Source organism: Nocardia sp. NPDC041819 (genome assembly GCF_055590505.1).
The window spans coordinates 1-56320 of the sequence record NZ_JBVJAP010000026.1 but is presented as its reverse complement, the minus strand read 5'-3'; the positions used below and the strand labels follow the sequence as shown (position 1 = coordinate 56320).

The following is a 56320-nucleotide window of genomic DNA, read 5'->3' as shown; positions in this document are numbered from 1 at the left end:
ACTTCGATGGGATTTAGTTCACGCATAACTGTTTTCCTCACTGGGTTCTTCCTCAGCGCATACCCCGGATTCCGGGAAGGAATCAGACCGCGCGCGAATCACTAACCCCGTGAGGCACAGAGCAATCCGTCTCCGACCGGAATCAGTACACAGGTGAGTTCCGGGTTCTCCGCGATGGCGCGGGTGGCGGCGCGCACCGCCTGAGTGGCCGGATCCCGTTGCGCCGGATCGGGCACGCGCCCGCCCAGCAGCGCGTTGTGCAGCAGAATGGCGCCGCCCTCGCGCAGCAAACGCACCGCTTGGGCGACGTACTCCGGGTGCTCGAGCGGCGCCGCGTCGATGAAGACCAGGTCGTAGGCGCCGTCGGCCAGCCGGGGCAGCACATCCAGCGCCCGTCCGTTGATCAGCCGGGTGCGCGCCGGGGGGATGTCGGCGGCGCGGAACGCCTCCTTGGCCGCGCGCTGATGTTCCGGCTCCGAATCGATGGTGGTCAGCGTGCCGTCCTCGCGCATGCCGTCGAGCAGCCACAATCCGCTGATGCCCGCGCCGGTACCGACCTCGACCACCGCGCGCGCTCCGAGCAGCTGCGCGTACATGCTCAGCAGCGCCCCCACCGAGGGCGGCACGGGGACAGCGCCGAGTTCGGTGGCCCGTTCGCGCGCGCTGATGAGGATTTCGTCCTCTACGACGGATTCCTCCACGTAGGCGAGATTCCGCTCCAGATTCGATGCCACGGGTATGAGGCTAACGCCGGGCGGGTGATCTCGGCGTTCCGGACAACACGCGCCGCCCGCCATTTCCGCCGCCGGTTTTCTCAGGTGACCCTCAGGATCTCCATATCCCGGCCATATCAGGACCAGAAAGAGTATGAGCAACCGACCGTGTATTAACACGGGACGCGGGAACAACGACATACCGGTTGTCTGTTGTATCCGTACGTGACGGTCCGAAGACCCGGCCCGGAGCGAGTCCCCACGTTTGCGGTCCCTAGTAGGAGGTAGCCCCATCCACATGGTCGATGCGGCGCGCGAATACGCCACCCTGCCCGAGCAGATCCTGCCGGTCGAAGCCGACTCCGTCGAGGACGCGGTCGAGCTGAGCGGGACTGCTGCCTTCGATGCCACCGGTGACCGGTCGGCGATGCCGACGTGGGACGAACTGGTGCGGGAGCACGCCGACCGGGTCTACCGGTTGGCCTATCGCCTCTCCGGCGACGCACAGGACGCGGAGGACCTCACCCAGGAGACATTCATCCGGGTGTTCCGTTCGCTGTCGAACTACCAGCCGGGCACCTTCGAGGGGTGGCTACACCGCATCACCACCAACCTGTTCCTGGACATGGTGCGCCGCCGCAACCGGATCAGGATGGAAGCGCTGCCCGAGGACTACGACCGGGTGCCCGCCGAGGGCCCGGGGCCGGAGCAGGCGTATCACGACGCGCGGCTGGATCCCGACCTGCAATCGGCCCTGGATTCGCTCGCGCCGGAGTTCCGCGCGGCCGTGGTGCTGTGTGACATCGAGGGGCTGTCCTACGAGGAGATCGGCGCTACGCTCGGCGTGAAACTGGGCACTGTGCGCAGTCGGATCCATCGTGGACGTCAAGCCCTGCGCGACTACCTTGCGCATAATGGAAGTGAGCAGCGGTTCGCCGCTGAAGCGAACATAGGGTGATTCGTCGGACGCCGGCATCGCCCGAACCTCGGTCGATGTCGGTTGAAAGGGTGAGCACCGAATGAGTGGCGACTCCAGCACGTCCGGTCCGCCCCGTTTCCGCCCCACCGAGCATCTGGCGAGTGAGGCGGTCGCGGCGTACGTGGACGGGGAGCTACGGATGAACGCCTACCTGCGCGCCGCTCAACACCTGTCGCTGTGTCCCGAGTGCGCGGCGGAGGTCGATGCCCAGCAGCAGGCGCGCATCGCCTTGCGGCACGCGGGCCAGGTCGCGATTCCGACCGGCCTGCACGACAGCTTGACCAGGATTCCGCTCGCGGAGCTGCCGGGCGGCGCGTCCAGCGGCCGGACGCCCTCGTCGGCTTCCGGCCAGTCCGGCCGTAACGAGGCGGTTTTCGGCTTTCTGACCGATTCGTTCACCGCGACCCGGTGGACCACGTGGTGGCGCAAGTAGAGTTTCCCGAGTGACCACCGAATCGACGAATTCCGGATCGGCCGACACCTCGAATTCGGCGGCCGACCGCGGGAATCTCCGTCCGCCGGACGCACCCGTTCTCGGTCCGCGCCCGGTCTACCGGCCCCATGTCGACACGCATACCGCACGTGCCTTCCGCAGGCCGTCCGGCCTATCCGGTTCGTTCGCCGAGCCCTCGCCGCTCCGCAAGGCGGGTACGACGCCGCAATCCGGTCCCGAACTACAGAACCGTCCGCCCGACGCGGTGCTGGCCGAGGCGTTCGGGCGCCCGGAAGGCTCCACCGAGATCCTGCAGCGCGACCCCGACGCCGCCGACGGCCCGTCGGCCGTGGCCGGACCGGCCGATCCGTGGCGTGATCCCGAAGCGGTCGCACGCCTGGGCGCCCCCGCGGTGCCCACCCCCAAGCCGCAGACACTGCCGCAGGCCGAGAAGCTCAGCGCCCGCGAAGTCCTGTTCGGTTCCCGGGTCGCGCCGAAGGCGCTGGCCCTGCTCGCGCTCGTCGCGGTCGTCATCGGCCTGGTCGGTGGGCTGGTCGGACGGCTGACCGCGGAAACGGCCTCGACGCTCACCTCGCGGAAGGTGACCCTCGAACAGACCGGTGACGGCACCCGCCCGCACGGCATGATCGCCCAGGTCGCCAACGCCGTGCTGCCCTCGGTCGTCTCCATCCGGGTGACCGTCGGCGACAACGGCGCCACCGGCTCCGGCGTGGTGATCGACGGCGGCGGCTACGTGGTCACCAACAACCATGTCGTCTCGATGGCCGCGCAGGACAAGTCCAACCGGTCCGCGATCCAGGTGCAGTTCTCCGACGGCACCCGGGTGCCCGCCCAGATCGTCGGCCGCGACCCGAAGACCGACCTGGCCGTACTGAAGGTCGATGTGAAGAACCTCACCGTCGCCCAGCTCGGCAAATCCGGCAACGTCCAGGTCGGTGACGATGTGCTGGCCATCGGTTCGCCGCTCGGCCTGAGCAAGACGGTGACCTCCGGCATCGTCAGCGCCCTGCACCGCCCGGTGAAGCTGGAGGGCGAGGGCAGCGACACGAAGGCCGTGATCGACGCCGTGCAGACCGACGCGTCGATCAACCCGGGTAACTCCGGCGGCGCGCTGGTGGACATGGACGGCCGGGTGATCGGCATCAACACCGCCATCCGCAGCGAGACCGGCGGCTCGGTCGGCCTCGGCTTCGCGATCCCGGTGGACAAGGTGATCGAGGTCGCCCAGACCTTGATCCGCGACGGCGTCGTGCACCACCCGACGATCGGCCTGAGCGCGCGCACCAAGCAGGTGGCCAACGAAGTCATGAGCGGTGCGGCGGTGGCGGACGTCGTGGCGGGCGGTCCAGCGGCGAAGGCCGGGATCGTGGAGGGCGACGTGATCGTGAAGGTCGGCGATCGAGAGGTCACCGGTCCGGACGAACTGGTCGTCGCGGTGCAGTCGCGCAAGATCGGCGAAACGGTGAACGTGCAGTTGATCCGCGACGGCAGGCAGGTGGACGTGCCGGTGACGCTGGAATCCGACTGACCCGGCGGCCGGATCGCCGGGTAGCCTGGTTACGTGTTCAGCAACATCGGCTGGAGCGAGATGGTCATCCTGCTCGTCGCCGCCCTCGTCATCCTCGGCCCGGAGCGCTTGCCCGGTGCCGTGCGCTGGACCACGCGCAGCCTGCGGCAGGTGCGCGATTACGCGAGCGGCGCCACGTCCCAGTTGCGACAGGAACTCGGGCCGGAGTTCGACGATTTACGCAAGCCGCTGGCCGACCTGAACGAACTGCGCGGTATGACTCCGCGGGCGATGGTGACCAAACATCTTCTCAACGGCGACGATTCGCTGTTCAAGGATTTCGACAGCGCGCTGCCCGATCCGAAGGACCTGTACAGCACGAACAGCGGGATGCCGGACTACCCGATGCCCAAGTTGGCTAAGCCGTTGGAGCGCAACGAACGTCCGCCGATCGACACCGACGCCACCTGATTCGTCAAGCAGACTAGACGCATAGCGCTGTTCAGCTGTCTAGACTTCGCACATGTCGGCCGATGACGTGGCGCGCGTGTTCGCGATCGAGGACAAGGTCGAGCGACTGAAAGCGGCCACCGACGGGGTGGCGGCAGCCCAGCAGACCATCAACGAACTGACCAGGATTCGGCGTGCCGTCATCCGGGAACTCCATGCCGAAGGCTGGACGTTCGCCAGAATCGGTGCGGCGGCGGGCCTTTCCCGGGCCCGCATCCACCAGGTGAGTACCCAGGGCCCCGCGCCGGAAGGACTGTTCTTCGGGCACGGTTCGCTCACCGTGCTCGTCCCCGAGGTGCGCGCCGGGCGCGTGATCGGCGCGCCCGATCCCGCCGCACCGCAGCGATTGGCCGAGCTCCTGCGCGAACTCGGCTTCGGAGTAGCGGTCGAACATTTCCTACCGGGCCGCCCGATCGACCTGCGGCGTGACGGCCTGATCGTGTTGGGCGGTCCGGAACTGTCCCCGAGCCTGCGCCAGTTGGTGGCCGCCGATCCCCGCTTGCGCCGCGCGGTGGCGAGAGTGGGGGACGCGCGCCGGGGAATCGAGGACAGGGCGGCTCGGCGGGTCTACCGGCCGGGCGGACCGGAACCGCACGACATCGCCTACCTGGGCAGGCTTCCCCGGCCCGACGGGCGGGGCAGTGTATTGATGATCGACGGCATGCATCCGCCCGGCTCGCTCGGCGCCATCCGGTTGCTCGCCACCCGGCTGGCCACGCTGCACGAACGAGCGAGCAATCACCTGTTCTCGGTGCTGATCGCCTGTCGCTTCGACCGTGCCACGGGTGAACCCTTGGAAGCCGACCTGCTCACTCCGGTCTACCGCCACGACCCCGAAAACAGATCGCCCGCAACGGGTGTACGCCGCTGACTCACATATCTCGCACGACCTCCGTTGCCGGAGACCGTCGTCGGACCCGCCCCTACCGGCGATTGTGATCACCCGCGCGTCGGCTCTACGCGCCCAACGACATTCAGCAAATGTATGGACATCGTAGTTGAGCCCATCCACGGCCGGAAATCCGGACGGTGGACATCGAATGGACACTCCAACATGCCGCGAACCATTCCACCGATCACCTGGTCGTGACGACTCAGGAGCATCACGCCGGCCGAAATTCTCTCGTGTGGCACAGGTCACCAGCCCTCGTCCGAGCGCGTTCATACAGGGATGATTGAATAGCTGGACGATAACCGCATGTGATAGGTGAACTCTGATGCGTGATCGAAAGTCGATGTCTGCGAGTTCCGTGTCCCTCCTCTCCGTGCTGCGGCGCCCGCGGCACGGCGCCGCGGCCCCCGCCCGGACGGGCGATCCGGCGGTGACCACCCACCGGGTGACCTACAGCGACCGGTTGCGAGTCTTCCTCCGCCCGGATGAGCCCATCGACAGCTTTCTGCGCCCGCTGGACAGGCTGGACGGCTTCCACCGCTACTCGGTGAACATGACCCGGCTCGCCGAGCCGATGCGGCCCGCGGACATCGACCCGGCGATCAGTTCCGCTCCCGGGCGGGAGTACCTGCAATGCACCGGCTCGGCAGACACGCTCACCCTCGAGGTGCGCACCACCGTCGAGGGCATGCCGCATCGCTTCACCGTGGGCTTACCCGGTCAGCGGCTCGGACCGCCTCGGGTGGATGTGCCGGTCCCGGCCTGCGTGCCCACGCCGCGGGTCTATCCGGACGAGGTGTTCACCGCCGAGCAGGCGGCCGAGATCTTCACGGCGTACTTCGAGACCGGCGCCGTCCCGTCCCAGCTACAGCTCCGCGAAACGGACGCCTGAGGTGTCCGGCAAGGAGGAATCGTGAATCCGTTACTGCTGATCGGCGGCGCCGTCCTGGCGGTGGGCCTGCTCGGCCTGATCCTCAGTGTCCTGCTGCGGCCCGCGGGGGCGAAGGCTCACGTGACCGTCGCCGACCTTCAGGCCCGGCTGGCGAACGAGTCGGCCACCTCGCCCGAAGCGGACGGCCCGGCGGGCGAGGAACCGCGAGCCGATCGGCCCGACACCGAGCGCGCGGAACAAGAGCGACCCCGCCACGACGACGATTCCCGGAACGGGGCCGCGGATCAGGACGAGGACCGACCCGAAGCACGCGCGGACCAGGTGCTGTTACCGCATCGTCGTCGCCGCGACGGATAGGTCTCCGGTAACTAGGCTTACGGTACGGCGGATATTCGCCGGCTGTCTCGGGCCCGATGCGCTGGACCCGCTCGCCGAAAGGACCGGATTCCGGTGCGCGCGATACTCGGGCAATTGCTCACCATGCTGCCGCTCGGGCCGGTCGCGCTGGCCCGCGTGGTGGACACGACCGGCGCCGGGCCTCGCGAACTCGGAGCGGCGATGATCGTCACCGGCTCCGGCGACGTACACGGCTCGCTGTCCGGTGGCTGCGTCGAGGCGGCCGTCGTCGCGTCGGCGCAGCAGGTCCTGAGCAGCGGCCATGCGGTGACCGACCGGTTCGGCTATGCCGACTCCGACGGACCGGCGGTGGGCTTGAGCTGCGGCGGCGAGATCGAGGTGTTCGTCGAGCGCGTCGCACCCGAACGACTCCCGCTGCTCACCGCGTTACGGCAGCGGATCGAGGACGGCTCCCCCGTCGCCGTGGCGACCACCATGGACGCCGCACCGGAATGGAAGCTGCTGACGACCGCCGATACCGAACCGTGGCACGACGTCGACCGCGACGCGCGGGCGCTGCTGGCCGCGGGCCGCTGCGGGGTGGTGGGCGCCGACGAGTGCGCGGCACACGGCGCGCCACGACCCCGGACGTTCGTCCAGGTCTTCGCGGCTCCGGCGCGGATGATCCTGGCGGGCGCCAACGACTTCGTGCGCGCGCTCAGCCGCACCGGCCGTCAACTCGGCTACCGGGTGACGGTGGTGGACGCCCGCGAGACCTTCGCCACCGCCGCCAGGTTTCCCGCCGCCCACGAGGTCGTCGTGGATTGGCCGCACCGGTATCTGGGCGAGGAACTCGAGGCGGGGCGGATCGACCAGCGCACCGTCGTCTGCGTGCTCACCCACGACGCCAAATTCGATGTGCCGATGCTGGTGACGGCGCTGTCGTGCCCGGGCATCGGCTTCGTCGGCGCACTCGGATCCCGCCGCACGCACGCCGAGCGCGTCGAGCGCCTGCGGGCCGCAGGCGTCACCGACGACCAGCTCGGCCGGCTGCGCAGTCCGGTCGGGCTCGATCTCGGCGCGCGTACACCGGACGAGACGGCCGTCTCGATCGCCGCCCAGATCCTGGCCGAACGCGGTGGGGCCTCCGCTCTGCCGCTGGACCGCATCGACGGGCCGATCCACCGCTGATTGCTAAAAGTTGCCTATAGGGCGGTTGGACACCTGGCCAGCGGGCATACCCGTCCATAAAGCCGCACATTACGCTGGTTGCGCGTTCCATTTACCTCTTGCACGGCGCGCCGCCTCGGCTCACACTTACTTTGCTGAAAGTTAACTATGAGTAGGTGACGGTGCGTTCGCGCTTCGGCCCCGCCACGCTCTGCCCGGCCCGCCCCACCGAGAGGAGAAAGCGCCGTGACCGCCACCCAGATCGCCGTCCTCTGCTCGCTCGCCGGCGCCGCCGGCCTGGTCGCCACCATCGGATTGATGTACGGACCGGCGAACCGGCGGCGCCGGGTCGGCGTCGCCCAGCACGTGATCGCGGAACAGCTGCCCGTGCGCCCGCTACCGACCTGCCCGATCGGCAGGCCGCAGCAGATGCCGGTCGAGCCGTTGACCGTGGCGGAGGCACACGAACTCATGCAACGCCACCGGATCTGTGAACCGGCCGAGTGCGTCTACAAACTCGCGGCCTTCCGCACCCTGATCGAGGCGGGATACATGCGGGACCCACACGCCGAAGGGGCCTGACCGCATCCCGGCGCCGCGACGGTGGAGCGGTTCAGGCCGCCGCCCACGCGGGCCGCAGGGTGTTCATCGGCGGGCGATCCATCAGGGAGACCTCGGTGCGGTGCGCCGTGAACTCGTCGCCGATCAGCGGGAACTGGGTCAGCGCCGCACCGGAGTCCTGGATGCCGCTGCGTCCGAGCACGGTGCCGAGAATCTGGCGGCTCATCACCCCCAGGTCGGCCAGCGGCCGGTTGCGGTGCGTGCGCACGCCCAAATTGACCTGGCCGATCGCGGACATGCCGAGCCGGTCGTAGGTGTCCAGCAGCAGCCCGATCTCGACGCCGTAGCCCGGCGCGAACGGCACCGAGGTGAGCAGTTCGCGGGTGCCCGCGTATTCACCGCCGAGCGGCTGCAAGACCTGGGAGAGTTCCGGTCGCAGCGCGGCCAGCAGCGGCCGGGCGACCAGTTCGGTGACACGGCCACCGCCGGCCGCGTCCACCGCGCCGCCTTGCCGCAGCGGCCTGCGGTAATAGGCCTTGGCCAGATGCATGTCACCGACCGTGAGCAACGGACCGAGCAACTTCGGGACGAAGGCGGGATCCGGGTCGATCAGGTCGGAGTCGACGAAAGCGATGAGATCACCGCTGGTCACCGCCAGGGAGCGCCACAGCACCTCCCCCTTGCCCGGGACCGGCTCGAGCTCCGGCACCGCCTGCTCGCGGCTGATCACCTCGGCGCCCGCCGCACGGGCGCGCTCCGCGGTGGCGTCGGTCGACCCGGAGTCCAGCACGATCAGCTCGTCGACCAGCGTGCCGAGCAGCGGCCGGATGCTGGCCACCACGTCGGCCACGGTCCGTTCTTCGTTCAGCGCGGGCAGCACCACCGACACGGTGCGCCCGGCTTTGGCGCGGACGAGTTCGTCCACTCGCCAGTTCGGGGTGTCCCAGGTATGGGTCGTCGCCCAGGCGGGCTCACGGTGTTGAAATGTCATGCCAGACCTCGCAAGGTTCGTGCGGGGGGCCGGATGCCCTGGATCGCGGCGATCATGTCCACGACCCGCCGGGTCGCGGCGACTTCGTGGACACGGAAGACTCGGGCGCCGGCCGCCGCCGACCATGCTGTTGCCGCCAATGTGCCCTCCAGCCGTTCGGAAAGACCGACACCTAAAGTCTCCCCGATGAAATCCTTGTTGCTCAGCGCCATCAAGACTGGCCATCCGGTTTTTACAAGAACGTCGACTCGGCGCAACAGTTCGAGCCCGTGATAGGTGTTCTTGCCGAAATCGTGCGTCGGATCGATCAGAATCGAATCCCGGCGCACCCCGGCCGCGAGCGCGTTCTCCGCGGCCTGCACCACGGTTTCGGTGACCTCACCCACCACGTCGGCGTAGCGGACCCGATGCGGCCGGGTGCGCGGCATCGCGCCACCGGTATGGCTGCACACCACACCGGCGCCGTGCGCGGCGGCCACCGGAACGAGATCGGGATCGGCGCCCGCCCAGGTGTCGTTGATCAGATCCGCCCCCTCGCCCACCGCCGCCAGCGCCACCTCGGCCCGCCAGGTGTCGACGCTGATCAATAGCTGCGGGTACTTCGCGCGGATGGCCGCGACGAACGGCACCACCCGGCGCGTCTCCTCGGCCGCGTCCACCGAATCGCCCGGCCCGGCTTTCACCCCGCCGATGTCGACGAGGTCGGCGCCCTCGTCCACCGCGCGCGCCACGGCCTCCATCGCCGCCGCGTCGGTGAACGTGGCGCCACGGTCGTAGAACGAGTCCGGCGTGCGATTCACGATCGCCATCACCAGCGCTCGATCCGTCGCCACCGGCCTGCCGCACAGCGTGGGAAGCGGCGCCGCGGTCGAGCTGAACATGTCAACGACTGTAGCCAGTCCGTCACTCCGGGTCTTCAGGCCGTGCTGATCTCGCCCGTCAGCTCTTGGGCGCCCGTCCCGCCGCTACCTCGGCGGCATAGTCGTCGTAGCCGGGGACATAGCCCTCGGTGCGGCCCGCGAGGACGTACAGCGTGCTGTCGGGGTCCGGGGCATACCCCTGCTTGCGCAGTTCGACCTTGCGGCTTTTGAACGTGGAGGTCTGCTCCAGTTCGTGGACGATACGAATGAACAGGGGCACGGCGTACCCCGGCAATTGCTGGTAGACCAGCTTCGCCACCGCCGCACCGTCGAATTCCGCGCCGGGACGCAGCGTCACCGCGGCCATGCCCGCCTTGCCGTCCGTCCCGGGGATGTCCACGCCGTAGACCACCGCTTGCGCGATCGGCTCCGCCTTGCTCAGCGCGCCCTCCACCTCGGTGGTCGCCACGTTCTCGCCCTTCCATCGGAACGTGTCGCCGAGCCGGTCGACGAACGCGATGTGATGCCAGCCCTGCTCCCGGACCAGGTCGCCGGTGTCGAACCAGACGTCACCGGACTGGAAGCCGTCGCGCACCAGCTTGGCCTCGGTGGCGTCCTTGTCGGTGTAACCGTCGAACGGCGAGCGGTCGGTCACCTTGGCCAGCAGCAGCCCGACCCCGCCGGTGCCGACCCGGCGCAAACGGCCCTTGTTGTCCCGCTTCGCTTTTCCGGTCTCCTCGTCGTACTCCACGACGGCGTACGGCAGCGGACCGAAACCAGCCGTGCGATCCACGCCGAAGGCGTTGACGAACGCGATGTTCGCCTCGCTCGCGCCGTAGAACTCCACGATCCGCTCGATGCCGAACCGGGATTTGAACTCGTCCCACAGTTCCGGACGCAGCCCGTTGCCGACGGCGAGCCGGACCAGGTGCTGCCGATCGGTCGCCTTGGCGGGCTGGTTGACCAGGTAGCGGCACAGCTCGCCGATGTAGATGAACGCCGTGGCCTGCTCACGGATGACCTCGTCCCAGAACCGGGACGCGGAGAAACCGCGGCCGAGCGCGAGTGTGCCGCCGGAGGCCAGCACCGCGGACAACGCGACGGTGAGCGCGTTGTTGTGGTACAGCGGCAGGCAGCAGTACAGAGTGTCGTTGCCGCGCAGGCGAATTCCCAGGCCGCCCAGGCCTGCCATGCTCTTGGTCCAGCGCAGATGGGTCATCACGCTGGCCTTCGGCAGTCCGGTGGTGCCGGAGGTGAAGATGAGGAACGCCCGGTCCCGCGCGGTGATCTCCGCACAGCTCGGTGGATCGGCGTCGTCGGCGTCGCGGGCCGCCTCGTGGAGTTCGTCGGCGGCGAGGACGTCGGCGGGTGGCTCGGGCAGCGAGTCGATCGCGTCGGCGCATTCCGCGCCCACCACGTTCAGCACGCTGTCGAGCAGGCCGAAGCTGTGCGCCAGCACGTTGTCGCGCTGATGGTGGTTGAGCAATCCCACGGTGGCACCGAGCTTGACCGTGGCCAGCACGACGAACAGTGTCTCCGGCCGGTTGGTCATCAGCACGCCGACCACGTCGCCGCGCCGCACCCCGCGGTCCGCGAGCACGCTCGCATACCGGTTCACCTGCGCGTTGGCCTCACCGTAGGTGAAGGTCGCCCCCTCGAACCGCAGGAACAACCGATCCGGATGCCGGTGGGCGCTGCGCTGGAAATACAGCCCCACCGAGGACTTGGAATCCGCCGTCAACAGCATGCTCAGCGCGTTGCGGAGCATGCCCGGCGCGTCAAGGGCCATCCCGGGAAGATTGCGGGCGAGGTCGAACAAACTCACCGTCGAGCGGGCGTCGGTGCTCACGTCTTCAGCTCTCCTCACTGGGTCCGCGCCGCCTCCAGTACCGCGAACGCGGACGGGAGATCGGTCACCACGGTAATCCGGTCCAATGCCGTCTGGGGAACGAACTTCCGCTCGTACAACTCGTCCAGCCAGGAGAACAACCCGCGGAAGAAACCATTGGGATCCAGCACAACAACGGGCTTCTCGTGCTGTCCCAGATAGCCGCCGGTCCAGGCCTCGAAGAACTCCTCCAGCGTGCCGATGCCGCCGGGCAGGGTGAGGAAGGCGTCGGCGCGGTCCTCCATCACCTGCTTGCGCTGGCGCATGGTGTCGGTGACCACCAGTTCGTCGGCGTCGACGTCGGCGACCTCCCGGTGCACCAGGTGTTTCGGGATCACGCCGATGGTGTTCGCGCCGCCCGCGCGCGCCGCGGTGGCGACCGCGCCCATCATCGAGACGTGCCCGCCACCGGACACCAGTTGCCAACCGCGCCGGGCGATCTCGGTGCCCACCCGGGCGGCCAGCGAGAGGTAGTCCTGGTCGGTGGTGCTCGCCGAGCAGTAGACACAGACGGCGAAAGGCCGATCGCTCACCACTGATCCTCCGTCCCGATCGCGTCCTCGGCGCCACCCGCCTCCGCGGCGGCCTGGATGATGTGCACGACCTCCTCGACGCTGTCGGTCACATGCAGCAGACCGAGGTCGCCGGGGGAGATCTTGCCCGAACCGCCGAGCGAATCGCGCAGCCAATCGACCAGCCCCGCCCAGTACCTGGTGCCGAACAGGATGATGGGAAACCGGGTGATCTTGTGCGTCTGCACCAGCGTCAGCGCCTCGAACAACTCGTCGAGCGTGCCGAAACCGCCGGGCAGGCAGATGAACGCCTGCGAGTACTTCACGAACATCGTCTTGCGGACGAAGAAGTACCGGAAATTGATGCCCAGGTCGACCCAGTCGTTGAGGCTCTGCTCGAACGGCAACTCGATGCCGAGGCCGATCGAGTAGCCGCCCGCCTCGCAGGCGCCGCGGTTCGCCGCCTCCATCGCGCCGGGGCCGCCGCCGGTGATCACCGCGAAACCGGCCCGCGCCAGCGCGGCGCCGATGGCCCGCCCGGCCTGGTATTCCGGGTGGTCGGCGGACGTGCGCGCGGAACCGAAGACGGTTACCGCCCGCGGCACCTCGGCGAGCGCGCCGAAGCCCTCGACGAACTCGGCTTGGATGCGCAGCACGCGCCATGGATCGGTGTGTACCCAGTCCGTGTCGCCACGCTTGTCCAGCAGGTGCCGGTCGGCGGTGCCCACGCCGTCGGCCCGCTCGCGGCGAAACATGATCGGGCCGCGGAATTTCGGTGTCGACTTGGGTTTGGGGGCGACCTCACGGTCCGCGGCGTCGGTGGACATGCGTTCCACGCTACCGCCCGGCAAGGCGGACCCAGGGGCTGGACGGGAGAAGTCGTCCGGCGTTCCGAGTCATGCTCCGTCCGGCCTCGGTGGGTACGTGATGACGGTGGCGCTCGCGATTCCGACCCCTGGGAAAGGCCCCTCCGCTGCGCTAATCGGGCCAAGCGGGCGGGCGCTTCGCCAGGAAGGCCGCCATTCCTTCGCGGGCGCCGGGAAGTTGAGCGGCGGCGGCCATGACTTCCAGGGCGAGGGCGTAGGCGTCTGCTTCGGGACGGTCGAGTTGGCTGTAGAGAGTGCGTTTGCCGAGTGCCTTGCTGGCCCGGCTGCCCCGGGTGGCGCGGGCGAGCAACGCACCCACGGCGGTGTCCAGCTCGGCGTCCGGCACCACACGGTTGATCAGTCCCCACTGTTCGGCGGTGCGGGCATCGATCGGGTCGCCGGTGAGGGCCATTTCCATCAGGCGTTTACGTCCGACGGCGCGGGCCACCGGCACCGCGGGGGTGTGGCAGAACCAGCCACCCTTGCCGCCGGGGAGCGCGAACCCGGCGGATTCGGCGGCGACGGCCAGATCGCAGGAGGCCACCAGCTGGCAGCCTGCGGCCGTGGCCAGACCGTGCACCCGGGCGATCACCACCTGCGGCACCGACTGGATGGTCGACATGAGCTCGGTGCAGAGCGTGAGCAGTTCCCGCACGCCGAGCAAGTCGCGCCCGGCGACGTCGGCGAAATCGTGGCCCGCGCAGAACACCGGGCCCCGCGCCCCGAGCACTATCCCGGTGGCGTCGGTCTCCCCTGCGGCCCGGAACGAGGCGAGCAGTTCGGCCAGATGCTCCCCCGACAGCGCGTTGCGCCGCTCCGGCCGGTTCATGGTGATGCGCACCGTGTCGCCGTCCCGCGCGACCAGCAGATGCCGATACTCCAAGGCGGTCATATCTCCACCGTAGATCTCCGCGGGCAGCCACACGACAGGTCGGAAAACCCGATTCAGAGGACTACTGCGCCGCACCGAATGCGGCGAGAGCACCCCGATCCGCGCGCGGCGTTCAGTCCGGTGCGCTGCTCAGGTAGCTGCGCAACATGGCGGTGACGGCGGTGATCTGGTCGACGGGGACGTGCTCGTCGCGCTTGTGCGCGAGGTTGGGATCGCCGGGACCGAAGTTGACGGCGGGGATGCCGCGGGCCGCGAAACGCGAGACGTCGGTCCAGCCGTACTTGGCGCGGACACCGCCGCCGCCGTGGCGCTGCACCGAGTCGATCAGGTCCTTGGCCGCCGGCGCCGTCAGGCCGGGCAGCGCGCCCGGCGCCGCGTCGATCACCTCGAAGGACAGCTCGAGCCCGGCGAAGACCTCGCGCACGTGCTCGACGGCTTGGTCGATCGTGCGGTCGGGAGCGAAACGGAAGTTGACCTCCAGCTCGGCGGCGTCCGGCACGACATTGCCCGCGACTCCGGCCTCGACCTGCACGGCGGACAGGCCCTCGCGATAGACGCAGCCGTCGATGTCCACTTCCCGCGCGCGATAGTCGGCCAGCCGCTGCAGTATCGGGGCCAGCCGGTGAATCGCGTTGTCGCCCAGCCACGCCCGCGCCGCGTGCGCGCGCACGCCGGAGGTGCGCAGTCGAGCGCGCAGCGCGCCCTGGCAACCGGCCTCGATCCAGCCGCCGGACGGTTCGCCGAGGACGGCGAGGTCGCCGGTGAGCCAGTCGGGCAGATCGCGCTCGATGTGCCCGAGCCCGTTGAACTCGGCGGCGATCTCCTCCCCGTCGTAGAAGATCAGGGTCAGGTCGTGCACCAGGTCGGCGACGGTCGCGGCGAGGTGCAGAAAGACCGCGTCACCCGACTTCATGTCCACCGAGCCGCAGCCGTAGAGGACCCGCTCACCCACCGGGCTCACCTCGAACCGGCCGGGCACGTTGTCGGCGATCGGCACGGTGTCCAGGTGCCCGGCCAGGATCACCCGGGTGGGCAGCCCACGCTGGGTGCGCGCCAGCACCACGTTTCCGTGCCGGAGGATCTCGAACCCCGTCGTCTGCTCACGCAACGCCCGCTCCACCACGTCGGTGATGGCCGCCTCGTCGCGCGAGACGCTCGGAATGTCGACGAGTGCGGCGGTCAGTGCGATCGGGTCGGCATGCAGGTCGATGGTCACGCGCTTCACCCTACGACCCGCTCACCCGCCACGGCCCGCACGCCGCCTCGGGTCGCGGCCGTCTCTTCCGGGAGCGGGCGCGGCTCGTCACACTGCTGCGCGCGAGGGAAAGAGTGTTCCGTGGACGCCGTGAACTTCGTGCCCTCCGGTGGCAGCGTCAGGCGCTCACCGGGCACACGGCCGTCCGGTCCTGGAGCCGAACGGGTATCGAGCCTGGTGACGGCGGTCGCCGGAGCAGCCGCACCGTTGTCCGGCGCGGGTCGGTAACCTCTAGGCCGTGAGCATCCAGGGAGCAGCAGCAGTCGGTATCGCCAATGTGACCGCGGACGGGACCGTACTGGACACGTGGTACCCGAACCCGCAGCTGGGCGAGTTCGCCGAGACCGGCACCAAGCGGCTGGACGAGGCGCCCGCCGAGTACGCGGCGCTGCTGGGCTTCGACGACGCGCGCGGGGTCGACGTGATCGCGGTGCGCACCACGATCGCCGACCTGTCCGCCGCCCCGGTCGACGCGCACGACGTCTACCTGCGCTTGCACCTGCTCTCGCACCGCCTGGTCAAACCGCACGAGGTGAGTCTGGAGGGCCAGTTCGGCCTGCTGACCAACGTGGTGTGGACCAATCACGGCCCCGCCGCGGTGGAGGGTTTCGAGGCCACTCGCGCCAAGCTGCGCGCCCGCGGTCCGGTCACCGTGTACAGCGTGGACAAGTTCCCGCGCATGGTCGACTACGTGCTGCCCTCCGGCGTCCGTATCGGCGACGCCGACCGCGTCCGCCTCGGCGCGCACCTGGCCTCCGGCACCACCGTCATGCACGAAGGCTTCGTGAACTTCAACGCGGGCACCCTCGGCGCCTCGATGATCGAGGGCCGCATCTCCGCGGGCGTCGTAGTCGGCGACGGCTCCGATATCGGCGGCGGCGCGTCCACCATGGGCACGCTCTCCGGCGGCGGCACCAAGGTCATCTCCATCGGCGAGCGCTCGCTGCTCGGCGCGAACTCCGGCCTCGGTATCCCGCTCGGCAACGACTGCGTGGTCGAGGCGGGCCTCTACCTGACCGCGGGCACCAAGGTCACCACCCCCGACGGCACCCTCGTCAAGGCGGCCGACCTGGCCGGCCACGACAACCTCCTGTTCCGCCGCAATTCCACCACCGGCGCCGTCGAGGTAGTCCCCCGCAAGGGCACCGGCATAGAACTCAACGCCGACCTCCACGCCAACGACTAGAACCTCACGAGTGGACAGGGTCGAGAGCTCTTCTCGCGCTTTGCCGCGACCATGTCCACTCGTGCAGCCTCGGCCGGATCAGGCGAGGTCGGGAGACTCAGCGGAGAGCCCGAATGCGATGACGCGCCGGGGATGGATGCGGATCATTTCGCGGGAGACGCCGGAGATGTACGGGTCGACGTCGGTGAGCGCTTCTGCGGTGCCCCGGATTTCGAGAAAGCGGACCCGCCATGGCTGGACCGACGCGACGTCGTCGACGACGAATGCGACGTGGTCGTTGGTGGCGAGGTTGCGGAATTTCCACGAGGCGCCCATGTTCCAGCCCGCGATGTCGATGGTGCCCAGGTCGGCGTTGTAGCGGAAGCCGACGGGGTTGTTCTGCGGGGTGCCGTCGGGCCGGACGGTGGCCAGCCGGCCCAGGCGCTGGGTATGCAGGTAGTCGATCTGTTCGGTGGTCAGGGTCGAAGTCATGGGCCGACCGTAGAACCTCTACCGAACTCGAGGTCAACCCAGTTTGTTCTTCTGCACCTTGCCCATCGCGTTGCGCGGCAGTGCGTCGAGCACGCGGACCTCGCGCGGACGCTTGTGCACCGAGAGTTCGCCGGCGACATGGTCGATCAGTTCGCGTTCGGTCGCGGCATCGCGCAGCACGACGAAGGCGGTGATGCGCTGACCGAGGTCGTCGTCGGGCAGGCCGACCACCGCAGCCTCCGCGACCGCCGGATGACCGAGCAGCACCGTCTCGATCTCCCCCGCGCCGACCCGGTAGCCACCGGATTTGATGAGGTCCACCGATTCCCGGCCGACGATGCGGTGGAAGCCCTCCGCGTCGATCGCGGCGACGTCGCCGGTCCGGAACCATCCGTCCTCGGTCCAGCTCTGCGCGGTCGCCTCCGGTCGGTTCAGATAACCGTCGAAGAGCATGGGTCCGGACACTTGGAGGCCGCCGATGCTCTCACCGTCGTGCGGTACCGAGGAGCCGGACTCGTCCCGCAGCCGGGTGCGCACGCCGCGCACCGGCGTGCCGACCCACCCCGGCCTGCGCTCGCCGTCGGCCCGGGTGGACAGCGTGATCATGGTCTCGCTCATGCCGTAGCGCTCGACCGGAGCGTGCCCGGTCAGCTCGCGCAGTCGCTCGAACACCGGCACGGGCAGTGGCGCACTACCGGAGACCAGCAGCCGCGCGCCGGACAATCGCTTCGCCGAGTCGGGGTCCTCGACCACCCGCGACCACACGGTCGGCACACCGAAGTACAGCGAACCTCCGGCCGCCGCGTACGCCTGCGGCGTCGGCTTGCCGGTGTGGATCAGCGGACTGCCCACGCGCAGCGGGCCGAGCAGGCCGAGAATCAGCCCATGCACGTGGAACAGCGGAAGCCCGTGCACCAGCGTGTCGCTCGCGGTCCAGGTCCATGCGTCGGCGAGGGCGTCCAGACCGGCGGCGATCGCGCCCCTGCTGAGCATCACGCCCTTGGGCAAACCGGTGGTTCCCGAGGTGTACAGCACGAATGCCGTAGCGGCCGGGTCGGGTTCGGGATAGGTGTGCCATGACCTGGCGTGCCGTCGCACCGGCACCACGGACAGTTCCGCGTCCTGCGGCGCTTGCCCCAGCCACGCCTGAGCACCCGAATCGGCCAGGATGTGCGCGCGCTCCGCGGTTCCGGAGTCCGGTGGCACCGGCACCACGGTGACACCCGCGATGAGGCAGCCGACCACCGCGAGCACGGTCTCCACCGTGGGCCCTGCGAGCACCGCCACCCGCTCGGCGCGCGCGACGCGTTCGGCCACCGAAGTGGCCGCGCCCAGCAGGTCACTGCGGGACAGGGTGGTCCCGTCGATGGTGACGGCGTCGGGGATGTCCGCTCCGCCTGCGACGGCGAGCGGGTTCAGCGAACTGAGCAGCAGCGGCGGACCGAACGACATCCGCCCACGCTACTTCGCCAGGTTCACCGCAGCGCGGGGCGACCGGTGCGGGCTGTGACGGTTGACACTTCCGCTGACGTGGTGAGAACGTTGTTGCATAGTTTTCTCAGCACTGCGAGGTCGACGATGACCAGGCCACTTCCCGCCACGCGTTCCCCCGAATCGCCGGACTCCTTCGACATCGGGCAATACATCGACGGCGTAGCCGGCTTGTTCGGCGGCGTCGCGAACGTCATCATGCAGCTGAGCACACCGCCGGTCGGATACGGCGTCCTGGAGAGCACCGTGCACAGCGGCAACGTGATGTTGCATCCGATCAAACGACTGCGCACCACCCTGACCTACCTCTCGGTGGCGATGCTCGGCACCGACGAGGAACGCACCGCCTATCGCGAGGCGGTCGACGTCTCACACCGCCCGGTCCACTCGACCGCGTCGAGCCCGGTGCGCTACAACGCCTTCGACCCCGCGCTGCAACTCTGGGTCGCGGCCTGCCTGCATTGGGGAGCGCAGGATCTGTACGAGCGCATGCACGGCCCGATGGACGAGGCGACGGCCGACGCGTTCTACCATCTGGCCGCCCGGCTGGGCACCACCCTTCAGATGCCCGAATCGATGTGGCCGGCCGACCGTCGCGCCTTCGAGGAGTACTGGGCCACGAATCTCGCGAAGACCAGCATCGATCCGGTCGTCCGTGCCTATTTCGACGACCTCGTCGACCTGCGCATGCTGCCCCGGCCCGCGCAGCTGGCATTCGGGCGCCTGCATCGCTTCTTCGTGACCGGCCTGCTGCCCGAGCATCTGCGCGCCGAGATGGGCATGACCTGGACCGACCGCGACGAGCGCGCACTCGCCCACATCTTGCGCGCGGTCGGGGCCACGCAATCCCGGCTCCCGCGACCGGTCCGCCTGTTTCCCCTGAACGCCTATCTCCTCGATATGCGCGTCCGGCGTCGGCTCGGCCTGCGCCTGGTCTGACGGCGGACTCCGTTTCGCATAGCTACTACTGGGCAATCGCATCACGTACATCCCGATCGTGTTGTCCCGATCGGCGGTCCGACGCCGCGAGCCAGGAGGAGAAGATGGGCTTCCGATTGACCACGACCGCGCTCGTGGCCGGCGCGCTCCTGGCGCTGTCCGCCCCGGTAGCCTGCGCTGACGAGACCACGGAGACCGAGGTGGCCGCGGTACCGCCGCGCACAGCGATCTCCGTGCGCACCTCGGTGGGCATCGGCTGGGGCACGGCGAACGAACACGAGTCGCGCTCGAGCCTGTCGCTGTCCAAACTCTTCTTGGCCGACTACGCCCTGCGCCGTGGCGACGGCTCGGCCGAGGATCGATTCCTAGGCGAGCAAATGATCCGCTATTCCGATGACGGGGCGGCGAGCTTGATGGAGGCCAAGTATCCCCAGGCCATCGCCGCCATCGCCGCCGAATACGGGCTCGCCGAGACGACGCCCGGACCCAATTGGGGCGCGGGGACGACAAGCGCCGCCGACGTCTCCGACTTTCTGGCCACGAAACTGCGCACCGATCCCGGATCACCGATCTTCGAATGGATGGCGGCGGCAGGATCGACGGCTCGAGACGGCACCGAACAGGACTGGGGCACCGCACGGTGGCCGTTCGTGCTCGGCACCAAATGGGGCTGGTCGGATCTCGGCGAGCCGGAGGTCGCCTCGGCCTCCTACGGCCCTGGTTTCGCGGTGACCGCGCACACTCGCGGTACCTCGGCCGAGCAGACCGCGGACGTGACGGCCGCGCTCTGGGCGATGATCACCGGGGTCCCGCTGCACCGCTGAGCCGGTCAGCGCACCCGGAACGACACCACCACGTGGTCGCGCGCGAACTGCCGGATCGACGCGTCGTCACCGAGCGGGATGACGGTCTGCGGCGTCAGCGCCAGTGACAGCGCGGTACGGGCGATCATCTCGGCCAACGGCTCCGGATCGTATTCCGGCAACTTGCCTTCGCGCTGTAAGCGGGTGATGAATTCGGCCAGGTAATCCCGCCCGAGCTCGATGACCGGAGCGCCCTGGGTGGTCAGGTAGGGCAGCACGAGTTCGGGTTCGGTGGCAAGCAGCCGGTGGATCAGCTGATTTCCGCGCAGGCCGTTGATGAACGCGGCGAACAGTTCGACGATCTGATCTTCCGCGCTCGCGTTCCGGTCCACCTGGCGCTGGAGCGCGGCGTCGACCTCCTCGATGAAATCGCGCGTCTGCCGCAGCCCGACGGCCCTGATCAGATCGGTTTTGCTCGCGAAGCGGCGATAGAGCGTGGCCAGCGACAATCCGCCGCGGCGCGCGACTTCGACCATGCTGGTCCGCTTGATACCGAAGTCGAGAAACGCCAGCAGCGCCGCGTCCAGCACTCGCGCCTGGTTGCGATCCTCGGGGGCAGCGCTGCGCACCAGCGGCAGCAGCCTGGTCAGCCTGGCCATACCTCAACCCTATCCGCGAGACCGAAACGATGACACTTTCAGCATCGCACACCGTCACCGTCTTCTCGCACGATTGACACCAGCCGCGAGTCGATGAGAAAGTTTGGGCATAATCTTCTCATCGACCGATCTTCCTGGATCGGGCCGACACGAAAGACGAGGTCGACGATGACCGCGCCGCTGCGCACCGCCGAGCACGAGCCCGACCCCAGCCGAGCCCTCACGCCGGAGACGGTCGAAGAGTATGTGGACGGCATCGCCGCCTTTCTCGGCGGCGCGGCCAATGTCATCATGCAGCTGAGCTTGCGCCCGGTCGGCCGCGGCGTCCTGGAGAGCACCGTCGACAGCGGCAAGGTCACGCTGCATCCGATCAAGCGGCTGCGCACCACACTCACCTATATCGCCGTCGCGCTGCTCGGGTCGGATGCCGAGCGCGAGGCGTACCGCGAGGCCGTCAACGTGTCGCACCGGTCGGTGCGCTCCACCGCGGCGAGCCCGGTGAAGTACAACGCTTTCGACCCGAACCTGCAGCTGTGGGTCGCGGCCTGCCTGTACTGGGGCATCGATGACCTCTACACCCGGATGCACGGCCCCATGGACGACGCCACCGCCGACGCCTTCTACGACTACGCCGCGCGCCTGGGCACCACCTTGCAGATGCGGCCGGAGATGTGGCCGGCGAATCGCTCGGCATTCCAGCGGTATTGGGACGAGAACTTGAAGAAGCACGGCATCGAGCCCGAGCTGCGGGACTACTTCGACGGCCTGATCGACCTGAAGATGATGCCGCGACCGGTGCAGGTCGTCTTCGCCGGGCTGCAACGCTTCATCGTCACCGGCCTGCTCCCGCAGCACCTGCGCGACGAGATGGGCATGACCTGGACCGACCGCGACCAGCGGCGCCTGGACCGGCTGCTGCGGGCCATCGGGGCCGTGCACCGGCGACTGCCAAAGTCGGCACGAATGTTCCCGCTCAACGCCTACCACTACGACCTGCGCAGGCGGCTGCGGCAGGGGAAGCCGCTGGTGTAACCGCGCGCCTCAGCTCCCCATGTGCGGATAGCGGTAATCCACGGCAGGCACGAACGTCTCCTTGATCGTCCGTGGCGCGACCCAGCGCAGCAGGTTCAACGGCGAGCCCGCCTTGTCGTCGGTGCCGGAGGCGCGCGCCCCGCCGAACGGCTGCTGACCCACCACCGCGCCGGTGGGCTTGTCGTTGATGTAGAAGTTGCCCGCCGCGAATCGCAGCGCGGCGTCGGCCTCTTCGATCGCGTACCGGTCCTGCGCGAACACCGCGCCGGTGAGCGCGTAGGGCGCCGCCGACTCCACCTCGGCGAGTATCGCGCTGTAGGCGCCGGGCTCGGTGTCGTCGTAGACGTACACCGACAGGATCGGTCCGAAGTACTCGGTGGCGAACGATTCGTCGTGCGGGTTGTCCGCCAGGAACACGGTGGGCCGGACGAACCAGCCTTCGCTGTCGTCGTAGGTTCCGCCGACCGGGATGGCGATGCCCGCTTCCCCGGCGCGGCGGATGGCCGTCACGTTCTTGTCGTAGGCGCGCCGATCGATCAACGCCCCACCGAAATTCGACAGATCCGCGACGTCGCCATAGCTCAGCTCGCCGGTCTCGTGCAGGAACTCGTCGCCCATCGCGCGCCAGACCGACCGCGCGATGTAGGCGCGCGAGGCCGCCGAGCACTTCTGGCCCTGATACTCGAACGCTCCGCGAATCAGGGCGGTGCGCAGCGCGTCCGGGTCGGCCGAGGAGTGCGCGACGATGAAGTCCTTGCCACCCGTCTCCCCCACCAGGCGCGGATAGCCGTGATAGCGGTCGACATTCGCGCCCACCTGCTGCCACAGATACCGAAATGTCTTGGTGGAACCGGTGAAATGGATTCCCGCCAGCCGCGGATCGGTCAGCGCCACCTCCGACAGCTGCACACCGTTTCCGGTGACCATGTTGATCACGCCGGGCGGCAGGCCCGCCGCCTCCAACAGCCGCATCGTGTGGAACGCCGCCAACGTCTGCGTCGGCGAGGGCTTCCACACCACCGTGTTGCCCATCAGCGCGGGCGCGGTCGGCAGGTTCCCGGCGATCGCGGTGAAGTTGAACGGCGTGATGGCGTAGACGAACCCTTCCAGCGGCCGATAGTCCATCCGGTTCCACACCCCGGCACTGGACCCGGGCTGTTGCGCCAGGATGTCGCGCGCGAACGCGACGTTGAAACGCCAGAAGTCGACCAGCTCGCACGGGGCGTCGATCTCGGCCTGCTGGGCCGATTTCGACTGCCCGAGCATGGTGGCCGCCGCGAGAGTCTCCCGCCACGGCCCGGCCAGCAGGTCGGCGGCGCGCAGCAGCACCGCGGCGCGGTCCTCGAAGGGCAGCGCCCGCCACCCCGGGGCGGCCGCCATCGCGGCATCGATGGCTCCGTGCGCTTCCGACTGGGTGATGTCGGTGTAGGTCCCCAGCACTTGCCGGTGCCGGTGCGGTGCGACGATGTCGTGCCGTTCACCGATGCCGGGGCGGTGCTTGCCGCCGATCACCAGCGGCACGTCGACGGACGCGGCGGACAGCTCGGCGAGTTTGCCGAGCAATAGCTCCCGTTCGAGGCTACCGGGCGCGTAGGAGTGCACCGGCTCGTTGGCGGGCGTGGGGACAACCGTGACAGCGTCCATACCTCAGGCTAGCTCGCCTGGCCCGGCGCGCGTGGACGCCGACACACCGGGATGACCCCGGGATCAGAACGGCCCCTATCGAAATTGCTGCGCTCGCACGGAGCGGGAAACCGCTTCCGGCGTCAGCCCGCGGCCAGTCGTTCGGCCGCCGCGGCGATCCGCTCGTCGGTCGCGGTCAGCGCGATCCGCACGTGCTCGCTCGCGCCGGGGCCGTAGAAGTCGCCGGGCGCGGCGAGGATGCCGCGGTCGGCGAGCCAGTCCAAGGTGGTCCGGCACGGCTCGCCGCGCGTGGACCACAGATAGAGGCCCGCCTCGGAGTGATCGATCCGGAAACCGGCTGCTTCCAGCGCTTTTCGCAGCACGTCACGGCGGGCGCGGTACCGCTCGCGCTGACGCGCCTCGTGCGCGTCGTCGCTGAGCGCGGCCGTCATCGCGGCCTGGATCGGGAACGGCACCATCATGCCCGCGTGCTTGCGCACTTCGAGCAGCTCCGCGACCAGCGCCGGATCGCCCGCCACGAACCCGGCACGGTAACTGGCCAGGTTGGAGGTCTTCGACAGCGAATGCACGGCCAGCAGGTTGGTGTGGTCGCCGTCGCACACCTCGGGGTCGAGCAAGGAGAGGGCGCGGCCCTCCCAGGTCAGTCCCAGGTAGCACTCGTCGGAGGCGACGATCGCGCCGCGTTCCCGGGCGAAGGCGACCACCTTGCGCAGATGCTCGACGCCGAGTACCCGGCCGGTCGGGTTGGACGGCGAGTTCACATAGATCAGCGCGGGCGTCTGTGGACCGAGCCGGGTCAGTCCGTCGGCGCGCAGCACCTGCGCGCCCGCCAGCAGCGCGCCCACCTCGTAGGTGGGATACGCGACCTCCGGGATGACGACCAGGTCGCCCGCGCCGAGGCCGAGCAGCCGGGGGAGTCCCGCGATCAGCTCTTTGGTGCCGATGGCGGGCAGCACGGCCGCGGGCTCGAGTCCGGTGATCCCGTAGCGCCGCTTCAGCGCGTCGACCGCGGCCGCACGGAGTTCGGGGGTGCCGTGCGTGGTCGGATAGCCGGGCACCGCGGCGACGGAGTTCAGCGCGGTCCGGATCAGCGGGTCGACCGGGTCGACCGGAGTGCCGACGGACAGGTCGACGATCCCGCCTGGATGGGCGGCCGCCCGCACCTTCACCGAAGCGATGGTGTCCCAGGGAAAATCGGGTAGCAGGCTGCTGACCCGGCCACGCGGCGACACGTCAGGTCTCACTCACTCGCCATCGGGGGCAGTTCCTTGATGAACGGCGGGTCGTAGTCCACCTTGCCGACCTTGGTGGCGCCGCCGGGCGAGCCCAGCTCATCGAAGAAATCGACGTTGGCGTTCACGTATCCGCTCCACTGGTCCGGGGTGTCGTCTTCGTAGAAGATCGCCTCCACCGGGCACACCGGCTCACATGCACCACAGTCCACGCACTCGTCGGGATGGATGTACAGCATGCGGCCACCCTCGTAGATGCAGTCCACGGGGCATTCCTCGATGCATGCCTTGTCCTTCACGTCAACGCACGGTTCAGCGATGATGTACGGCACTGCCGCTCTCCTAGTCTGTCCTCGCCTGCGGGATAGTCCGCCCGGCGAAACCCTATCCCGGCACCCCACGTTACTACTGGTCAGCCTGCCCTAACTTCGGGTGGTATATCCCGCTACGCGGGTCTTCCGGCCGTACCGGTCGGGTGGTACGGGATTTGCGTTCAGGTCCTGTGTGACGGCCGCTCCGGCTTCGGAGTCCCCGGCGAGTTACCCATGTACTGACGAATCACTCGTTCGGGGGACTTCGAGGTGGCCGGTCGACAACGCGGGCCACACCCATGCGCCGAAGACCGGTCACCGCGAAGTGCGGCCGATTCCCTACCCCACCGTCAGCGGCAACGCCGACACCTTGCGTTCCGGCACACCGTAGGTGGTCGTCCGCTCCCTGGCCGGTCGCCCGATGCCCGCGGCGATCTCCACCAGTTCGGCGACGGTCTTCGCCGAGCCGTGCTGCGAGCCCGCCATCCGGGAAATGGTCTCCTCCATCAACGTGCCGCCGAGATCGTTGGCGCCGCTGTTGAGCATCACCCGGGTGCCGGTGGTACCGAGCTTGACCCAGCTGGTCTGGATGTTGTGGATCCGGCCGTGCAGCATGATCCTGGCCAGCGCGTGCGCGGCGCGGTTATCCCGGTTGGTCGGCCCCGGCCGCGCGGCGCCCGCGAGGTACAGCGGCGCGCTCTGGTGCACGAACGGCAACAGCACGAATTCGGTGAAACCGCCGGTTTCGTCCTGGATACCGCGCAGCACGCGCAGATGCCCGACCCAATGCTTCGGATTGTCCACGTGGCCGTACATCATGGTCGAGCTGGACCGGATGCCCACCTGATGGGCCGTGGTGATCACCTCGATCCACGCCGAGGTGGGCAGTTTGCCCTTGGTGAGCACCCAGCGCACCTCGTCGTCCAGGATCTCCGCGGCGGTCCCCGGAATGGTGTCCAGGCCCGCTTCCTTCAGCGCGACCAGCCAGTCCCGGATGCTCTGACCGCCGCGCGAGGCGCCGTTCACGATCTCCATCGGACTGAACGCGTGCACGTGCAGCGACGGCACCCGCCGCTTGACCGCCCGCACCAGGTCGGCGTACCCGGTGACCGGCAGGTCGGGGTCGATGCCGCCCTGCATGCACACCTCGGTGGCGCCGTCGACATGCGCCTCCCAGGCTCGGTCGGCGACCTCGTCCATGCTCAGCGTGAACGCGTCCGCGTCTCCCTTGCGCTGGGCGAACGCGCAGAAGCGGCACCCGGTGTAGCAGATATTGGTGAAGTTGATGTTCCGGTTCACGACGTAGGTGACGTCGTCGCCGACGGTGTCGCGGCGCAGCTGATCAGCCAGCGCGGCGACCGCGTCCAGGTCCGCGCCGTCCGCCGTGGCCAGCGCGAGATACTCGGCGTCGCTGAGCCCGGCCGGATCGCGCTCGGCGGCGCGCAGCGCGGCGAGCACGTCGGCATCCAGCCGCTGCGGCGAGGTGACGGCGAGGTCGCGTGCCTGTTCACGAATGGTTTCCCAGTCGCCGAAAGCGCCGACGAGGTCCTGCCCGAGCGCCGCGTCGCTGCGGGCCTCGGTGTTGCGGCCCTCGGTGTCGATGGCGGTGTTGAGGTCGACGCGCCCGGCCGATTCCCACGACTCCTCGGGTTCCTGCCAGGGCAGGCCGACCGGGATCGCGTCCGACTTCGCCAGCCCCGTCGCCGGGTCGGTGAGCGCCGCGACGTGCGCGCCGATGCGCGGATCGACCCACGGATTGCCCGCGCGCACGTACTTCGGGTGCGCGGAGGTCCGCTCGACCAACTGGTAGCCCGCCGCCTCGGTGATCTCCCGCAAGGTGTCCAGGTTCGGCCACGGCCGCTCCGGATTCACGTGGTCGGGCGTCACGGGCGAGACGCCGCCCCAGTCATCGATGCCCGCCTCGATCAGCGCGCGGCACTCCTCGTGCGACACCAGGTTCGGCGGCGCTTGCACCGGCACGTCGGGCCCGAGCAGCACGCGGGTGACGGCGATGGTGGCGAGGAATTCCTCCAGGCCCGCGTCCGGCACGTCCCGCATCGCGGTGTCGTCCTTGGCGCGGAAATTCTGGATGATGACTTCCTGGATATGACCGAAAGCCTTGTGCTGCTTGCGGATCGCCATGATCGACTCGGCGCGCTCCGCCATCGTCTCGCCGATGCCGACCAGGATGCCGGTGGTGTAGGGCACCGAGAGCCGGCCCGCGTCGGTGATGGCCCGCAGCCGCACGGCCGGGTCCTTGTCCGGACTGCCGTAATGGCAGTTGCCCTTCTCGGTGAACAGCCGGGCGGAGGTGGTCTCCAGCATCATGCCCATGGACTGCGCCACCGGCTTGAGCCGCGCGATCTCCGCCCAGGACATCACGCCGGGGTTCAGGTGCGGCAGCAGGCCGGTCTCCTCCAGCACCATGATCGACACGGCGCGCAGGTAGTCCAGCGTGGAGTCGTAGCCGCGTTCGTCCAGCCACTGCGCGGCCTCCGGCCAGCGATCCTCGGGCCGGTCGCCCAGCGTGAACAACGCCTCCTTGCAGCCCAGCGCCGCACCTCGTCGGGCGATGTCGAGCACCTCGTCGGGTTCGAGGAACATGCCCTCGCCCTCGGCGCGCAGCTTGCCGGGCACCGTGACGAAGGTGCAGTAGTGGCACTTGTCCCGGCACAGGCGGGTCAGCGGGATGAAGACGTTGCGGGAATAACTGATCGTCTTCGGACGCCCGGCCGATGCCAGCCCGGCGTCGCGCACCCGCGCGGCGCTGCGACAGAGGTCGGCGAGGTCGTCGCCGGTCGCGTGCAGCAGCACCGCGGCCTCGTCCACGTTCAACGTGACACCGTCGCGGGCCCTGCGCAGCGCCCGGCGCATGGCCGATGGACTGGGCGGCGCGGACGGGACGCTCGGGTTCGGTAGGTCGGTCACGCCCTCGATCATGCGCTACACATCCGGAACTGTCTCCCTCCAGTGCTGGTTGCGGCGGAGCGGACAAGCCACCCGGGGCTACGGCTCCACCCGCCACAGCGCCCACGCAGGAACGTGGAGCGCCGTTGAGCGTTGACAACTGTGGGGTGCCCGAGGCTATTCCAGGGCACTGCCCAGCACAGGACTCGCGTTCACCCTTCGACGGTGGCTTCGGTCGTTCCGCCAGACGCGGCCTTCGCAGTGAAGGCCGGGCGCGCGCGAACTCCTCGGAGAGCACCCACGTCGGCGCCGCGCCGGGAACGACCACCGCTGTCGCGGCTACACCGGGGCCGCGCCTGCGACGGCAACGCATGAGGCCGACCGCCGCTCACGTTGTAATCCACGTCCGAATTGCCTGTGGCACAGAAGAATTCGTGCACCCATGGGAATCGCGCGGTCCCCGCGCTCACCCGCCTGCCCGCTCGGCACCGCCGACGCTCGCCGGCGACAGCGCACGCCTGGTCGTGCAAACATTGGCAGCATGTCGCAGCCGCGCACGATCATGGCCGATCCGGCCTGGCGCCCCAGTCCCAAGGCGAGGCTCCTGTGGACCGCGCAGGCCGCGCTGGGCTGGGTGATTCCGTTCGCGGCTCTGCTGGTGTGGTCGCTGCTCGACTCCGCGCATCGTGGATGGCAACTCGGCTTCTTCCTGGTCGCGCTCGTGCCGGCCCTGCTGACCATCGGCGTGGCCCCGTGGTGGCGCTACGCCGTGCACCGCTGGGAGGTCACCGACGAGGCGGTCTACACCCGGGTCGGCTGGCTCACCCAGGAGAGCCGGGTCGCGCCGATCTCGCGCGTACAGACCGTCGACACCGAACGCGGGCCGCTCGAGCGCCTGCTCGGACTGGCGACGGTCACCGTGACCACCGCGTCCTCCGCGGGAGCGGTCCAGATCAGCGCGCTCGATCTCCCGGTCGCCGAGGAAACCGTGACGCGGCTGACCAGGATCGCCGCCCAGCATCGCGGGGACGCGACATGAGTGGCGCGCCGGCGGCGGACGCCGCGCAGGCCGAACAGCCGTGGCAGCGGCTGGACAAGCGGATGCTGCTGCTCCACCCGATCACCGAGGTGGTGAAGTTCATCCCGGTGCTGATCGGTTCGGTGATCCTCGGCACCAGCAGCGGCAACCACGTGTGGAGCATCATTCCGCTCGTGCTGATCGTCGGGTTCGCGCTGACCCGCTGGTTCACCACGACGTATCGGGTCGGGCCGACGCACGTCGAGCTGCGCACCGGCCTGCTGCAACGCAAGAAGCTGTCGGTACCGCGCTCACGCATTCGCTCGGTGGACATCGAAGCCGACCTGCTGCACCGGGCGCTCGGACTCGCGGTGCTGGCGATCGGCACCGGCCAGCGGGCCGATTCGGGTGAGCAGTTCAAGCTCGACGCCCTGGACACGCGGGTCGTGCCGCCGTTACGGGCCGCGCTGCTCGCCCACACGGCCGCGCGGGCGGAGCAGTCCGAGAACCGGAAAGAGCCGGGGCAGAACGAATCCGGTGGCTTCGCCGCCCCGCGCACGCGGGCACGCGAGATCGGGCACTGGAGTCCGGCGTGGGTGCGTTACGCCCCGCTGTCGCTGACCGGGTTCGCGATCATCGCCCCGATCGTCGGCTTCGCGCTGCAGTACGGGCTCGGCGAGATCGTGTTCCGGTCGGACGCGGTACACGACGTGGAAGACGGCGGCGTGCTCGTCCTCGCGCTCGCCGCGGGGGCGCTGCTGTGCGCCATCGTCCTCGTGGTCAGCGCTGCCGCCTGCGCGCACTATCTGACCACTTATTTCGGACTGCGCGTGCGCGACGACGGCAAGACCCTGCAGCTGCGCCACGGCCTGTTCACCACCCGTCAGATCACGCTCGACCGGGCGCGGCTGCGCGGGGCGACGGTCAACGAACCCTTGCTGCTGCGCCTTGCCGGCGGCGCCGAACTCGAAGCGATCATGACCGGGGAGAACCCGCGCCAGAAGATCCTGCCGCAGGCGCCGCGCGAGGCCGTCGAACACACCCTCGCCCATCTCTTGGCCCCGCAGAAGGTGCACGACAACGACATTCCGCTCCGTGCGGACGCGACGCCCACCGGCGCGGGGGCGTCGGACTCGCACACCGTCCCGGAGCCGGGCAGCGCTCCGCTTATCGCACATGGGCCCGCGGCGCGGCGACGCAGGCATACCCGCGCGCTCGCGCCGGTCGTCCTGATCGCCGCGGTACCGGTCTTCTTCTCCCTTGCCGGAGAGCCCTATTCACCGTGGTGGTGGCTGGTGCCCGGCCTCGCGCTACCGATCGCGCTCGCGCTCGCGGAGGACCGCTATCGCGGCCTCGGCCACGCGGTACTGCCCCGCACGGCCGCCGGCCGGGCCTGGCTGATCACCCGGTCCGGGTCGCTGGACCGGGACCGCGACTGTCTGGAGGCCCCCGGCGTGATCGGCTGGACGGTGCGCCGGACCTTCTTCCAGCGGCGTGCGGGAGTCGCCACGGTGGTCGCGGCCACTGCGGCGGGCAAGAAGCGCTACGCGGTGGTCGACCTGCCCGCCGACGAGGCGTGGGGTCTCATCGAAGCGGTCACCCCGGGGCTGGCCGGTGCGCGCTGACCCACCGGGCGGGTGTCGCTGATAGGTTGCCGAGCCGCGGCATCGGACGCCCGCGGCACGTACGCCGGCAACGCGATCTCGGCGGTCCGACCGCCGAGATCAGTGACGACGGAAGAGGCTCGCGTTCGCCTGGATGTAGAGGTACCCCAGCGGCGGCAGCAGCCCGCCGAACAGCAACAGCGCCGTCCGCCAATCGCTGCCAAGCAGAATGTCACCGCCCGGACCGGCGCTCGCGCAGACCAGGAAGCCGAACGCCCAGGCCACCACCGGAAGACCCAGCACGGCGGGCCGCCGGGTGACCGATCGCGCGCCCGCGACGAGCAGGACGTTCACCACTCCCGCCACCACTGCGGACACCGGGAAGGCGACGGAGCCCAGGTAGGTCGGCAAATACAGCGCCTCGAGCGCCAGGGTGAGCAGGGCGTTCAGGACCAGGAGCACCAGGATGACCGAGCCGACGACGCCCATCGGACGGCGGGCATCCGCGGCTGCCACAGGAGCCCGATCGCCCGCGTGGTCATCGAGCTTCGTCGTCACGGCACCGGCGGGTAGCCGAGGAGGGTCAACAGGTGGCTCTGCATATCGGCGAACGCGTACAGCACCGTCATATACATGTCGTGCTGTTCGGGCCAGTGCGGCCGCATGCTTTCGACGAACGCCGCGATCGCGTTCTGCAGCTCCCAGTTGTACATACTGCCGAGTCTATTCCGGCGCTACGAGATGCATGATCAGTTCTCCCGGTCGGCAGGCAGCGCGGCGACCACCGGGAACTCGCCGGTCGGACCGCCACGCTCCGCCGCGATGGCCAGCACCCGCTTACGCGCGGCAAACCAGCCGACGATCAGCGCGGGGACGATCAGGGCGAGGGTCGCGACGGTCCAGGTTCCCACCGGATAGTCGAACCCGGTGAGCACGACGACGAAGAACAGGAACACCAGCGTGAGCAGGCCGGTGTAGGGCGCGCCGAACATGCGGAACGCGGGCCGCTCGATGCGTCCCTGAGTGGACCAGCGCCACAATTGCAGCTGGCACAGCACGATGGTGGCCCACGAGGCGACGATGCCCAGCGACGCCATGTTCAGCACGATCTCGAACGCCCGATTCGGGACGATGCCGTTGAGCGCGATACCGACCAGCGCGATCAGGCTGGTGAGCAGGATGCCGCCGTAGGGAACGCCGTTGCCGCCCATCACCCCGGTGAATTTCGGCGCGCTGCCGTTCATCGACATCGAGCGCAGGATACGGCCGGTCGAGTACAGGCCGGCGTTCAAGCTGGAGAACGCCGCGGTGAGCACCACGAGATTCATCACGCTGCCGATCCCGGGGACGCCGAGCATGGTGAAGAACGTGACGAAGGGGCTCTCGTCGGCGGTGTACCGCGTGTACGGCAGCAACAACCCGAGCAGCACCAGCGAACCGACGTAGAAGACCGCGATCCGGGCGATCACCGAATTGATCGCCCGCGGCATGATCTTCTCCGGGTGCTCCGTCTCACCCGCCGCTGTGCCGACCAATTCGACTGCGGCGTAGGCGAAGACGACACCGGACACCACCACGACCAGCGGCATGATGCCGGTCGGGAACAAGCCGCCGTGATCGGCGACCACGCTCGGGCCGGTCGCTTCACCATGCACGGTGAAGCGACCGAGCAGGAAGATCGTGCCGACGATCAGGAACGCGCTGAGCGCGAACACCTTGACCAGCGCGGCCCAGAATTCCATCTCGCCGAACCACTTCACCGAGATCAGGTTGACGCTCAGCACGAGGACCAGCGCGACCAGCGCGAGAACCCACTGCGGGACGGCGGAGAAGCCGGACCAGTAGTGGAAGTACTGCGCTATCGCGGTGGTGTCGGCGATGCCGGTCATCGACCAGTTCAGGAAGTACATCCAGCCCGCGACGAAGGCGGCCTTCTCGCCGAAGAACTCGCGCGCGTAGGAGACGAACGATCCCGAGGAGGGCCGGTGCAGGACGAGTTCACCGAGCGCGCGCAGGATCAGGAACGCGAAGAACCCGCACACGCCGTAGACCAGGAACAATCCGGGGCCGGCGCTGGCCAGTCGTCCGCCTGCGCCGAGGAACAGGCCGGTGCCGATGGCGCCGCCGATCGCGATCATCTGCAGCTGCCGCGGCTTCAGACTCTTGTGGTACCCATGGTCCTCGATGCTGAGGTGAGCTTCGTCGCCGCGCGCGGTCATGAAACGCCGGTTCCTCCATTTCGATGTCTCGAGATCACGCCGAACGGTACCCGCCGCGTAGGCACCGCTGGATGGCAACCCTCGGGCGACAACATCGGCGGCGTCCGGTCACTCCAGTCCGGCGAACAGATCGTGCTCCCGCCCGTCCGGCCCGAGCGGACCACGCCGCCCTCGCACCAGGATGAAGTGCTCTTCGGGCAGCACCGGCTGGGCGATTTTGTTCGACAGGGCGAATTCCCGGCCGGACGGCGCGACGGTGACCTGGGTGGCGTGTGCCCGCAGCGCGGCACGCTTGGCCGTCAGCACGTCGGACACGTCGATCGTGGTGGTCACCGCGTCACTGGGCACGCTCGCGAGTTCGCCTTCGGCGGGCAGCCGCCAACCGGGTGGCAGCGCGCCGGGCAGGCCCGCGGCCGTGCGCCGGGCCAGCGCGGCGGTGTGCAGGCGCAGCATGTCGGCGTCGGTGACGGTCCAGTAGTACTTCGGGGTGTCCCAGCCCTCGCCCGCCGCCCCCTGCACAGCGGCCGTGGTGATCTCGTGTGCTCGGATGTGGTCCGGGTGGCCGTAGCCGCCGTTCGGGTCGTAGCCGACCACGACGCGCGGCCGTAGTTCGAGCACCGCGTCGGTGAGGGCCCGTACCGCTTCGTCCCCGGAGCGCACGAATACCCGGGGCTTGTGCGCGGCGGGCGTGCCCGCCATTCCGGAGTCGCGCCAGCGTCCCGCGCCGCCGAGGAAGCGCGGCGGGCCCGCGTTCAACGCGGCCAGCGCACGGGTCAGCTCGAGGATGCGATAGCCGCCGAGCTGGTCGGCGTGCTGCGCGGCGAGCAGCGCCCACTCGTCGCCGATCACCTCGCCCTCCTCGCCGAGCGTGCAGGTGAGCACGGTGACCGGCACGCCGCGACGGCGGTAATGCGCGATCGTGCCTCCGGTGGTGATGGACTCGTCGTCCGGGTGGGCGTGCACCAGCAGCAGCCCGCCCGTCCCCGCGGTCACGGAATCCTGCGCCACATGGACGCGTCGCCGAAGATGCCGACCTGGATCGCGCCGCTGAGCGAGGCGCCGTCCAGCCGGGGACCGGACGCCGCGACGGCGTTGTCCTGCACGATCGGCAGCACCGTCGCCATGGCCCACAGTTTGGGCTCCGCTTCGCCGAGCACCCGTCCCACGTCGCCGCCCCGCAGAGCCTCGTCGATCGCGGGTTGCAGCGTCGGATCACATATCCCGGACAGGTTGCTCGGCGCGCGTTGCGCCGCCTCGGCGATGGCCTGCGCCGGGCCGGTGACCCCCGGCAGCGCGGGTGGCGGGCATCCGTAGCGGGACGCCAGCACAGTGGCCGGATCGGATCCGGCCACCTCCCAGCCGACGATCGCGTCGACCGTGCCCTCGATGAGTTCCTTGCCGTAGAGCTCGTCGGCGGCGACGCTGCGCACGGTGGCATCGATGCCCGCGCTGCGCAGCTGGTCGGCAGCGGTGTTGGCCACGGCCAAGGCGGTGGCGTCCCGATCCACCGCGCCGATGCGCACGGCCAGCGGCTTGCCGTCCTTGCCGAGGGTGCGCGGCTGCGGGGCGGGCGAGGTCGGGGAGATCGCGGGCGGCGGCTCCGGCGCCCGGCCGTAACCCGCGGCGGCGAGCAGCGCGAACGCCTCCTCCGCCGACGGACGCGGCGGAGCGGTCGGGGCGTAACCAGGATCGGACGGCGCGAGCACCTGCGCGCGAGCCGGTTCCACCCAATTGCCGGTCTGGGCGCCGACCGTCGCCAGCAGAGCGGGGTCGAGCAGCGCAAGCACACCCGAACGGACCCTGGGATCGCTCAGTTCGCCTCTGCGCCCGTTGAGCGCCATTCGCAGCACCCGCGACTGCGGCATGATCGCGGTCCGCACGGAGGGAATCGCCCCCAACTGCGCCTGGGTCGCCACGCCGCCGTGGACCAGCGCCATCTGGATGTCTCCGGTGCGCAGCGAGCCCGCCAGTTGCGCGGGCGTGCCGCCGCGGCGCAGCAGGATCTGGCCCGGCATCGCCGGGGTGCCCCAGAAGCGGTCGTTGCGTTCCAGCAGCATCTCGTCACGGCCCGGGTCCGCCGAGCGGATCCCGAACGGGCCACCGGACACTCGGACCCCGTTGACCTGGCCGTTCATCCCCCTGGCGAACCCGCCGGGCGCGTCCTTGAGCAGATGGGACGGCAGCAGATCGGTGAACAACTCGCGCCAGCCGGGGTAGGGCTGCGCCATCACGACGGTGACCGTCTTGCCACCCGCCGAGGAGTTCACATCCGAGATCATGCGGTATCCGGCCGGATCGACGACTCCCGGTTCGGAGATCATCTCCTGCCACAGGTAGCGGAAGTCCTCGGCCGCGATCGGCGCTCCGTCCGACCAGGACGCCTCGTTGCGCAGCTTGTAGGTGATCGTGAACGGTTCCTGCGCGGTCACTTCGGCGGAGACCAGCAACGACGAATCCGGCACCCACGCCGTCGCGCCGGGCCGCGCCGGATCGGGTACCGGCCGGAACGGGCTCGGCAGCACCAGGGAGGCGATCGCCGAGGTGGCGGCGGACTGGTCCGAGCGCAGATGCGGATTGAAGGCGGTACCGATGGTGTCCAGGGCGACGACCACGGTCGTCTCCGCGGGCTTGACCGGTGTGGTCTTCGGGCTGTCGGTGCTCTCGATGGGCGGCGGCGGATTCGCGGCACAGCTGCTGATCAAGGTCAGCACTGCCACGGCCAGCAACAACGTGCGCCACGCTGCGCGTTTTCCTGCGCCCACTTTCACGCTCGCGAACTCTACCGTACGGTCGAGGCCGTTACCGGATTCCTGCTGCCGAGCAGGGAAACGACGCGGTCGATCGGATATGCGCGGACGCGCAAACGCGAGCGCGCCCTAGCGCCGGTGATACGACCCGTCCATACCGCACCGAACCTCGGCAAATATTCGGCTTACCCGCTACGAAGCAATGTCCGGCGTTGTACCGGCGCACTGTATTCCGATAATTCTCTTGCCGATCGTCGATCTTCGTGAAAACACGAGAGAATTTCACTCGTTCGCGCAAGTGAACAATCGCACCGAAACGCCGACCGGGAGAACACACCGGCCTTCGCGAAGCAATGATCCGGTGCGCCCACTCCAGGCGCATGCTTGCCGGAGCTGCACGTCAAGCCTCCGGTAGCCGGGAAAGGCATCTCCCCGACCGCCCGGGCGACCACACGCGTGAGGTCGGGATGAATCATAACGCGCCGTAAGTCTGCGGATTCCATTGGAGGACGCAAAGCGTTTCATATACGACTCTCGTCCTGAGTTCTCACCAGTTCCCCACACAGAAACGCGCACCGGTCAGCGATTCTCTGCACGGGAGGATTCGACTACTTCGTTCCATGGTCGCACAGCGCAGAGAAATGGCCGAGAATACCGTAAAAGTAATCGACGTCCTTCGGAAGGCAGATGCGGCAACAGAACCGGTCCGCAAACCACATCACAAAGCCGTATCGAGGATATTCCGATTCCCGCGCTCGCCGCGAATTGCATCACGGATGAATTGCCGACGATCTTCAGGTGTACGCGAGTCGAATCCGCGGCCCTCCAGCGCGAACGCCGTCCGGCTCGCGCACCCGACGGGAACGGGATCCGGCATCCCCTCGGACACCGAATCCCGTTCCATCGGAGCTGATTAGAGCGCCGCGCGGTCCCGCGCCTTGCGCCGGGACAGTTCCCGCGCACGTTCGTTCTGCCCGAGGATCACCTTGCGGATCCGAACCACTTCCGGGGTGACCTCCACGCACTCGTCGGCGGCGCAGAACTCCATGGCGCCTTCGAGATCCAGTTGCAGCGGCTTGGCCAGGGTCTCGATCACATCGGCGGTCGAGCTGCGCATGTTGGTCAGCTTCTTCTCCCGCGTGACGTTGATGTCGAGATCCTCCGCGCGCGGGTTGACTCCGACGACGTGCCCCTCGTAGGTGTCCGCGCCCGGCTCCACGAAGAACTGCCCGCGGTCGGCGAGCTGGATCATGGCGAACGGCGTCACCGTGCCCGACCGGTCGGAGACCAGCGAGCCGGTGTGCCTGGCCCGGATCTCGCCGGCCCACGGCGCGTAGCCGTGCGACACGGCGTTGGCGATGCCGGTGCCGCGGGTCTCGGTGAGGAAGTCGGTGCGGAAGCCGATCAGGCCACGCGAGGGAACGATGAACTCCATCCGCACCCAACCCGCGGCATGGTTGCTCATCTGCACCATCTTGCCCTTGCGCGCGGCCAGCAACTGGGTGATCGCGCCGAGGTACTCGTCGGGGCAGTCGATGGTCAGCTCTTCGTACGGCTCGTGCACCTTGCCGTCGACCTGCTTGGTGACCACCTGCGGCTTGCCGACGGTCAGCTCGAAGCCCTCGCGGCGCATGGTCTCGACCAGGATGGCCAGCGCCAGCTCACCACGGCCCTGCACCTCCCAGGCGTCCGGGCGGCCGATGTCGAGCACGCGCAGCGACACGTTGCCGACCAGCTCCTGGTCCAAGCGGGCCTTCACCATGCGGGCGGTCAGCTTGTGGCCCTGCACCCGGCCGACCAGCGGCGAGGTGTTGGTGCCGATGGTGACCGAGATGGCGGGCTCGTCGACGGTGATGCGCGGCAGCGCGACCGGATCGTCGATGTCGGCGAGGGTGTCGCCGATCATGATCTCCGGGATGCCCGCGATGGCGACGATGTCGCCCGCCACCGCGACCTCACCCGGCTGACGCTCCACGCCGATCGTCTGCAGCAGCTCGGTGATCTTCACCTGCTTGACGCCGTCGGCGTGCATCCACGCGACGTTCTGCCCCTTGCGCAGTTCGCCGTTGTGGACGCGGACCAGCGCGAGACGGCCGAGGAAGGCCGAGGCGTCCAGGTTGGTGACGTGCGCCTGCAGCGGCGCGGCCTGATCGCCCTTCGGCGCGGGAATGTATTCCAGCAGCACGTCGAACAGCGCGTCGAGGTTCTCCGCGTCCGGGGCGTTGCCGTTCTCCGGACGTTCCTTGGACGCCTTGCCCTCTCGCCCGGAGGCGTACAGCACCGGAAGGTCGAGCGCGAGCTCGGCGGCTTCGGCGGCGGCGTCGTCCAGGTCGGAGGCCAAGTCGAGCAGCAGGTCGTGACTTTCCTCGACGACCTCCTCTATGCGGGCGTCTGGGCGGTCGGTCTTGTTCACGACCAGGATCACCGGCAGCGACGCGGCCAGCGCCTTGCGCAGCACGAACCGGGTCTGCGGCAGCGGGCCCTCGGAGGCGTCCACCAGCAGCACGACGCCGTCCACCATGGAAAGGCCGCGCTCGACCTCACCACCGAAGTCGGCGTGGCCGGGGGTATCGATGACATTGATGACGGTGACCGAGCCGTCCGGGTGGTGGCGGTGCACCGCCGTGTTCTTGGCGAGAATGGTGATGCCCTTCTCGCGCTCCAGGTCGCCGGAGTCCATCACTCGATCCACGGGCTCGGCCCGCTCGGCGAAGGCGCCCGACTGGCGCAGCATGGCGTCGACCAGGGTCGTCTTGCCGTGGTCGACGTGGGCCACGATGGCGACGTTGCGAAAATCGCGTGCAGACGACACGCCTGAATCCTCCTGCTGTTTCGGTGTGGGAGCCGATGGTGCTCGGTGTCCTGCGAGAGCGGGACCCCTGCGCGGTTACGCAGGTTGCCGCCTCCGGGTCCTGACGCTCACGCCGGGCTCCTTGCAGACAGGTGGAGAATCGAAACTCACCGGGCATAGCGGCCAGCTACACCCTACCGGCAGTCCGTTCGGGCAACGTTTCAGGCTTTGTACTTAGGGTACGCTAACCCTCGTGGGCAAGGTCAAAGCAAAGAAGGTTTCGAGCCTGAAACCCAAGAAGAAGTGCTGTCGGAAGAAGACGCGCTGCCTGAAGTGCCCCGTGGTCATCATGCGGATGAAGAAGTGCGAAGCGGCCGGAGTCACCGGCAAGGATCTGAAGAAGGCACTCAAGCAGGCACGCGCGGCCTGACCATCGCCGCCACCTTTCCGGGGCGGCCCGAGGCGAGTAGTAAGGAGTGTTATGGCCCAGCAGACACTGCTCTCCGATATCGAGATCGCCGAGGCCCTCACCGAACTGCCGGACTGGACCAGATCAGGGGACGCACTGGTCCGCACGGTCGAGGCGCCCACCTTTCCCGCGGGCATCGACCTCGTGCGCCGGGTCGCCGAAGTCGCGGAGGAAGCCGACCACCATCCGGACATCGATATCCGCTGGCGCAACGTCACCTTCAGCCTGTCCACCCACTCCGCGGGCGGGCTGACCGCGCTGGACGTCGCCTTGGCCCACCAGATAGATCGGCTCTGCTGAATTCGCGAGCCGGGCCGCGAACAGAACATGCTCGGTCTCGCTTCGCTCGAAACCGGGAGTCTCGGCCCATCGTCGCGTTGAGGATGGGCCTTGCCCGAACCGCTACCGCGCGGTGGCGCCTACGTAGTCCGCGCGGTGCCCTCGGTTGTCACGCGCGTTTCCCTATCCGCGCCCGATTCGGCATACCGGGGCCCGAAGCGGATGACCCAGAGGTAGAACACCACGACACCGAGGACGTCGACCGCGCCGAGCCAGGCGAGCACCCCCGGGCGCGAGATGGTCCAGATCGAATCCTGGAAGAACGACAGCACCCACGGCACCCCGACCAACATCGTCACCAGCCAGTACCCCGCCAGGATCCGCGCGCCGGGCGCCCGACGCAGCGGCCCGTAGACCAGCCAGAGCACCGCGGGCAGCAGCCACACCCAGTGATGCGACCAGGAGATCGGCGAGACCATCAGCCCGAACAGCTGCACCACGATCAGCGTGCCGAGCCGGTCGTCGCGGCCGAGCGCGCGCCAAGCCAGCAATGCCAGCACCGCGACCACGAGCACGGCCGCGATCCACCACGGGCCGGACTCCACGTCGTAGCCGAGGATCCGGCTGAGTGTGCCGCGCAACGACTGATTCCACACCGACCCCACCGGGCCGATGCGGTCGGCGTCCCCGAGCAGCGTGCCGAAGTACCGGCGCGCCTCGGCCGGTGCGATCAGGAAGCTCAGCCCGACCGTCGCGCCGAAGACCACCGCCGACCACACCACGGTTGCCCAGCGCCCGCGCGCGACGAAGTAGAGGCCGGTGATCGCGGGCGTCAACTTGATGCCCGCGACGATGCCGACCAGTCCGCCGGAGATCCACCACCGCGAACTGCGCACCGCGAGCATCCCGCCCAGCACCAGGAAGACATTGACCTGGCCGTAGTCCATCGTGGTTCGGACCGGTTCCAGCCACAGCCCCAGCGCGGTCCAGCCGACGGTCGCGGCCTGCCACTGCGGCGTCCGCAGCCGCTGCGCACCGAAGATCAGCTCGAGACTGATGTGCACCACCGCGTACAGCGCCGCGGCGATGGCCAGCAGCCAGGCCACAGCGACCACGGTGAACGGCAGATAGTGCAGCGGGAAGAACACCAGCGCCGCGAACGGCGGATAGGTGAACGGCAACGGGAAGTCCGGGGTCTTCTCCGCGTAGGTGAAGTCGTAGAGCTGATCGGTCAGCAGCGCGGCCGACCCACCGACGTAGACGTGCAGATCGACGAGGTTCATCCCGTTCGGAGACAGCAGCATCCAGAGCAACCGGGCCAGCACGGACAGGCCCAGCACCGACAAAGCCCATCGGAGGTGACGATTCAAATCGCTGGCTTTCGGCTCGAGTGCGGTGCGTCGGTTCGGCACGCCCTGACTTGGATGTTCTGGCGACAGCGCGGACGGCACCGATTAGATTAACCGCAGCGCGCTTCCGGTCGGTTCCACCCTCGAACCACCGGTAACATTTGCATCAACTTTCACACCAGTAACATCAGGGCGCGGTATGTTCTGCTAACACTGATCGTCCACGGCGCCTTCCGGACGCCGCGGCTGTACACATAGCCGCAATGTCCCTAGAGTGACCCCCGAAACGATGGCTTTTAGCAATCGAACCCAGATGTACCCGAGGTAAGGACGGCCAGACCAGTGCTTCGCACCCGAGGATCGCGGATCGCATTGTCCGCGCTCGCCATCGCGGCGAGCGCCACGCTCGCCGCGCCGACGACAGCAATCGCGGCCCCTGCGACCGCCCCGGCGGCGCTCACGAACAGCGTTCCCATGGTTCCCGAAGGTGTTCCGGTGGATGCGCTGGCCGCGCTCGCCCCAGCAATCGTCGGCGCCGTCGCGGGCCCGGCGGATATCGCCGGCCCCGGCGGGATCGCCGGCCCACAGTCGGCCATCCTGGATCAGGCACGCAAGCTGCTGGCCACCTTGAACCTGCCGCCGCAGATCAAGTCGACACTGGAACGGATCATCACCTTCCTGGACGGCAGTGGCGGCGGCGGTCCCGAGGTGCCGCAGGACGGCCCGGCGATCGCGCAGTTCCTGTACCCGACCATCGGCAAGGGCTGCATCGGCCCGAGCGCCGACTCGGTAGGCACCGCCCTGGCCGTCCCCGGCCCGGCCACGCTGCCGCCGCCCGGCCCGAGCGCCGGTCAGACCGGGTTCGTCTTCACCGCGCTCGGCACCAAGTCGCCGACGCCGGTGCAGAATCCGCCGATGACGGTGCAGTGGCTCAACCTGGACACCCGTCAGTCCGGCGTCCTGCCGCTGACCGACGAGGCCAAGATCAACCCGGACGGCCCCGCGACGCTGTCGGCGATCGCCGACACGGGTTTCGGCCGCGTCGTCGCGGTCGTCTCCGGCTCGCTGACCACCAAGTCCGGTGACGACGAGGCGCGGACCTGCTCGTTCCTGCCGACGCTCGGATTCTTCACCGTAGGCTGAGCTTTCGATCGAGGGCGGCGACTCCATCGGGGTCGCCGCCCGCGGTCGTTCCGGGGAAGCCCGCGACAACCTCGAACGGATCCGCCGCGCCGCCCCACGAGCCGTCCGGACTGTGGTAGACCGCTAAGTATGGCGACCATCGATCATTCGATACGCACGGCACATTCGATCCGCAGCAGACGCTCGCATCGCTCGATCCTGTCTTTCCGCTCGGAGGGGTCGATCTTGTCCATCGGGTCGGCCTACTCGGTCCTGTCCATCGGCAGCGTGGGTTCGGTGCTGTCGATCGGGTCGGTGGGCTCGGTCGGGTCGGCGATCTCCTCGTTCTCGTTCGCCAGCCTCGGTTCCGCGTTCTCCGGCCTGTCCCGGTGGTCGCTGTTCTCCTGGCTCGGCAACCACGAAGCCCCGGACAGCCGCCCCACCCTGCGCGTCGTCCCGGACGACGAACCCGACCTGCGCGTCACCCCGATAAGCCACTGCCAGACGTAGCGGCGCTCGGTCGCTTCACCACTGCCCGTACTCGGGTGTGAGCACGTTGTTCACGTCGATCCCCACCCCGTCGATGGACTGCTTGTCGATCTCGAACTGGTGCAGGTGGGCGGCCGGGTGCACGAAGCCTTTGGGTGTGCCCCAGTTGTGCTGCCAATACCAGGCGCCCAATCCCGCGGTGCGGGCCAGCTCGATGGTCGGGGTGTTCGCGTAGACGCCGGTGTTCTCCTTGCCGAGCACGGCCTGCCAGCCCAGCAGGTACGGCGCGATCATGGTGGCGAAGTCGACCGCGGAGGGGTTGTCGTCGATGGACGCGTAGATGGGCACGTTGTCCGGACCACCGGCGGCGCGGTGCAACGCGAGCCCGCGCTCGGCGTGCCGCTTGCCCGCCTCCAGCCCGCCGCGCCAGTCCGCGGTCGGGCCCTTGCCGAACTGATAGCACGAGACGATCTGCAGACCGGCCGCTTTGAGATCATCGACTTCGGCGGAGCGCAGCGGTTTTCCCGCCATCCACTCCGCGCCCGGCCTGCGGTCGGACACGTAACGGATCACGCCGACATGGCCGGCGTCGCGGATGGCGGCGGCCGAGGGGACGCCGCCCGCGTAATCGATCAGGGTGCCGAGCGAGGGCCGTGCAGCGGCGGGAGCTGCCGCCGCGGTGACGCCGACCACGGCCGCCGCGGCCGCGTAGGCGAACAGATCACGCCGGGATACCGGAATGGAACGCATCGTCGACTCCTTCGCGCAATCCCGACCTGGAAGAGCAGCGTGCCCGGCGCACCTTCCCCAAATCACCGTGCGCCGGGAGCCTCGAACGTGAACTCATTTCACCACATTCACATTAGAACCGCTAGACCCAGGAGAAACACGTTTCACATTCGCCACACTGGCCGCAGGTGACCGCGTCAGGCGATGCCGTCGATCCGCGCGGCCACGTCGATGGTGCGCATCGCGGGATCGGCCAGTTCTCTGCGGATCACCGCCGCCACCTGTGCGACGACCTGTTTCCTTATCCCGGCGAGCGCACCGAGGGCCGCCGCCCGCGCACCTTGCGCGGCGAACTCCATCCGGATGTCGGCGGGGTCCGGCGGCGGCACGTCGATCACCACGCGCAAGGGGTCGGCGGCGCGGGCGGTGAGCGCCAACGGCACCTCGACGTCGGCGCGATAGCGATTTGCTTTCAGCACGTCCACCGTGATGTCCAGGCTTACCGGCAGCGTCAGGTCGAACGCGACCGGATCCGCCGACCGGTCCGCCAGCCGCGGTATGCGGACCGCTCCCCGGACGGTCACGACGGCACTGGCGCGCGGCCCCGCCCGCAGCGGCCCGACTTCGATCGGCCTGCCCGCCAACCGTTCGACCACGTCGGACACCCGTTCGCGCGTCACGATGCGGGAGAAGAACCGATGCCCGAACTCGTCGTAACCGATCCAGTCGAACCCGATCCGGTCCCGGTGCGGCGAGCGTTTGCCCGCGACCATGGCCTCGACGTCGAACACCAGGTTCCGGCGGGTCTGCGGATCGGCCAGCATGGCGTTCACCCGGGACGCGACCTCCCGCTGCACCACCCCCGCGATGGGGTCGAGCAGCCATTCCCATGCCGACTCCACCGCTTGGGCGCGCAGGACGAAGCTGATGTCACGCTGGGTGATCGGCGGAATGTCGATGACGATGAGGACGGGCTCGGCGGTGCGGGCGTGCAGCGTCAGATCGATCTCGACCCTGGCCTCCAGCCGCAGTTTCCGGCCGCCGAGCAGCACTTTGAGCGTGAGCGACACCGGGACGGTCACGGCGAAGGTCACCGAGGGACCGCTGTGCAGGACGCGCGGGGCACCGACCTTGCCCTCGGCGACGAAACCCGCGAGTCCGGCCGGACCGATCGAGACCGGGCCGATGGTCAAGCCGCGGCCCGTCATACCGGAGATGGCGGACTCGATGCGAGCGGCGTTCACGGCGTGCGTGACGAAACGCTCGCCGAACTCGGCGTAGTCGATCCAGGCAGGCGCACTACTCGATTCGTCGGTCGGATGCATCAGTAGTTCCGGAACCCTCAGCTCTCGATGGACACCCGACACGGTACGCGACCGATCTTGTCCCGCCCCGGAACGCACTGGTCAGCCCGGGATCCCCGTCCTGCCGATGAGGGGGAAGCAGGGCGGGGACCGGCGGCGGCGCTGCCGGGCGCCGCCGTCTCCATCGTAGGACCATCCGGCCCGCCGTTTCACCCGCATATCGGACAGATTCCGCTCCGCGGGAGTGATCTTCACAATCGCCCGAGACCGACCACTCCCGTCACGTCGTCCAGCGTGAAGCGGTGGATCCGGATCCCGCCGTACTCGTTGCCACCGATCGTGGTCACCTGCCCGCCATCGGCCCGCAGCACGATGTTCGTGTGTTGCCCGAACGGACTGGACTCCCGGTACAACAGCACGTCACCGGTCCGCGGTCGATAGTCCGAGCCGATCGGGACGAACCGGCCGACGCTCTCGTAGTACTCCTGCAACGTGTAGACACCCGGAATCCGCCAGGAGCCCGAATTGGGGTTGGCCAGCGCCACACCGGCCTCGCGCAGCACCCAGCTGACGAAATCGGCGCACCACGCCTCCTCGACGCCTTCCGCGTATTTCGTGCCCGCGCCCGGATCGGCGAACTCGCGCTCGGCGACCGCGACTATTCCGGCCTGGGTGGCGTCGAGCGCCGAACGGTCCAGCGTGGGGAACTCGGTGAGACGCTCGCCCACGACCGCTCGGCGGTCGGCGCGGTCCTGCCACCAGAGGGCCCCGGTGATCCCGGCGCCGACTACACCGAGTACCACCACCGCGAGCGCGATCCACCGCCCTGATCGCCATCCTGGCCGCTGTGCCATCGCTCCCCCGTTCATTTGTGTGATGCTGTTGTCGAGCCTATGGAATTCGACGCGCGAGGGCGCGCGACGGTTCCCGGCGCCATCCGTCCGGTTTTCGGTGACCGAGCCGGAGGCAACCCCGTACGAGCCGAAATCGCGTGCGGCACCGACGAAACCGCGCTAGTCTCCCGAGAGGCCGGCCGATGGGGAGGTACAGCCCTGGACACGCTGTGGACATTCATCGTGCACCGGCGGCATCAGTTGCTGGTCGACTCCTACCTGCACGTCTCGGCCGTGGTGCAATCGGTGCTGCTGGCCACGGCGGTCTCGGTGCTGATCGGGGTGCTGGTCTACCGCAGCCCGTTCGGCTCCTCGATCGCCTCCGCGCTGGCGGGCGCGGTGCTCACCGTTCCGTCGTTCGCGCTGCTGGGCCTGCTGATCCCGATCCTCGGCCTGGGTGTCGCGCCGACGATCACCGCGCTCGTGGTGTACGCACTGCTGCCGATTCTGCGCAACACCATCATCGGGCTCGCCTCGGTGGACCCGGCCGTGACCGATGCGGCCCGCGGGGTCGGGATGAACCGGCTCCTGGTGCTCGCCCGGATCGAATTGCCGCTGGCCTGGCCTGCGATCCTGGCCGGAATGCGGGTGAGCACGCAACTGATCATGGGAATTCTCGCCCTCGCCGCGTACGCCAAGGGTCCCGGGCTCGGCAACCTGATCTTCTCCGGTCTCGCGCGCCTCGGCAGCCCGAACGCGGTGCCGCAGGCCCTGGTCGGCACGCTCCTCGTCGTCGTGCTCGCACTCGTACTCGACGCGATCTACGTCCTGATCGGACGGCTCACCACCTCGAGGGGAATCCGTGACTGAGACCGAAACCCGCGACGGCTCCGCGAGATCCGTCGTCTCCGGCGTCGAGATCGTGCTGCATTCGGTGACCAAACACTATCCGGGACAGCGTGATCCGGCCGTGGACAGCGTCTCGCTCACCATCCCGGCCGGTGAGATCGTGGTCCTGGTGGGACCGTCCGGCTGCGGCAAGACCACCACCATGCGGATGATCAACCGGTTGATCGAGCCCACCTCGGGGACCATCACGATCGATGGGCGCGACGCGGCCACGATCCATCCCGACCGATTGCGCCGCGGCATCGGCTATTCGATCCAGCAGGCGGGATTGTTCCCGCACCTGACCGTCGCGAAGAACGTCGCGACCGTGCCGGGCCTGATCGGCTGGGACCGGCGGCGCATCGCGGCACGGGTCGACGAGATGCTGGAACTGGTCGGCCTCGACCCGGAGGCCTTCCGCGACCGCTATCCCCGCCGGTTGTCCGGCGGCCAGCAGCAGCGCGTCGGTGTGGCCAGGGCGCTGGCGGCCGACCCGCCCGTGCTGCTGATGGACGAGCCGTTCGGCGCGGTCGATCCGATCACCCGGGGCTCGCTGCAGAACGAGCTGCTGCGCCTGCAGGGCGAACTCGGCAAGACGATCGTCTTCGTCACCCACGATTTCACCGAGGCGGTCAAGCTCGGCGATCGCATCGCCGTACTCGGCGAAAAGTCCCGGATCCTGCAATACGACACGCCCGCGGCGATCCTGGCCGACCCCGCCGACGAGACGGTCGCCGGCTTCGTCGGCGCGGACGCCTCGCTCAAACAGCTCACCTTGACCCGGGTCGGGGACGTCGAACTCGGCGATTGCCCCACCGCCGCCGAGGAGGACCCGGCCGGCACGCTGCGCGCCGCGCTCGCGGACCGGGACCGGCCGTTGGCACTGGTGCTGGACGGTCAGGGCCGTCCACTCCGCTGGGTCTCGGCCGAGCACCTGGCGCACGCCGCCTCGCTGCGCGGCCTCGGATCACCGGTGCCGGAGACACTGTCGCTGAAATCGACGCTGCAGGACGCGCTGGAAGCCCTGCTGACGCAGCAGAACGCGACCGCTGTGGTGACCGGACCGCGCGGCGAGTACGTCGGCCTGATCACCATCGACACGCTGATCGGCCACCTGTCGGCCCTGCGCGCCGAACACGGAGCGGACGGCGCCGCGCGGGACGGGGCGCCATGACCACCGCCATCGCGTCACCCGCCGCCCAGCGCAGGGCGGAGCGCATCCGTTTGCTCGTACAGCCCGTGCTCGTGCTCGTGCTCACCGCCGGCGTGCTGGTGTGGGCGTTCGCCCGCGAGCTCACCGTCACGCAGCGAGCGAGCCTGAACGCGGGCAACGTCGCGACCGTCACCTGGCAGCACGTGCTGATCACCGGGACCGTGGTGCTGATCGTGCTCGCGGTTGCCGTCCCGCTGGGCACCCTGCTCACGAGACCGGGATTCCGGCGCCTCACACCGCTCTTCGTGGGCATCGCGAACATCGGCGCGGCCGCTCCTGCCATCGGGCTGATCGTGCTGTTCTATCTGGCCACCCGGACCACCGGCTTCTGGATCGGCGTGGCGCCGATCGCGTTCTACTCGCTGCTTCCGGTGCTGCGCAACACCATCCTGGGCTACCAGCAGGTGGACCGGACGCTCATCGATGCGGGCCGCGGTCAGGGGATGTCGGCCGTGACGGTGTTGCGCCGCATCGAATTCCCGCTCGCGGTGCCCTACATCCTGGCCGGGTTGCGCACCTCGCTGGTGCTCGCCGTCGGCACCGCGACGCTGTCGTTCCTGGTGAGCGCGGGCGGGCTGGGCATTCTGATCGACACCGGCTACAAACTGCGCGACAACGTCACCCTGGTGGTCGGCGCGGTGCTCGCGGTGGCGCTGGCCCTGCTGGTGGATTGGTTCGGCGCGCTCGCCGAAGAATTCCTCGGGCCCAGGGGGCTGAAATGACGCGGGTGTGGCGCGCGCTCGCTCTGGGGCTGGGGTTGGCGCTGGTGGCCGCCTGCGGGCTGCAATCCGGCGGCGCGGTGCCGCTGCGGGTGGGGCCGGGCAGCATCCGCCCGATCCCCGCACTGGACGGTGTGCCGGTCACGGTGGGCTCCAAAGATTTCACCGAACAGAACATCCTCGGATATCTCATCGAGTTCGCCCTGACCGCGGCCGGCGCCGAGGTCCGCGACCTGACCAACATCCAGGGCTCCAACAGCGTGCGCGACGCCCAGCTGCACGGGCAGATCGACATCGCCTACGAATACACCGGCACCGGCTGGATCAATTACCTCGGCAACGAGAAGCCGGTGCCCGACGAGATCGGCCAGTTCGAGGCGGTGCGAGACGCCGACCTCGCCGAGCACGGCATGGTGTGGACCGCGATGGCGCCGATGAACAACACCTACGCGCTGGTCATGAGCGCGCGGACCGCGCAGGAGACCGGCGTGCGCACGCTGTCGGACTACGCCGCGCTGGCCGCCGCCGATCCGGCCGCCGCGGCCATCTGCGTCGGCACCGAATTCAACGTCCGCCAGGACGGATTCCCCGGCCTCGTCCGCAAGTACGAGATCGACGCGGGCAAGGTGCGCAAGCAGATCGTGCAGGACGCGGTGGTCTACCAGGCGACCGCAGACGGCAGACAGTGCCGTTTCGGCTCGGTCGCCGCCACCGACGGGCGCATCCCGGCATTGAATCTGGTCCTGCTCCAGGACGATCGCGGGTTCTTCCCGAAGTACAACGCCGCGCTGGTGATGCGCGAGAGTTTCGCCGACGAGCATCCGGAGGTGGCCGAGATCATGACGCCGATCTCGCAGCGCCTCACCAACGAGACCATCACCGAACTCAACCGTCAGGTCGACGTGGACGGGCGCGAACCCGCGGAGGTGGCCAGGGACTGGATGGTCGCCGAGGGGTTCGTCACCGCACGTTGAAGCCGTGAGTCACCGGGCGTGCGCCGATTCCGTCGCGGTCGGTCGCCTCATCCGTCCCACCGGACAGCCGCAGGTCGCGGGCCCACCACCCGATGTGCCGGTCGGCCCATCGCCGCCGACCCGAACAAGCTGTCCGGATCGGCCACGATGACCCGTGCTCGCGCGATGCGAAAGTCGAAGGTCAGGTCAGGTCCGGCCGAGCCGGTGGCCACTGTCAGCGCATGGCAGCGGGCCCGGCCGGAGCCGCCGCAACGCTCAGCGCGGCTCGCGCCCCAGGTACCGCAGCAGATCACCGACGGCGTCGCCGGACATACCGTCGACGATCGCGGCGTAGGCCCCCCACTGGCGCAGCGGTTCGACGATCTCCGCCGTCTCGCCGCTGCCGGGCGCCGGGTGACCGGCCCGGGCGGCGGCGAGCAGGTGGGTGGCGAGCTCATCGGTCAACGGCGACGCCTGGCCGGTCGCGATCGCGATGTCCCAGGCGTGGACCGCGGCGTCCAGCGCGCACATCACCGCGGCCACCGGAGTGGCGAGCGCGCCGTGCGGCAGCGGCGTCGGCACCGTCTCGGTGGCGTCGTCCACGGTGCTCCAGGCGAGGGCGGTCTGCTCGATCGCCCCACGCACCAACTCCGCGGGGACACCGTCGACCGCGCCGGACGGCTCGAACGGGTTGTAGGCCGGACCGTCGCCGATGCCGAGGAACTCGGCGAACGCCAGCTGGTCACCGGCGGCGTGCTGGACGACCTGCGTCACATCCCATTCCGAGCACGGGGTCGGCAGATGCCACTGATCCGCCTGCACACCCGCGACGACGCTCTCCAGTGCGCGGTAGGAATCGGCGAGCACGCCGCGCCAGACGGGGCGCAGAGTCGCGGCGACGGTGGTGGTGGCGTTCATGTCGGAGCCCTTCGGTCGTTTTCGGTGCTGACACAAGCCTATGCGGGCATTAGGCTACTTTCCTTCCTAATCGTCCCGGGAGGAAAAAGTGGCCTCGACCACTCCGCGACTGCTGCGGTTGCTCGCGTTGCTCCAGGACCGCGCGCACACCGGACGCGAACTGGCCGAGCGTCTCGGCGTCACCGATCGCACCCTGCGGCACGACATCCAGCGCCTGCGCGAGCTGGGCTACCCGGTGCACGCCGAACGCGGCGCCATCGGCGGCTACCGGCTCGGCCGCGGCGCGACCATGCCGCCTCTGCTGCTGGACGACGACGAAGCGGTGGCCGTCGCGGTCGCGGTCGGACTCGCCGAGGACGGCTCCACCGGCATCGCGGACATCGCCGAGCACGTCACCAAAGCACTGGGCAAACTGGATCAAATCCTGCCGAAACGCTTGCAGCGCAAGGTCTCCGCGTTGCGTGACGCGACGGCGATCGGCCCGGCCACGACCGGATCGCGCGAGCCGGACGCGCCGGTACCCGCCGCCGTGCTCACCACCCTGGCCGGGGCCATCCGCGACGGCGCGACGGTCCGGATCGCCGAAGCCGGGACCGAAGCGTCTATCGAGGTGGAGCCGTACCGGCTGATCAACTGGCAGCGCCGCTGGTATCTGGTCGCCTACAGCCTGGAAGACCACACGTGGCGCGCGATCCCGGTGGCCCGGATCAGCCACGCCGAGGGCGGTTCCCGCCGCTTCGCCGCACGCTCGCTTCCGGATGACGATCTGGTCGCCTTCGTCATGCGGCACGTCGCGACAACCGGATGGAAGGTGCGGGCACGGGTCACCGTGCTCGCGCCCGCCGAGACGGTCATCGCCCGCATCAATCCCGCCGTCGGCGTGGTCGAGGCCGTGGACGCGGACACCTGTGTGCTCTACACCGGCGCGGACGCGCTGGAGACCATCGCGATCTACCTGTCCATGCTGATGATGGATTTCCGCGTCGACGGGCCGCCGGAGCTGGTCGCCCACGTCCGTACTCTCGGCCGCCGGTACACCGAGTCCGTCGCCGAATCCTGAATTCGAACTGATCGGCACTCGACCGGCCAGCGCTGCCGCGGCACACGGCACACGGCACACGGCACACGGCACACGGCACACGGCACACGGCACACGAGGATTCGCGCACGCGCCAATCCAACTCGCTCACCGAGGAAGTGGGGAGAACCCCTCACAAGCACGAACGAAGCCGTCGGCAGGTGAGCCGGGGGCCGTACCGGTGCCCCAACAGCAGCCTGCGGGAACGATCACTGCCGGAGTCGCCACTGGCGCGCAGCCGCTCCCGCTGGGACCCGTGGTCACGAACCCGGGTACCGACCCGGCTGAACCCGGGATCGGTACCCCGGAACGACAGTCGTCAGGAATGCCCGATGGTGGTAGCCGCGTCGGCGGTCTTCCGCATCGGGATCAACGCGGTCAGGCCGATCGCGACCAGCGCCGCCACCATCGCGATGAGGAAGGTGGTGTGGAACCCGTCGCGCGAGGGCAGCAGGTGCGGGCCCAGCTGCATGGTCATGTGTGCCAGCACCACGCTCATCACCGCCGCGGAGGTCGAGGTGCCGATCGAGCGCATCAGCGAGTTCAGGCCGTTGGCCGCCGCGGTCTCGGTGATCGGCACCGCGCCCATGATCAGCGCGGGCATCGCCGCGTACGCCAGGCCGACGCCGCCCGCGACGATCACCGCGGCGAGCATGATCTCCCAGACGCTGTTCATCAACACCACCGCGCACAGGTACCCGACCGCGATCACCGCCGATCCGAGCGCGAGAGTGACCTTGGGGCCGCGGCTCGCCGACAGCCGCGCCGACACCGGCGACAGCAGCATCATCACGAATCCGGTCGGCGCCAGCGCCAACCCGGCGCTGATCATGGACAGCCCGAAGCCGTATCCGGTCTGCTCCGGCGCCATCAGCAGCTGCGGGAAGGTCAGCGACATGCCGTAGAGCGCGAAGCCGACGGCGATCGAGGCCGCGTTGGTGAACAGCACCCGCGGCCGCGCCGAGACCCGCAGGTCCACCAGCGGTGAACGCTGCCGCAGTTCGAAAGCGCCCCAGCCCAGGAACACCACCAGAGATACCGCGAACAGGATCAGGATCGGGGCGCTGGCCCAACCCCAGTCCGCGCCTTTGGTGATCGCGATGAGCAGCGCGAGCAGTGCCGCCGACAACCCGATCGCACCGCCGAAGTCGAATCGGGCGGGTGTGCGCACCGGCGACTCCGGCACCAATACGAAAACCAAGGCGGCGCAGACGACGCCGAGCGCGGCGGAAGTCCAGAACAGCACGTGCCAGTCCGCGTTCTGCGCGATGGCCGCCGCGACCGGCAGGCCGATCGCGCCGCCGACGCCGAGCGTGGCGCTCATGATCGCCATCGCGGAACCTACCCGCTCGGCGGGCAATTCGTCCCGCATGATGCTGATGCCCAGCGGAATGGCACCGACCGCCGCGCCTTGCAGCGAGCGGCCGACGATCTCGGGCAGCAACGTGGAGAACGACGCGCAGACCACCGAACCGGCAACCAGCAGAAGCAGATTGGCGAACAGGATGCGGCGCTTGCCGAACATGTCGCCGAGACGGCCGCTGATCGGCGTCGCCACCGCGCCCGCCAGCAGCGTGGCCGTGATGACCCAGGAGGCGTTGGACGCCGAGGTGTTCAGCAGCGTGGGCAGTGCCGGAATGATCGGGATGACCAGCGTCTGCATGAGCGAGACGACGACACCGACCATGCCGAGCGTCGCGATGAGCAAGGCCGGCGCGGGACGCTGGTCGCTGGAATCAGAGACGGTCGAAGACGCGTCGGCGGTTACTGTCACGTATGCACGGTACATATGGTGTGCATGGTGCACAATTTGGTATCGACGTGATCCTCGCGACATAGTGGGGCATGTCCGATTCCGGTCCCGGCGACGACGCAGCGCTGAGCCGCCTCGCCTACGAGCTCTCGCTACTGTCCAGGCACTTTCCCGCCGCGCTGCTACGGCGCCCCGGCTTCCAGCTCGACCGCTCGGCGTATCTGATCTTGACCAGGCTGGAACTGGACCACCCGCTGAGTCTGCGCGAGCTGTCCGAAGCGTTCCGGTTGGACATTTCCACGATCAACCGGCAGGTCGCGGCGATGCTCAGGCAAGGGTTGGTCGACCGGGTGCCCGACCCCGACGGGGGCATCGCCCGCAAGATCCGCGCCAGCCCGAAAGGACTGGAGTCGCTGGCCTCCGACCGCGTGCAGAGCCGCCAGGGCATCGGCGCCGTGGTGGCCGACTGGACCGAGGCCGACATCGATCAGCTCAGCAAGCTCATCGCACGCTTCAACCAGTCGGTCGAGGACAAAGAGCGCAATCCGTGGCCACGCCCGCCCGACCTCGCGTGACGAACGGTCATGCGGCGGAGTAGAGGCCGGGGGTGATGCCGTAGCAACGGCGGAACCAGCGGGTGAGATGCGCCTGGTCGGCGAAACCGGCCGCGATCGCCGCTTCGGCGACCGGGCGGCCCGCCGCGATCAACCGGCGAGCCGCGCGCAGCCGCAGCAGACGCTGGTAATCACTTGGCGCGAGACCGTAATTCGCGCGAAAGGCACGGTACAGCGCGAAGCGGCTGGCGCCGCACGCCTCGACCAGGTCGTCCATGGACAGCGGGTCGAGATAGCGATCGTCGAGCAGGGCGCGGACGCGGCGGGCGATCGTGACGCCCGGCTGGGGCGACGAGCGACCGAGCGGACGGCGCGCCCCTCGCTGCACCAGCGCCGCCACCGAAGCCGCGAGCGCCTCGTCGGCGGCGAGTTCGGTGGCCGGGCCGGTCAAGCTCGCGCAGAGGCGGCGTAGCGCCGAGGTGAGCACCGGATCACGGAGCACCGGCTCGGCGAAGAGCGGCAGCCCGGACGGACGCCCCGCGTGATCGGAGAGCAGATCGGTGACCAGCTCGGTGCCGATGTGCACGATGGAGTAGGTGAAGCCCGCATCGGTGGTGCTGTGGCCGTTGTGTGGCTCGTCCGGGTTGAAGGCCATCACCATGCCCGCCGCGCTGGTCCGAGCCGCGCCGCGGCAATCGAAGCTCTGCGCGCCGAACTCGGTGAATCCGAACGAATAGGTCTCGTGGCTGTGCGCATGATAGACGTGCCGCTCGAAGTGCGCGTGCATCACCTCCACCGGGCGGTTCGGCATTCGCCGGTACCGCACCCACTCACCCTCGGCCACCCTCCCATTGTGCGCGCGCACCAGCGTTCAATACCGCGGGGCCGTGCATCAGCAGGATCGGGTCGTGCGTATCCGACTGTTGCTCGTTGTGGTCATGGCGTTGTGGGGCAGCGCGTTCGCGTCCTCGAAACTCGCGATCCGGGAAGTGCCGCACGAGGTGGCGGGGTTTATCCGCTTCTTCCTCGGCGCGCTCGTCCTGCTCGCCGCTCTGCGCCTGCCCAGGCTCGCGGTGCGGGACTCGGGACGGGTGGCGGTGCTCGGGCTGATCGGCGTCTTCGGCTACAACGTGCTGTTCTTCCTGGCACTGGCTCTGGCGCCCGCAGCGGACGGCAGCGTGATCGTGCCGATGGCGGCGCCGGTGATCACTGTCGCCGTCACGGCCGTGCTGACTCGCACGCGGCCGACCGCGGCCCGCGCCCTCGGGCTCGCCGTCGCGGTCGGCGGCGGTGTCGTCTTCTTCGCCGGGATCCCCTCCGGCGGCGGCGATCGCCTGCTCGGTGATCTCGTCTTCCTCGGTGCGGCCGCGTGCTGGGCGTGCTACACCATGCTCGGCGCCCCGGTGCTCGCCCGGCTGCCTGCTCCCACGGTGACCGTATACGCCACGGCCATCGGCGCTTTGGCACTCGGCGTGGTCGCCGCGCCGCGCCTGCCCGGGGTGGCGTGGTCCGAACTCGGTGCCGAATTCTGGCTCAATCAGGCATATCTCGGCATGCTGCCGACCGCGCTCGCCTACGTCCTCTACTATCGCGCCGTCGGCGACGTCGGCCCGGCGACCGCTGCCTCCGCCATGTTCCTCGTCCCCGCCTTCGGTCTGGCCTGCGCGTGGCTGCTCCTCGGCGAATCCATCGCGCCCGTCCAAGCCCTCGGGGCCGCATTGATGTTCGCGGGGGCATGGCTCAACACCCGTGACGGCAAAGCTCGTGCGGCCACGCCACCGCCGATCGCACCGGATGCCCACGATTCGCCTCTCTCCCCGGGATCACGGCGTTAGGCTCCCCGCATGCGAGAGCCACATCGGGCGACGAACATCGCGTGGTGGGACAACTACCTGGTCGCACTGGTCGGTCTGCTGCTCGCGGGCGGACTCGCCTTCGCCGCCGCCACCGCGGCTCAGGCGGGCGCCTACCCGCTGGCAATTGCCTTGGGAGCGCTGACTGTTCCCTTCGCCCTGCCCACCGTCGTCCAGATCGTGGGCGAACTCGTGGTCTACCTGACTCTGGTCGGGTTCGTCCTGCTCCTGCCGGTGCTGGTCGTCAGTCCCGGGTTACGCCGGTGGGGCAAGAAGCGGTGGCGCAGCCTGCGGTTGGTCGCCTGACTGCCCGAGCACATCCGGGCGGAGCGAACCGGAGTGTCGAACATCAAGCGGTATAGGGATGTTCGGCCCGCGCCGACCGCAGTGCACGCCCCCACCAGACCAGCTGGCCGAGCAGTTGATCGGCGGCTGACACCGGCATCTCCGGATCGGTCGGCTGCCCTGCGGAGTCGAATCGCCTGCCCGCATCGTGAAAGCTCACCGTGTCGCGCACGGTGACCGCGTGCAGTTCGGCGAACACATGCCTGAGGTGCTCGACCGCGCGTAAGCCGCCGGAGATCCCGCCGTAGGAGACGAATCCCACCGGCTTGGCCCGCCATTCGGTGTAGTGCCAATCGATGGCGTTCTTGACCGACGCCGGATAGCTGTGGTTGTACTCGGGTGTCACCACGACGAAAGCGTCCGCCGCGGCCAGCCGGGGGCCCACCGCTGCCAGCGCCCGCGCCGCCTCGGGTCCGGGATGGTGGGAAAGTTGTTGCGGCAAGGGTGTTTCGGCCAGATCGACGACGTCGACGGTGACGTCGTCGCGCCGGTCGGCGTGTTCGGCGAACCAGGTGGCGACGGTCGGGCCGAAGCGGCCCGTACGGGTGCTGCCGACGATCACGGCGAGCTGAATCGGGTGGTCGGACATGGTGGTTCCCTTCGACGCGTGCGTTGCACACAACAGCGTCGGACCTGAACCACGCTTCAGGTCAAATCGGCGAGCACCGATCAGACCTCCAGGTCCTCCTCGATGCCCTTCAGGCGGTGCCTGGCCATCGCCAGATTCGCCCGGCCCCGGTCCAGCGCCAGGTAGAGGAACAGGCCCTTGGACTTGCGGCCGGTCATCGGCCGGATGATGTGGTACTGCCCGGACAGCGTGATGAGGATGTCCTCGATGTCCTCCTTGAGCCCCAACTGGTCCATGGTCCGCATCTTGGCGCGCACCACCTCGGTGTTGCCCGCGCCCGCGACCTGGAGATCCAGGGACTTTGAGCTGCCGAGCATGCCCAGCGCCATACCGCTGTTGTAGTCGACCACGGCGGCGCCGATCGCGCCGTCGATCACCATCATGTCTTTGAGGGCCAGATCCATAGTGGACATAAGTGTTCCCTAAGGTTGTAGGTGTCTGGGGTTGGTGCCCTGGATGCCCAGGGCGGTGGGGTGTAGCTGATTTGTGTTTGCCTTGGTTGAGGCTTGAAA

At 68.9% G+C, this 56320-nt stretch carries 58 protein-coding genes (1 of these 58 cut by a window edge); 27 read left to right on the top strand and 31 right to left on the bottom strand.

The window, feature by feature from the left end:
• Together ACZ6DL_RS36300 and ACZ6DL_RS36295 are read right to left on the bottom strand one after the other, a co-directional pair.
• Positions 1 to 26, bottom strand: partial view of a hypothetical protein gene (locus tag ACZ6DL_RS36300; RefSeq protein WP_466058061.1) — the beginning only. Its footprint begins 208 nt before the window's first position; 26 of the gene's 234 nt are visible here — the first part of the coding sequence; the start codon lies at positions 24 to 26; its stop codon lies beyond the left edge, outside the window.
• 75 nt (positions 27 to 101) lie between these two features.
• Complete coding sequence (locus ACZ6DL_RS36295; RefSeq protein WP_373283906.1) at positions 102 to 734, bottom strand: O-methyltransferase; 633 nt, start codon at positions 732 to 734, stop codon at positions 102 to 104.
• Between the two features lie 277 nt (positions 735 to 1011).
• On the opposite strand from ACZ6DL_RS36295, the gene sigE reads away from it, so the two are divergent.
• The 9 genes from sigE to ACZ6DL_RS36250 all read left to right on the top strand — a co-directional run bounded on the left by sigE (position 1012) and on the right by ACZ6DL_RS36250 (position 8035).
• Complete coding sequence (gene sigE, locus ACZ6DL_RS36290) at positions 1012 to 1671, top strand: RNA polymerase sigma factor SigE (protein ID WP_357036291.1); 660 nt, start codon at positions 1012 to 1014, stop codon at positions 1669 to 1671.
• Positions 1672 to 1732: 61 nt separating this feature from the next.
• Positions 1733 to 2125: a hypothetical protein gene (locus ACZ6DL_RS36285; protein WP_040869491.1), complete on the top strand. Its 393-nt coding sequence runs from the start codon at positions 1733 to 1735 to the stop codon at positions 2123 to 2125.
• Positions 2126 to 2135: 10 nt separating this feature from the next.
• The gene (locus tag ACZ6DL_RS36280; RefSeq protein WP_466058059.1) at positions 2136 to 3674 is read left to right on the top strand and encodes a S1C family serine protease; all 1539 of its coding nucleotides are present in this window, start codon (positions 2136 to 2138) and stop codon (positions 3672 to 3674) included.
• Between the two features lie 33 nt (positions 3675 to 3707).
• Positions 3708 to 4124, top strand: coding sequence for a Sec-independent protein translocase protein TatB (gene tatB / locus ACZ6DL_RS36275; RefSeq protein WP_040869494.1), 417 nt, complete (start codon positions 3708 to 3710; stop codon positions 4122 to 4124).
• Positions 4125 to 4176: 52 nt separating this feature from the next.
• On the top strand, positions 4177 to 5034 hold the full coding sequence (locus ACZ6DL_RS36270) for a hypothetical protein (protein ID WP_393240896.1): 858 nt from the start codon (positions 4177 to 4179) through the stop codon (positions 5032 to 5034).
• 364 nt (positions 5035 to 5398) lie between these two features.
• Complete coding sequence (locus ACZ6DL_RS36265; RefSeq protein WP_466058057.1) at positions 5399 to 5947, top strand: hypothetical protein; 549 nt, start codon at positions 5399 to 5401, stop codon at positions 5945 to 5947.
• Between the two features lie 21 nt (positions 5948 to 5968).
• Positions 5969 to 6304, top strand: a complete 336-nt coding sequence (locus ACZ6DL_RS36260) for a hypothetical protein (protein ID WP_466058055.1) — start codon at positions 5969 to 5971, stop codon at positions 6302 to 6304.
• Positions 6305 to 6397: 93 nt separating this feature from the next.
• Positions 6398 to 7474, top strand: a complete 1077-nt coding sequence (locus tag ACZ6DL_RS36255; RefSeq protein ID WP_466058053.1) for an XdhC family protein — start codon at positions 6398 to 6400, stop codon at positions 7472 to 7474.
• A 225-nt stretch (positions 7475 to 7699) separates the two neighbouring features.
• The gene (locus tag ACZ6DL_RS36250; RefSeq protein ID WP_466058051.1) at positions 7700 to 8035 is read left to right on the top strand and encodes a hypothetical protein; all 336 of its coding nucleotides are present in this window, start codon (positions 7700 to 7702) and stop codon (positions 8033 to 8035) included.
• A gap of 31 nt (positions 8036 to 8066) precedes the next feature.
• On the opposite strand, the gene ACZ6DL_RS36245 is transcribed toward ACZ6DL_RS36250, so the two are convergent.
• The 7 genes from ACZ6DL_RS36245 to dapE form a co-directional block, all read right to left on the bottom strand.
• Positions 8067 to 9005 (bottom strand): glucosyl-3-phosphoglycerate synthase, encoded by a 939-nt coding sequence (locus ACZ6DL_RS36245; RefSeq protein WP_062974573.1) that lies wholly within the window; start codon positions 9003 to 9005, stop codon positions 8067 to 8069.
• On the bottom strand, positions 9002 to 9886 hold the full coding sequence (folP, locus tag ACZ6DL_RS36240) for a dihydropteroate synthase (protein ID WP_466058050.1): 885 nt from the start codon (positions 9884 to 9886) through the stop codon (positions 9002 to 9004). The genes ACZ6DL_RS36245 and folP overlap by 4 nt, the downstream gene beginning before the upstream one ends.
• A 58-nt stretch (positions 9887 to 9944) precedes the next feature.
• Positions 9945 to 11714, bottom strand: a complete 1770-nt coding sequence (locus ACZ6DL_RS36235; RefSeq protein WP_466058048.1) for a long-chain-acyl-CoA synthetase — start codon at positions 11712 to 11714, stop codon at positions 9945 to 9947.
• 14 nt (positions 11715 to 11728) lie between these two features.
• On the bottom strand, positions 11729 to 12289 hold the full coding sequence (locus tag ACZ6DL_RS36230; protein WP_466058046.1) for an LOG family protein: 561 nt from the start codon (positions 12287 to 12289) through the stop codon (positions 11729 to 11731).
• Positions 12283 to 13092, bottom strand: coding sequence for an LOG family protein (locus tag ACZ6DL_RS36225; RefSeq protein ID WP_357036257.1), 810 nt, complete (start codon positions 13090 to 13092; stop codon positions 12283 to 12285). Before ACZ6DL_RS36225 ends, ACZ6DL_RS36230 begins: the two co-directional genes overlap by 7 nt.
• Positions 13093 to 13243: 151 nt before the next feature.
• A complete protein-coding gene (locus ACZ6DL_RS36220; protein WP_466058044.1) occupies positions 13244 to 14023 on the bottom strand; it encodes an enoyl-CoA hydratase-related protein in 780 nt (259 codons plus the stop codon).
• Between the two features lie 112 nt (positions 14024 to 14135).
• Positions 14136 to 15239, bottom strand: a complete 1104-nt coding sequence (gene dapE / locus ACZ6DL_RS36215) for a succinyl-diaminopimelate desuccinylase (RefSeq protein WP_357036252.1) — start codon at positions 15237 to 15239, stop codon at positions 14136 to 14138.
• A 277-nt stretch (positions 15240 to 15516) separates the two neighbouring features.
• Here dapE and dapD point away from each other — a divergent pair, with 277 nt between their 5' ends.
• Entirely contained in the window at positions 15517 to 16464 is a 948-nt protein-coding gene (gene dapD, locus ACZ6DL_RS36210; protein WP_466058042.1) for a 2,3,4,5-tetrahydropyridine-2,6-dicarboxylate N-succinyltransferase, read from the top strand.
• 78 nt (positions 16465 to 16542) lie between these two features.
• Here the strand turns inward: dapD and ACZ6DL_RS36205 are convergent, their stop codons facing one another.
• A complete protein-coding gene (locus ACZ6DL_RS36205) occupies positions 16543 to 16935 on the bottom strand; it encodes a PPOX class F420-dependent oxidoreductase (protein ID WP_466058040.1) in 393 nt (130 codons plus the stop codon).
• Between the two features lie 33 nt (positions 16936 to 16968).
• Positions 16969 to 18387: an acyl-CoA synthetase gene (locus tag ACZ6DL_RS36200; protein ID WP_466058038.1), complete on the bottom strand. Its 1419-nt coding sequence runs from the start codon at positions 18385 to 18387 to the stop codon at positions 16969 to 16971.
• A 126-nt stretch (positions 18388 to 18513) separates the two neighbouring features.
• Here ACZ6DL_RS36200 and ACZ6DL_RS36195 point away from each other — a divergent pair, with 126 nt between their 5' ends.
• Positions 18514 to 19365: an oxygenase MpaB family protein gene (locus ACZ6DL_RS36195; protein ID WP_466058036.1), complete on the top strand. Its 852-nt coding sequence runs from the start codon at positions 18514 to 18516 to the stop codon at positions 19363 to 19365.
• Between the two features lie 104 nt (positions 19366 to 19469).
• The gene (locus ACZ6DL_RS36190) at positions 19470 to 20189 is read left to right on the top strand and encodes a hypothetical protein (protein WP_466058034.1); all 720 of its coding nucleotides are present in this window, start codon (positions 19470 to 19472) and stop codon (positions 20187 to 20189) included.
• 5 nt (positions 20190 to 20194) lie between these two features.
• Here the strand turns inward: ACZ6DL_RS36190 and ACZ6DL_RS36185 are convergent, their stop codons facing one another.
• Positions 20195 to 20827, bottom strand: coding sequence for a TetR/AcrR family transcriptional regulator (locus ACZ6DL_RS36185; protein ID WP_062974559.1), 633 nt, complete (start codon positions 20825 to 20827; stop codon positions 20195 to 20197).
• 168 nt (positions 20828 to 20995) lie between these two features.
• On the opposite strand from ACZ6DL_RS36185, the gene ACZ6DL_RS36180 reads away from it, so the two are divergent.
• Positions 20996 to 21859, top strand: a complete 864-nt coding sequence (locus tag ACZ6DL_RS36180; RefSeq protein WP_466058032.1) for an oxygenase MpaB family protein — start codon at positions 20996 to 20998, stop codon at positions 21857 to 21859.
• Between the two features lie 9 nt (positions 21860 to 21868).
• Here ACZ6DL_RS36180 and pruA read toward each other — a convergent pair whose 3' ends face one another.
• The 4 genes from pruA to ACZ6DL_RS36160 all read right to left on the bottom strand — a co-directional run bounded on the left by pruA (position 21869) and on the right by ACZ6DL_RS36160 (position 27986).
• On the bottom strand, positions 21869 to 23503 hold the full coding sequence (gene pruA / locus ACZ6DL_RS36175) for an L-glutamate gamma-semialdehyde dehydrogenase (RefSeq protein ID WP_466058030.1): 1635 nt from the start codon (positions 23501 to 23503) through the stop codon (positions 21869 to 21871).
• Positions 23504 to 23625: 122 nt separating this feature from the next.
• Entirely contained in the window at positions 23626 to 24747 is a 1122-nt protein-coding gene (gene dapC, locus ACZ6DL_RS36170) for a succinyldiaminopimelate transaminase (protein WP_281032561.1), read from the bottom strand.
• Positions 24744 to 25067, bottom strand: a complete 324-nt coding sequence (fdxA, locus tag ACZ6DL_RS36165; protein ID WP_014987978.1) for a ferredoxin — start codon at positions 25065 to 25067, stop codon at positions 24744 to 24746. The genes dapC and fdxA overlap by 4 nt, the downstream gene beginning before the upstream one ends.
• A gap of 318 nt (positions 25068 to 25385) precedes the next feature.
• Positions 25386 to 27986 (bottom strand): bifunctional FO biosynthesis protein CofGH, encoded by a 2601-nt coding sequence (locus ACZ6DL_RS36160; RefSeq protein ID WP_466058028.1) that lies wholly within the window; start codon positions 27984 to 27986, stop codon positions 25386 to 25388.
• A 508-nt stretch (positions 27987 to 28494) separates the two neighbouring features.
• On the opposite strand from ACZ6DL_RS36160, the gene ACZ6DL_RS36155 reads away from it, so the two are divergent.
• Positions 28495 to 28992 carry a PH domain-containing protein gene (locus ACZ6DL_RS36155; protein ID WP_466058026.1) on the top strand — a complete coding sequence of 166 codons (498 nt, stop codon included), beginning with the start codon at positions 28495 to 28497 and terminating at the stop codon, positions 28990 to 28992.
• Positions 28989 to 30596 (top strand): PH domain-containing protein, encoded by a 1608-nt coding sequence (locus ACZ6DL_RS36150; RefSeq protein WP_466058024.1) that lies wholly within the window; start codon positions 28989 to 28991, stop codon positions 30594 to 30596. Before ACZ6DL_RS36155 ends, ACZ6DL_RS36150 begins: the two co-directional genes overlap by 4 nt.
• A 99-nt stretch (positions 30597 to 30695) precedes the next feature.
• Here ACZ6DL_RS36150 and ACZ6DL_RS36145 read toward each other — a convergent pair whose 3' ends face one another.
• The 6 genes from ACZ6DL_RS36145 to typA all read right to left on the bottom strand — a co-directional run bounded on the left by ACZ6DL_RS36145 (position 30696) and on the right by typA (position 38353).
• Complete coding sequence (locus ACZ6DL_RS36145) at positions 30696 to 31133, bottom strand: hypothetical protein (protein WP_466058022.1); 438 nt, start codon at positions 31131 to 31133, stop codon at positions 30696 to 30698.
• Positions 31130 to 31288, bottom strand: a complete 159-nt coding sequence (locus ACZ6DL_RS36140; RefSeq protein ID WP_168434053.1) for a hypothetical protein — start codon at positions 31286 to 31288, stop codon at positions 31130 to 31132. Before ACZ6DL_RS36140 ends, ACZ6DL_RS36145 begins: the two co-directional genes overlap by 4 nt.
• Positions 31289 to 31324: 36 nt before the next feature.
• The gene (locus tag ACZ6DL_RS36135) at positions 31325 to 32794 is read right to left on the bottom strand and encodes an amino acid permease (protein WP_466058020.1); all 1470 of its coding nucleotides are present in this window, start codon (positions 32792 to 32794) and stop codon (positions 31325 to 31327) included.
• 108 nt (positions 32795 to 32902) lie between these two features.
• Positions 32903 to 33787 (bottom strand): N-acetyl-1-D-myo-inositol-2-amino-2-deoxy-alpha-D-glucopyranoside deacetylase, encoded by an 885-nt coding sequence (mshB, locus tag ACZ6DL_RS36130; protein ID WP_466058018.1) that lies wholly within the window; start codon positions 33785 to 33787, stop codon positions 32903 to 32905.
• A complete protein-coding gene (locus ACZ6DL_RS36125) occupies positions 33784 to 35562 on the bottom strand; it encodes an ABC transporter family substrate-binding protein (RefSeq protein ID WP_466058017.1) in 1779 nt (592 codons plus the stop codon). Before ACZ6DL_RS36125 ends, mshB begins: the two co-directional genes overlap by 4 nt.
• Positions 35563 to 36454: 892 nt before the next feature.
• On the bottom strand, positions 36455 to 38353 hold the full coding sequence (gene typA, locus ACZ6DL_RS36120) for a translational GTPase TypA (RefSeq protein WP_466058015.1): 1899 nt from the start codon (positions 38351 to 38353) through the stop codon (positions 36455 to 36457).
• A gap of 232 nt (positions 38354 to 38585) precedes the next feature.
• Here typA and ACZ6DL_RS36115 point away from each other — a divergent pair, with 232 nt between their 5' ends.
• Both ACZ6DL_RS36115 and ACZ6DL_RS36110 read left to right on the top strand, forming a co-directional pair.
• A complete protein-coding gene (locus ACZ6DL_RS36115) occupies positions 38586 to 38762 on the top strand; it encodes a hypothetical protein (RefSeq protein WP_085994939.1) in 177 nt (58 codons plus the stop codon).
• A 51-nt stretch (positions 38763 to 38813) separates the two neighbouring features.
• Positions 38814 to 39101, top strand: coding sequence for a 4a-hydroxytetrahydrobiopterin dehydratase (locus ACZ6DL_RS36110; protein WP_040869527.1), 288 nt, complete (start codon positions 38814 to 38816; stop codon positions 39099 to 39101).
• Positions 39102 to 39220: 119 nt separating this feature from the next.
• Here the strand turns inward: ACZ6DL_RS36110 and ACZ6DL_RS36105 are convergent, their stop codons facing one another.
• Positions 39221 to 40492 (bottom strand): mannosyltransferase, encoded by a 1272-nt coding sequence (locus ACZ6DL_RS36105; protein ID WP_466058012.1) that lies wholly within the window; start codon positions 40490 to 40492, stop codon positions 39221 to 39223.
• A gap of 279 nt (positions 40493 to 40771) precedes the next feature.
• Between ACZ6DL_RS36105 and ACZ6DL_RS36100 the strand changes: the two genes are divergently transcribed.
• Both ACZ6DL_RS36100 and ACZ6DL_RS36095 read left to right on the top strand, forming a co-directional pair.
• Positions 40772 to 41572 carry an Rv1157c family protein gene (locus ACZ6DL_RS36100; RefSeq protein WP_466058010.1) on the top strand — a complete coding sequence of 267 codons (801 nt, stop codon included), beginning with the start codon at positions 40772 to 40774 and terminating at the stop codon, positions 41570 to 41572.
• Positions 41573 to 41701: 129 nt separating this feature from the next.
• Complete coding sequence (locus ACZ6DL_RS36095) at positions 41702 to 42061, top strand: hypothetical protein (RefSeq protein WP_062974541.1); 360 nt, start codon at positions 41702 to 41704, stop codon at positions 42059 to 42061.
• Positions 42062 to 42076: 15 nt separating this feature from the next.
• Here ACZ6DL_RS36095 and ACZ6DL_RS36090 read toward each other — a convergent pair whose 3' ends face one another.
• From ACZ6DL_RS36090 to ACZ6DL_RS36080, 3 genes are all read right to left on the bottom strand, one after another.
• Complete coding sequence (locus ACZ6DL_RS36090) at positions 42077 to 42790, bottom strand: DUF1906 domain-containing protein (RefSeq protein ID WP_466058008.1); 714 nt, start codon at positions 42788 to 42790, stop codon at positions 42077 to 42079.
• A 176-nt stretch (positions 42791 to 42966) separates the two neighbouring features.
• Positions 42967 to 44094 carry a hypothetical protein gene (locus tag ACZ6DL_RS36085; protein WP_466058007.1) on the bottom strand — a complete coding sequence of 376 codons (1128 nt, stop codon included), beginning with the start codon at positions 44092 to 44094 and terminating at the stop codon, positions 42967 to 42969.
• Positions 44095 to 44324: 230 nt separating this feature from the next.
• The gene (locus ACZ6DL_RS36080) at positions 44325 to 44942 is read right to left on the bottom strand and encodes a CHAP domain-containing protein (protein WP_466058005.1); all 618 of its coding nucleotides are present in this window, start codon (positions 44940 to 44942) and stop codon (positions 44325 to 44327) included.
• Positions 44943 to 45125: 183 nt separating this feature from the next.
• Between ACZ6DL_RS36080 and ACZ6DL_RS36075 the strand changes: the two genes are divergently transcribed.
• The 4 genes from ACZ6DL_RS36075 to ACZ6DL_RS36060 are packed head-to-tail and all read left to right on the top strand — an operon-like array spanning position 45126 to position 48700.
• Positions 45126 to 45776 (top strand): ABC transporter permease, encoded by a 651-nt coding sequence (locus tag ACZ6DL_RS36075; RefSeq protein ID WP_466058070.1) that lies wholly within the window; start codon positions 45126 to 45128, stop codon positions 45774 to 45776.
• Positions 45769 to 46968: an ABC transporter ATP-binding protein gene (locus ACZ6DL_RS36070; RefSeq protein WP_466058003.1), complete on the top strand. Its 1200-nt coding sequence runs from the start codon at positions 45769 to 45771 to the stop codon at positions 46966 to 46968. Before ACZ6DL_RS36075 ends, ACZ6DL_RS36070 begins: the two co-directional genes overlap by 8 nt.
• Positions 46965 to 47729, top strand: a complete 765-nt coding sequence (locus ACZ6DL_RS36065; RefSeq protein ID WP_466058001.1) for an ABC transporter permease — start codon at positions 46965 to 46967, stop codon at positions 47727 to 47729. Before ACZ6DL_RS36070 ends, ACZ6DL_RS36065 begins: the two co-directional genes overlap by 4 nt.
• Positions 47726 to 48700 (top strand): glycine betaine ABC transporter substrate-binding protein, encoded by a 975-nt coding sequence (locus ACZ6DL_RS36060; RefSeq protein WP_466057999.1) that lies wholly within the window; start codon positions 47726 to 47728, stop codon positions 48698 to 48700. Before ACZ6DL_RS36065 ends, ACZ6DL_RS36060 begins: the two co-directional genes overlap by 4 nt.
• Positions 48701 to 48955: 255 nt before the next feature.
• Here ACZ6DL_RS36060 and ACZ6DL_RS36055 read toward each other — a convergent pair whose 3' ends face one another.
• Positions 48956 to 49597: a TIGR03086 family metal-binding protein gene (locus ACZ6DL_RS36055; protein ID WP_466057997.1), complete on the bottom strand. Its 642-nt coding sequence runs from the start codon at positions 49595 to 49597 to the stop codon at positions 48956 to 48958.
• Between the two features lie 88 nt (positions 49598 to 49685).
• Here ACZ6DL_RS36055 and ACZ6DL_RS36050 point away from each other — a divergent pair, with 88 nt between their 5' ends.
• The gene (locus tag ACZ6DL_RS36050) at positions 49686 to 50657 is read left to right on the top strand and encodes a helix-turn-helix transcriptional regulator (RefSeq protein WP_466057996.1); all 972 of its coding nucleotides are present in this window, start codon (positions 49686 to 49688) and stop codon (positions 50655 to 50657) included.
• Between the two features lie 337 nt (positions 50658 to 50994).
• Here ACZ6DL_RS36050 and ACZ6DL_RS36045 read toward each other — a convergent pair whose 3' ends face one another.
• Positions 50995 to 52449 carry an MFS transporter gene (locus tag ACZ6DL_RS36045; RefSeq protein WP_466057995.1) on the bottom strand — a complete coding sequence of 485 codons (1455 nt, stop codon included), beginning with the start codon at positions 52447 to 52449 and terminating at the stop codon, positions 50995 to 50997.
• 71 nt (positions 52450 to 52520) lie between these two features.
• Between ACZ6DL_RS36045 and ACZ6DL_RS36040 the strand changes: the two genes are divergently transcribed.
• Positions 52521 to 53003 carry a MarR family winged helix-turn-helix transcriptional regulator gene (locus ACZ6DL_RS36040; protein ID WP_466057993.1) on the top strand — a complete coding sequence of 161 codons (483 nt, stop codon included), beginning with the start codon at positions 52521 to 52523 and terminating at the stop codon, positions 53001 to 53003.
• Between the two features lie 7 nt (positions 53004 to 53010).
• Here ACZ6DL_RS36040 and ACZ6DL_RS36035 read toward each other — a convergent pair whose 3' ends face one another.
• Positions 53011 to 53826, bottom strand: coding sequence for an AraC family ligand binding domain-containing protein (locus tag ACZ6DL_RS36035; protein WP_466057991.1), 816 nt, complete (start codon positions 53824 to 53826; stop codon positions 53011 to 53013).
• A 64-nt stretch (positions 53827 to 53890) separates the two neighbouring features.
• Here ACZ6DL_RS36035 and ACZ6DL_RS36030 point away from each other — a divergent pair, with 64 nt between their 5' ends.
• Positions 53891 to 54817 carry a DMT family transporter gene (locus ACZ6DL_RS36030; protein ID WP_466057989.1) on the top strand — a complete coding sequence of 309 codons (927 nt, stop codon included), beginning with the start codon at positions 53891 to 53893 and terminating at the stop codon, positions 54815 to 54817.
• 9 nt (positions 54818 to 54826) lie between these two features.
• Complete coding sequence (locus tag ACZ6DL_RS36025) at positions 54827 to 55141, top strand: hypothetical protein (protein ID WP_466057988.1); 315 nt, start codon at positions 54827 to 54829, stop codon at positions 55139 to 55141.
• 43 nt (positions 55142 to 55184) lie between these two features.
• On the opposite strand, the gene ACZ6DL_RS36020 is transcribed toward ACZ6DL_RS36025, so the two are convergent.
• Together ACZ6DL_RS36020 and ACZ6DL_RS36015 are read right to left on the bottom strand one after the other, a co-directional pair.
• Complete coding sequence (locus ACZ6DL_RS36020) at positions 55185 to 55769, bottom strand: NADPH-dependent FMN reductase (protein WP_393240785.1); 585 nt, start codon at positions 55767 to 55769, stop codon at positions 55185 to 55187.
• Positions 55770 to 55849: 80 nt separating this feature from the next.
• Entirely contained in the window at positions 55850 to 56221 is a 372-nt protein-coding gene (locus ACZ6DL_RS36015; protein WP_040869544.1) for a hypothetical protein, read from the bottom strand.
• Positions 56222 to 56320 lie beyond the last annotated feature (99 nt).

Bases quoted from the DNA above. Each gene is read 5' to 3' on its own strand.
- ACZ6DL_RS36160 (WP_466058028.1), bottom strand. From the start codon at position 27,986: ATGATCGAGGGCGTGACCGACCTACCGAACCCGAGCGTCCCGTCCGCG.
- ACZ6DL_RS36065 (WP_466058001.1), top strand. From the start codon at position 46,965: ATGACCACCGCCATCGCGTCACCCGCCGCCCAGCGCAGGGCGGAGCGC.
- folP (WP_466058050.1), bottom strand. From the start codon at position 9,886: ATGTTCAGCTCGACCGCGGCGCCGCTTCCCACGCTGTGCGGCAGGCCG.
- ACZ6DL_RS36060 (WP_466057999.1), top strand. From the start codon at position 47,726: ATGACGCGGGTGTGGCGCGCGCTCGCTCTGGGGCTGGGGTTGGCGCTG.
- ACZ6DL_RS36185 (WP_062974559.1), bottom strand. From the start codon at position 20,827: ATGGCCAGGCTGACCAGGCTGCTGCCGCTGGTGCGCAGCGCTGCCCCC.
- ACZ6DL_RS36195 (WP_466058036.1), top strand. From the start codon at position 18,514: ATGACCAGGCCACTTCCCGCCACGCGTTCCCCCGAATCGCCGGACTCC.
- ACZ6DL_RS36285 (WP_040869491.1), top strand. From the start codon at position 1,733: ATGAGTGGCGACTCCAGCACGTCCGGTCCGCCCCGTTTCCGCCCCACC.
- ACZ6DL_RS36135 (WP_466058020.1), bottom strand. From the start codon at position 32,794: ATGACCGCGCGCGGCGACGAAGCTCACCTCAGCATCGAGGACCATGGG.
- ACZ6DL_RS36090 (WP_466058008.1), bottom strand. From the start codon at position 42,790: ATGCGTTCCATTCCGGTATCCCGGCGTGATCTGTTCGCCTACGCGGCC.
- ACZ6DL_RS36015 (WP_040869544.1), bottom strand. From the start codon at position 56,221: ATGTCCACTATGGATCTGGCCCTCAAAGACATGATGGTGATCGACGGC.
- ACZ6DL_RS36150 (WP_466058024.1), top strand. From the start codon at position 28,989: ATGAGTGGCGCGCCGGCGGCGGACGCCGCGCAGGCCGAACAGCCGTGG.
- pruA (WP_466058030.1), bottom strand. From the start codon at position 23,503: ATGGACGCTGTCACGGTTGTCCCCACGCCCGCCAACGAGCCGGTGCAC.
- ACZ6DL_RS36180 (WP_466058032.1), top strand. From the start codon at position 20,996: ATGACCGCGCCGCTGCGCACCGCCGAGCACGAGCCCGACCCCAGCCGA.
- ACZ6DL_RS36095 (WP_062974541.1), top strand. From the start codon at position 41,702: ATGGCGACCATCGATCATTCGATACGCACGGCACATTCGATCCGCAGC.
- ACZ6DL_RS36220 (WP_466058044.1), bottom strand. From the start codon at position 14,023: ATGACCGCCTTGGAGTATCGGCATCTGCTGGTCGCGCGGGACGGCGAC.
- ACZ6DL_RS36055 (WP_466057997.1), bottom strand. From the start codon at position 49,597: ATGAACGCCACCACCACCGTCGCCGCGACTCTGCGCCCCGTCTGGCGC.
- sigE (WP_357036291.1), top strand. From the start codon at position 1,012: ATGGTCGATGCGGCGCGCGAATACGCCACCCTGCCCGAGCAGATCCTG.
- ACZ6DL_RS36140 (WP_168434053.1), bottom strand. From the start codon at position 31,288: ATGTACAACTGGGAGCTGCAGAACGCGATCGCGGCGTTCGTCGAAAGC.
- ACZ6DL_RS36200 (WP_466058038.1), bottom strand. From the start codon at position 18,387: ATGTCGTTCGGTCCGCCGCTGCTGCTCAGTTCGCTGAACCCGCTCGCC.
- ACZ6DL_RS36205 (WP_466058040.1), bottom strand. From the start codon at position 16,935: ATGACTTCGACCCTGACCACCGAACAGATCGACTACCTGCATACCCAG.
- ACZ6DL_RS36110 (WP_040869527.1), top strand. From the start codon at position 38,814: ATGGCCCAGCAGACACTGCTCTCCGATATCGAGATCGCCGAGGCCCTC.
- ACZ6DL_RS36270 (WP_393240896.1), top strand. From the start codon at position 4,177: ATGTCGGCCGATGACGTGGCGCGCGTGTTCGCGATCGAGGACAAGGTC.
- ACZ6DL_RS36020 (WP_393240785.1), bottom strand. From the start codon at position 55,769: ATGTCCGACCACCCGATTCAGCTCGCCGTGATCGTCGGCAGCACCCGT.
- ACZ6DL_RS36040 (WP_466057993.1), top strand. From the start codon at position 52,521: ATGTCCGATTCCGGTCCCGGCGACGACGCAGCGCTGAGCCGCCTCGCC.
- ACZ6DL_RS36190 (WP_466058034.1), top strand. From the start codon at position 19,470: ATGGGCTTCCGATTGACCACGACCGCGCTCGTGGCCGGCGCGCTCCTG.
- ACZ6DL_RS36245 (WP_062974573.1), bottom strand. From the start codon at position 9,005: ATGACATTTCAACACCGTGAGCCCGCCTGGGCGACGACCCATACCTGG.
- ACZ6DL_RS36265 (WP_466058057.1), top strand. From the start codon at position 5,399: ATGTCTGCGAGTTCCGTGTCCCTCCTCTCCGTGCTGCGGCGCCCGCGG.
- ACZ6DL_RS36155 (WP_466058026.1), top strand. From the start codon at position 28,495: ATGTCGCAGCCGCGCACGATCATGGCCGATCCGGCCTGGCGCCCCAGT.
- ACZ6DL_RS36225 (WP_357036257.1), bottom strand. From the start codon at position 13,092: ATGTCCACCGACGCCGCGGACCGTGAGGTCGCCCCCAAACCCAAGTCG.
- ACZ6DL_RS36080 (WP_466058005.1), bottom strand. From the start codon at position 44,942: ATGAACGGGGGAGCGATGGCACAGCGGCCAGGATGGCGATCAGGGCGG.
- ACZ6DL_RS36085 (WP_466058007.1), bottom strand. From the start codon at position 44,094: ATGCATCCGACCGACGAATCGAGTAGTGCGCCTGCCTGGATCGACTAC.
- ACZ6DL_RS36025 (WP_466057988.1), top strand. From the start codon at position 54,827: ATGCGAGAGCCACATCGGGCGACGAACATCGCGTGGTGGGACAACTAC.